Origin of the sequence: Neisseria uirgultaei, from assembly GCF_962719845.1 — a bacterium.
Taxonomy (GTDB): Bacteria; Pseudomonadota; Gammaproteobacteria; order Burkholderiales; family Neisseriaceae; genus Neisseria; species Neisseria bergeri.
In genome coordinates this window covers 1-55,617 of the sequence record NZ_CAUIYF010000011.1, presented here as the reverse complement: position 1 = coordinate 55,617, position 55,617 = coordinate 1, and the positions used below count along the sequence as shown (strand labels likewise).

The 55,617-nt window shown below is 52.1% G+C and carries 57 protein-coding genes, 1 tRNA gene and 5 pseudogenes (1 of these 63 only partly in view); 35 read left to right on the top strand and 28 right to left on the bottom strand.

Annotated elements, in window-relative coordinates; all coding sequences use genetic code 11:
- Together dtd and dusA are read left to right on the top strand one after the other, a co-directional pair.
- A protein-coding gene (gene dtd, locus Q9J32_RS07785) for a D-aminoacyl-tRNA deacylase (protein WP_301818077.1) crosses the window boundary here: on the top strand, positions 1–42 show its end. The gene continues 450 nt to the left of window position 1, outside the view; only the last 42 of its 492 coding nucleotides appear in the window; the start codon falls outside the window, past its left edge; it ends in the stop codon at positions 40–42.
- 30 nt (positions 43–72) lie between these two features.
- Complete coding sequence (gene dusA, locus Q9J32_RS07780) at positions 73–1,083, top strand: tRNA dihydrouridine(20/20a) synthase DusA (protein WP_301885568.1); 1,011 nt, start codon at positions 73–75, stop codon at positions 1,081–1,083.
- 69 nt (positions 1,084–1,152) lie between these two features.
- Here the strand turns inward: dusA and gluQRS are convergent, their stop codons facing one another.
- The 4 genes from gluQRS to tal form a co-directional block, all read right to left on the bottom strand.
- Positions 1,153–2,040 carry a tRNA glutamyl-Q(34) synthetase GluQRS gene (gluQRS, locus tag Q9J32_RS07775; protein WP_301885567.1) on the bottom strand — a complete coding sequence of 296 codons (888 nt, stop codon included), beginning with the start codon at positions 2,038–2,040 and terminating at the stop codon, positions 1,153–1,155.
- 493 nt (positions 2,041–2,533) lie between these two features.
- Complete coding sequence (locus tag Q9J32_RS10215) at positions 2,534–2,728, bottom strand: hypothetical protein (protein WP_439652140.1); 195 nt, start codon at positions 2,726–2,728, stop codon at positions 2,534–2,536.
- A complete protein-coding gene (locus Q9J32_RS07770; RefSeq protein WP_301885672.1) occupies positions 2,713–2,949 on the bottom strand; it encodes a hypothetical protein in 237 nt (78 codons plus the stop codon). The genes Q9J32_RS10215 and Q9J32_RS07770 overlap by 16 nt, the downstream gene beginning before the upstream one ends.
- Before the next feature lie 153 nt (positions 2,950–3,102).
- On the bottom strand, positions 3,103–4,158 hold the full coding sequence (gene tal, locus Q9J32_RS07765) for a transaldolase (protein ID WP_301885566.1): 1,056 nt from the start codon (positions 4,156–4,158) through the stop codon (positions 3,103–3,105).
- 95 nt (positions 4,159–4,253) lie between these two features.
- Between tal and Q9J32_RS07760 the strand changes: the two genes are divergently transcribed.
- The 6 genes from Q9J32_RS07760 (at position 4,254) to Q9J32_RS07735 (ending at position 7,990) form a co-directional block, all read left to right on the top strand.
- Positions 4,254–5,228, top strand: a complete 975-nt coding sequence (locus tag Q9J32_RS07760; RefSeq protein ID WP_301885565.1) for a KpsF/GutQ family sugar-phosphate isomerase — start codon at positions 4,254–4,256, stop codon at positions 5,226–5,228.
- A gap of 64 nt (positions 5,229–5,292) precedes the next feature.
- Positions 5,293–5,829 carry a KdsC family phosphatase gene (locus Q9J32_RS07755; protein ID WP_301885564.1) on the top strand — a complete coding sequence of 179 codons (537 nt, stop codon included), beginning with the start codon at positions 5,293–5,295 and terminating at the stop codon, positions 5,827–5,829.
- A complete protein-coding gene (lptC, locus tag Q9J32_RS07750; RefSeq protein ID WP_301885563.1) occupies positions 5,826–6,407 on the top strand; it encodes an LPS export ABC transporter periplasmic protein LptC in 582 nt (193 codons plus the stop codon). Before Q9J32_RS07755 ends, lptC begins: the two co-directional genes overlap by 4 nt.
- The gene (gene lptA / locus Q9J32_RS07745; protein WP_003750289.1) at positions 6,388–6,918 is read left to right on the top strand and encodes a lipopolysaccharide transport periplasmic protein LptA; all 531 of its coding nucleotides are present in this window, start codon (positions 6,388–6,390) and stop codon (positions 6,916–6,918) included. The genes lptC and lptA overlap by 20 nt, the downstream gene beginning before the upstream one ends.
- A 71-nt stretch (positions 6,919–6,989) precedes the next feature.
- Positions 6,990–7,724 carry an LPS export ABC transporter ATP-binding protein gene (gene lptB / locus Q9J32_RS07740; protein WP_301885661.1) on the top strand — a complete coding sequence of 245 codons (735 nt, stop codon included), beginning with the start codon at positions 6,990–6,992 and terminating at the stop codon, positions 7,722–7,724.
- 190 nt (positions 7,725–7,914) lie between these two features.
- A tRNA-Phe gene (locus tag Q9J32_RS07735) sits at positions 7,915–7,990 on the top strand.
- Positions 7,991–8,191: 201 nt separating this feature from the next.
- Here Q9J32_RS07735 and mtgA read toward each other — a convergent pair.
- Positions 8,192–8,893, bottom strand: coding sequence for a monofunctional biosynthetic peptidoglycan transglycosylase (mtgA, locus tag Q9J32_RS07730; protein ID WP_301885562.1), 702 nt, complete (start codon positions 8,891–8,893; stop codon positions 8,192–8,194).
- Between the two features lie 2 nt (positions 8,894–8,895).
- Positions 8,896–9,705 carry a shikimate dehydrogenase gene (gene aroE / locus Q9J32_RS07725; RefSeq protein ID WP_301885560.1) on the bottom strand — a complete coding sequence of 270 codons (810 nt, stop codon included), beginning with the start codon at positions 9,703–9,705 and terminating at the stop codon, positions 8,896–8,898.
- A gap of 165 nt (positions 9,706–9,870) precedes the next feature.
- Here aroE and Q9J32_RS07720 point away from each other — a divergent pair, with 165 nt between their 5' ends.
- The 6 genes from Q9J32_RS07720 to Q9J32_RS07695 all read left to right on the top strand — a co-directional run bounded on the left by Q9J32_RS07720 (position 9,871) and on the right by Q9J32_RS07695 (position 14,585).
- Positions 9,871–10,026, top strand: coding sequence for a hypothetical protein (locus Q9J32_RS07720; protein WP_301885559.1), 156 nt, complete (start codon positions 9,871–9,873; stop codon positions 10,024–10,026).
- Entirely contained in the window at positions 10,016–11,434 is a 1,419-nt protein-coding gene (gene glnA, locus Q9J32_RS07715) for a type I glutamate--ammonia ligase (protein ID WP_301885558.1), read from the top strand. Before Q9J32_RS07720 ends, glnA begins: the two co-directional genes overlap by 11 nt.
- Before the next feature lie 149 nt (positions 11,435–11,583).
- Positions 11,584–12,867 (top strand): MFS transporter, encoded by a 1,284-nt coding sequence (locus Q9J32_RS07710; RefSeq protein ID WP_301885557.1) that lies wholly within the window; start codon positions 11,584–11,586, stop codon positions 12,865–12,867.
- A complete protein-coding gene (locus Q9J32_RS07705; protein WP_050890903.1) occupies positions 12,864–13,139 on the top strand; it encodes a GIY-YIG nuclease family protein in 276 nt (91 codons plus the stop codon). Before Q9J32_RS07710 ends, Q9J32_RS07705 begins: the two co-directional genes overlap by 4 nt.
- A 386-nt stretch (positions 13,140–13,525) precedes the next feature.
- Positions 13,526–14,293 carry an RTX iron-regulated FrpC family protein gene (locus Q9J32_RS07700; RefSeq protein ID WP_301818064.1) on the top strand — a complete coding sequence of 256 codons (768 nt, stop codon included), beginning with the start codon at positions 13,526–13,528 and terminating at the stop codon, positions 14,291–14,293.
- A gap of 16 nt (positions 14,294–14,309) precedes the next feature.
- On the top strand, positions 14,310–14,585 hold the full coding sequence (locus Q9J32_RS07695) for a hypothetical protein (protein WP_301885555.1): 276 nt from the start codon (positions 14,310–14,312) through the stop codon (positions 14,583–14,585).
- Between the two features lie 86 nt (positions 14,586–14,671).
- Here Q9J32_RS07695 and Q9J32_RS07690 read toward each other — a convergent pair whose 3' ends face one another.
- Positions 14,672–15,805, bottom strand: coding sequence for a hypothetical protein (locus Q9J32_RS07690; protein WP_301885554.1), 1,134 nt, complete (start codon positions 15,803–15,805; stop codon positions 14,672–14,674).
- A 119-nt stretch (positions 15,806–15,924) separates the two neighbouring features.
- Positions 15,925–16,419 carry a hypothetical protein gene (locus Q9J32_RS07685; protein WP_301885552.1) on the bottom strand — a complete coding sequence of 165 codons (495 nt, stop codon included), beginning with the start codon at positions 16,417–16,419 and terminating at the stop codon, positions 15,925–15,927.
- Between the two features lie 15 nt (positions 16,420–16,434).
- Between Q9J32_RS07685 and Q9J32_RS07680 the strand changes: the two are divergent.
- Positions 16,435–16,548: pseudogene (locus Q9J32_RS07680) on the top strand (IS5/IS1182 family transposase); the annotation flags it as partial.
- A gap of 124 nt (positions 16,549–16,672) precedes the next feature.
- On the opposite strand, the gene Q9J32_RS07675 reads toward Q9J32_RS07680, so the two are convergent.
- The 9 genes and pseudogenes from Q9J32_RS07675 to Q9J32_RS07640 form a co-directional block, all read right to left on the bottom strand.
- Entirely contained in the window at positions 16,673–17,008 is a 336-nt protein-coding gene (locus tag Q9J32_RS07675) for a hypothetical protein (RefSeq protein ID WP_301885550.1), read from the bottom strand.
- A gap of 11 nt (positions 17,009–17,019) precedes the next feature.
- Positions 17,020–17,379, bottom strand: a complete 360-nt coding sequence (locus tag Q9J32_RS07670; protein WP_301670372.1) for a hypothetical protein — start codon at positions 17,377–17,379, stop codon at positions 17,020–17,022.
- 2 nt (positions 17,380–17,381) lie between these two features.
- Positions 17,382–17,459, bottom strand: a pseudogene (locus tag Q9J32_RS10210) (restriction endonuclease fold toxin); the annotation flags it as partial.
- 140 nt (positions 17,460–17,599) lie between these two features.
- The gene (locus tag Q9J32_RS07665) at positions 17,600–18,055 is read right to left on the bottom strand and encodes a hypothetical protein (RefSeq protein ID WP_101124512.1); all 456 of its coding nucleotides are present in this window, start codon (positions 18,053–18,055) and stop codon (positions 17,600–17,602) included.
- 187 nt (positions 18,056–18,242) lie between these two features.
- Positions 18,243–18,698: pseudogene (gene mafB / locus Q9J32_RS07660) on the bottom strand (polymorphic toxin MafB class 1); the annotation flags it as partial.
- 111 nt (positions 18,699–18,809) lie between these two features.
- On the bottom strand, positions 18,810–19,040 hold the full coding sequence (locus tag Q9J32_RS07655) for a hypothetical protein (protein WP_002259487.1): 231 nt from the start codon (positions 19,038–19,040) through the stop codon (positions 18,810–18,812).
- Entirely contained in the window at positions 19,028–20,452 is a 1,425-nt protein-coding gene (locus Q9J32_RS07650; RefSeq protein ID WP_301885548.1) for a MafB family polymorphic toxin, read from the bottom strand. The genes Q9J32_RS07655 and Q9J32_RS07650 overlap by 13 nt, the downstream gene beginning before the upstream one ends.
- A gap of 3 nt (positions 20,453–20,455) precedes the next feature.
- Positions 20,456–21,397 carry an adhesin MafA gene (mafA, locus tag Q9J32_RS07645; protein ID WP_301885547.1) on the bottom strand — a complete coding sequence of 314 codons (942 nt, stop codon included), beginning with the start codon at positions 21,395–21,397 and terminating at the stop codon, positions 20,456–20,458.
- 119 nt (positions 21,398–21,516) lie between these two features.
- Complete coding sequence (locus Q9J32_RS07640) at positions 21,517–22,617, bottom strand: anhydro-N-acetylmuramic acid kinase (RefSeq protein ID WP_301885546.1); 1,101 nt, start codon at positions 22,615–22,617, stop codon at positions 21,517–21,519.
- A 153-nt stretch (positions 22,618–22,770) separates the two neighbouring features.
- On the opposite strand from Q9J32_RS07640, the gene Q9J32_RS07635 reads away from it, so the two are divergent.
- On the top strand, positions 22,771–24,345 hold the full coding sequence (locus tag Q9J32_RS07635; RefSeq protein WP_301885545.1) for an inorganic phosphate transporter: 1,575 nt from the start codon (positions 22,771–22,773) through the stop codon (positions 24,343–24,345).
- Between the two features lie 404 nt (positions 24,346–24,749).
- On the opposite strand, the gene hemN is transcribed toward Q9J32_RS07635, so the two are convergent.
- On the bottom strand, positions 24,750–26,171 hold the full coding sequence (hemN, locus tag Q9J32_RS07630) for an oxygen-independent coproporphyrinogen III oxidase (RefSeq protein WP_118792503.1): 1,422 nt from the start codon (positions 26,169–26,171) through the stop codon (positions 24,750–24,752).
- A 134-nt stretch (positions 26,172–26,305) separates the two neighbouring features.
- On the opposite strand from hemN, the gene fnr reads away from it, so the two are divergent.
- Positions 26,306–27,040: a fumarate/nitrate reduction transcriptional regulator Fnr gene (gene fnr, locus Q9J32_RS07625; protein WP_025456583.1), complete on the top strand. Its 735-nt coding sequence runs from the start codon at positions 26,306–26,308 to the stop codon at positions 27,038–27,040.
- A gap of 124 nt (positions 27,041–27,164) precedes the next feature.
- Here the strand turns inward: fnr and Q9J32_RS07620 are convergent, their stop codons facing one another.
- A complete protein-coding gene (locus Q9J32_RS07620; protein ID WP_301885544.1) occupies positions 27,165–28,115 on the bottom strand; it encodes a CysB family HTH-type transcriptional regulator in 951 nt (316 codons plus the stop codon).
- Between the two features lie 363 nt (positions 28,116–28,478).
- Here Q9J32_RS07620 and Q9J32_RS07615 point away from each other — a divergent pair, with 363 nt between their 5' ends.
- The 3 genes from Q9J32_RS07615 (at position 28,479) to Q9J32_RS07605 (ending at position 30,973) form a co-directional block, all read left to right on the top strand.
- Positions 28,479–29,174: an OmpA family protein gene (locus Q9J32_RS07615; RefSeq protein WP_301885543.1), complete on the top strand. Its 696-nt coding sequence runs from the start codon at positions 28,479–28,481 to the stop codon at positions 29,172–29,174.
- A 364-nt stretch (positions 29,175–29,538) separates the two neighbouring features.
- Complete coding sequence (gene thiL / locus Q9J32_RS07610; RefSeq protein WP_301885542.1) at positions 29,539–30,495, top strand: thiamine-phosphate kinase; 957 nt, start codon at positions 29,539–29,541, stop codon at positions 30,493–30,495.
- Positions 30,488–30,973 carry a phosphatidylglycerophosphatase A family protein gene (locus Q9J32_RS07605; RefSeq protein ID WP_301885541.1) on the top strand — a complete coding sequence of 162 codons (486 nt, stop codon included), beginning with the start codon at positions 30,488–30,490 and terminating at the stop codon, positions 30,971–30,973. Before thiL ends, Q9J32_RS07605 begins: the two co-directional genes overlap by 8 nt.
- Before the next feature lie 59 nt (positions 30,974–31,032).
- Here the strand turns inward: Q9J32_RS07605 and ettA are convergent, their stop codons facing one another.
- Positions 31,033–32,709: an energy-dependent translational throttle protein EttA gene (ettA, locus tag Q9J32_RS07600; RefSeq protein WP_301885540.1), complete on the bottom strand. Its 1,677-nt coding sequence runs from the start codon at positions 32,707–32,709 to the stop codon at positions 31,033–31,035.
- A 195-nt stretch (positions 32,710–32,904) separates the two neighbouring features.
- Here ettA and Q9J32_RS07595 point away from each other — a divergent pair.
- The 5 genes and pseudogenes from Q9J32_RS07595 to Q9J32_RS07575 all read left to right on the top strand — a co-directional run.
- Positions 32,905–33,021: pseudogene (locus Q9J32_RS07595) on the top strand (IS5/IS1182 family transposase); the annotation flags it as partial.
- 27 nt (positions 33,022–33,048) lie between these two features.
- Positions 33,049–34,401: an SLC45 family MFS transporter gene (locus Q9J32_RS07590; protein WP_301885539.1), complete on the top strand. Its 1,353-nt coding sequence runs from the start codon at positions 33,049–33,051 to the stop codon at positions 34,399–34,401.
- A 76-nt stretch (positions 34,402–34,477) separates the two neighbouring features.
- Positions 34,478–36,736 carry a glycoside hydrolase family 65 protein gene (locus Q9J32_RS07585; protein ID WP_301885538.1) on the top strand — a complete coding sequence of 753 codons (2,259 nt, stop codon included), beginning with the start codon at positions 34,478–34,480 and terminating at the stop codon, positions 36,734–36,736.
- A gap of 12 nt (positions 36,737–36,748) precedes the next feature.
- Positions 36,749–37,426: a beta-phosphoglucomutase gene (gene pgmB / locus Q9J32_RS07580; RefSeq protein WP_301885537.1), complete on the top strand. Its 678-nt coding sequence runs from the start codon at positions 36,749–36,751 to the stop codon at positions 37,424–37,426.
- Between the two features lie 259 nt (positions 37,427–37,685).
- Positions 37,686–37,994 carry a hypothetical protein gene (locus Q9J32_RS07575; protein WP_301885536.1) on the top strand — a complete coding sequence of 103 codons (309 nt, stop codon included), beginning with the start codon at positions 37,686–37,688 and terminating at the stop codon, positions 37,992–37,994.
- Between the two features lie 465 nt (positions 37,995–38,459).
- On the opposite strand, the gene nadB is transcribed toward Q9J32_RS07575, so the two are convergent.
- Both nadB and nadA read right to left on the bottom strand, forming a co-directional pair.
- Positions 38,460–39,968 carry an L-aspartate oxidase gene (gene nadB, locus Q9J32_RS07570; RefSeq protein ID WP_301885535.1) on the bottom strand — a complete coding sequence of 503 codons (1,509 nt, stop codon included), beginning with the start codon at positions 39,966–39,968 and terminating at the stop codon, positions 38,460–38,462.
- Between the two features lie 51 nt (positions 39,969–40,019).
- Positions 40,020–41,132, bottom strand: coding sequence for a quinolinate synthase NadA (gene nadA, locus Q9J32_RS07565; protein WP_301885660.1), 1,113 nt, complete (start codon positions 41,130–41,132; stop codon positions 40,020–40,022).
- A gap of 353 nt (positions 41,133–41,485) precedes the next feature.
- On the opposite strand from nadA, the gene Q9J32_RS07560 reads away from it, so the two are divergent.
- The 4 genes from Q9J32_RS07560 (at position 41,486) to nadC (ending at position 44,277) form a co-directional block, all read left to right on the top strand.
- Positions 41,486–42,424, top strand: a complete 939-nt coding sequence (locus Q9J32_RS07560) for an NUDIX hydrolase (protein WP_301885534.1) — start codon at positions 41,486–41,488, stop codon at positions 42,422–42,424.
- Positions 42,425–42,521: 97 nt separating this feature from the next.
- On the top strand, positions 42,522–42,788 hold the full coding sequence (locus tag Q9J32_RS07555; RefSeq protein WP_500048488.1) for a hypothetical protein: 267 nt from the start codon (positions 42,522–42,524) through the stop codon (positions 42,786–42,788).
- Positions 42,785–43,261: an immunity protein RhsI2 family protein gene (locus Q9J32_RS07550; protein WP_002258798.1), complete on the top strand. Its 477-nt coding sequence runs from the start codon at positions 42,785–42,787 to the stop codon at positions 43,259–43,261. The genes Q9J32_RS07555 and Q9J32_RS07550 overlap by 4 nt, the downstream gene beginning before the upstream one ends.
- Before the next feature lie 134 nt (positions 43,262–43,395).
- Entirely contained in the window at positions 43,396–44,277 is an 882-nt protein-coding gene (gene nadC, locus Q9J32_RS07545) for a carboxylating nicotinate-nucleotide diphosphorylase (RefSeq protein ID WP_301885533.1), read from the top strand.
- A gap of 128 nt (positions 44,278–44,405) precedes the next feature.
- On the opposite strand, the pseudogene Q9J32_RS07540 reads toward nadC, so the two are convergent.
- Together Q9J32_RS07540 and Q9J32_RS07535 are read right to left on the bottom strand one after the other, a co-directional pair.
- Positions 44,406–45,125: pseudogene (locus Q9J32_RS07540) on the bottom strand (DNA-binding protein); the annotation flags it as partial.
- Positions 45,126–45,186: 61 nt separating this feature from the next.
- Positions 45,187–45,429 (bottom strand): helix-turn-helix domain-containing protein, encoded by a 243-nt coding sequence (locus Q9J32_RS07535; RefSeq protein WP_301885532.1) that lies wholly within the window; start codon positions 45,427–45,429, stop codon positions 45,187–45,189.
- Positions 45,430–45,670: 241 nt separating this feature from the next.
- Here Q9J32_RS07535 and Q9J32_RS07530 point away from each other — a divergent pair, with 241 nt between their 5' ends.
- The 3 genes from Q9J32_RS07530 to xth all read left to right on the top strand — a co-directional run bounded on the left by Q9J32_RS07530 (position 45,671) and on the right by xth (position 48,051).
- Entirely contained in the window at positions 45,671–46,390 is a 720-nt protein-coding gene (locus Q9J32_RS07530) for a LexA family transcriptional regulator (protein ID WP_118793263.1), read from the top strand.
- 549 nt (positions 46,391–46,939) lie between these two features.
- Positions 46,940–47,221 carry an ArsR/SmtB family transcription factor gene (locus tag Q9J32_RS07525; RefSeq protein ID WP_301885531.1) on the top strand — a complete coding sequence of 94 codons (282 nt, stop codon included), beginning with the start codon at positions 46,940–46,942 and terminating at the stop codon, positions 47,219–47,221.
- Positions 47,222–47,280: 59 nt separating this feature from the next.
- Positions 47,281–48,051, top strand: a complete 771-nt coding sequence (gene xth, locus Q9J32_RS07520; protein ID WP_301885530.1) for an exodeoxyribonuclease III — start codon at positions 47,281–47,283, stop codon at positions 48,049–48,051.
- 65 nt (positions 48,052–48,116) lie between these two features.
- Here xth and Q9J32_RS07515 read toward each other — a convergent pair whose 3' ends face one another.
- The 3 genes from Q9J32_RS07515 to Q9J32_RS07505 all read right to left on the bottom strand — a co-directional run bounded on the left by Q9J32_RS07515 (position 48,117) and on the right by Q9J32_RS07505 (position 50,792).
- Positions 48,117–49,049, bottom strand: coding sequence for an AEC family transporter (locus Q9J32_RS07515; RefSeq protein ID WP_301885529.1), 933 nt, complete (start codon positions 49,047–49,049; stop codon positions 48,117–48,119).
- Positions 49,050–49,153: 104 nt separating this feature from the next.
- Positions 49,154–49,831, bottom strand: a complete 678-nt coding sequence (locus Q9J32_RS07510) for a YiaD family glycine zipper/OmpA-like lipoprotein (RefSeq protein ID WP_301885528.1) — start codon at positions 49,829–49,831, stop codon at positions 49,154–49,156.
- Between the two features lie 79 nt (positions 49,832–49,910).
- Positions 49,911–50,792 (bottom strand): YoaK family protein, encoded by an 882-nt coding sequence (locus Q9J32_RS07505; RefSeq protein ID WP_301885527.1) that lies wholly within the window; start codon positions 50,790–50,792, stop codon positions 49,911–49,913.
- Positions 50,793–50,919: 127 nt separating this feature from the next.
- Here Q9J32_RS07505 and Q9J32_RS07500 point away from each other — a divergent pair, with 127 nt between their 5' ends.
- The 3 genes from Q9J32_RS07500 to ileS all read left to right on the top strand — a co-directional run bounded on the left by Q9J32_RS07500 (position 50,920) and on the right by ileS (position 55,243).
- Positions 50,920–51,291 (top strand): hypothetical protein, encoded by a 372-nt coding sequence (locus Q9J32_RS07500; protein ID WP_003676442.1) that lies wholly within the window; start codon positions 50,920–50,922, stop codon positions 51,289–51,291.
- Positions 51,292–51,391: 100 nt separating this feature from the next.
- Positions 51,392–52,312 carry a bifunctional riboflavin kinase/FAD synthetase gene (gene ribF / locus Q9J32_RS07495; RefSeq protein WP_301885526.1) on the top strand — a complete coding sequence of 307 codons (921 nt, stop codon included), beginning with the start codon at positions 51,392–51,394 and terminating at the stop codon, positions 52,310–52,312.
- A gap of 141 nt (positions 52,313–52,453) precedes the next feature.
- Positions 52,454–55,243, top strand: coding sequence for an isoleucine--tRNA ligase (ileS, locus tag Q9J32_RS07490; RefSeq protein WP_301885525.1), 2,790 nt, complete (start codon positions 52,454–52,456; stop codon positions 55,241–55,243).
- A 74-nt stretch (positions 55,244–55,317) separates the two neighbouring features.
- Here ileS and Q9J32_RS07485 read toward each other — a convergent pair whose 3' ends face one another.
- Complete coding sequence (locus tag Q9J32_RS07485) at positions 55,318–55,446, bottom strand: hypothetical protein (RefSeq protein WP_301885524.1); 129 nt, start codon at positions 55,444–55,446, stop codon at positions 55,318–55,320.
- Between the last annotated feature and the right edge of the window lie 171 nt (positions 55,447–55,617).

The following is a 55,617-nucleotide window of genomic DNA, read 5'->3' as shown; positions in this document are numbered from 1 at the left end:
ATGACGCGGATTTCCCCAAAAATGAAGGTTGTTCCGGATTGAAATTGAATCCGCAATGATGAAATATCGACAATGAACGACAATACATACACCCTTCCCCCGCGCCGCCTTTCCGTTGCGCCGATGTTGGACTGGACGGACAGGCACTACCGTTATATGGCACGCCAGATTACCCGAAATACTTGGCTGTACAGCGAAATGGTCAATGCCGGTGCGATTGTTTACGGCGACAAAGACCGCTTTTTGATGTTCAACGAAGGCGAGCAGCCCGTCGCCCTGCAACTGGGCGGCAGCAACCCGTCCGATTTGGCCAAAGCCGCCAAAGCCGCCGAGGCATACGGTTACAATGAGGTCAATTTAAACTGCGGCTGCCCCAGCCCGCGCGTGCAGAAAGGCGCGTTCGGCGCGTGTCTGATGAACGAAGTCGGGCTGGTTGCCGACTGCCTTAACGCCATGCAGGACGCGGTCGGGATCCCCGTTACCGTCAAACACCGCATCGGTGTGGACAGGCAGACCGAATACCAAACCGTTGCCGATTTCGTCGGCACGCTGCGTGACAAAACCGCCTGCAAAACCTTTATCGTCCACGCCCGCAACGCATGGCTGGACGGACTTTCCCCCAAAGAAAACCGCGATGTTCCGCCCTTGAAATACGATTACGTTTACCGTCTTAAGCAGGAGTTTCCCGAGCTGGAAATCATCATCAACGGCGGTATTACCACCAACGAAGCAATCGCCGGACACCTGCAACACGTTGACGGCGTGATGGTCGGGCGCGAGGCGTACCATAATCCGATGGTGATGCGCGAATGGGACAGATTGTTTTACGGCGACACCCGCAGCCCGATCGAATACGCCGATTTGGTGCAACGCCTCTACACATACAGCCAAGCCCAAATCCAAGCCGGACGCGGCACAATCTTGCGCCACATCGTCCGCCACAGCCTCGGGCTGATGCACGGCTTGAAAGGCGCGCGGACTTGGCGGCGTATGCTTTCCGACGCAATGCTCTTGAAAGATAACGACGGCAGCCTGATTCTCGAAGCGTGGAAAGAGGTTGAGCGGGCAAATACGCGCGAATAGGGCGGGGCTGTATGTGTGAAATGCCGTCTGAAGGTTTCAGACGGCATTTGTGCGTTTGTCGGACGGTGTTTAGGGGGCGGTAACGGCGTGTTTCGGCACTTTGCCCATATCCCAGTGCGCCACCGCCCAGTCGAGCAGTTCGGCAGGGCGGTCGGTTTCCGGTGCTTCGGGCAGCTTGAGGTAACGGAACACTTGGCGGAGGAGTTGTTCGCGGCGGTTTAAATCCAATGCGGGGGCGAGCGTCTGCTTCGACCATTTTTGCCCTTGCGCGTTGGTCAGCAGCGGCAGGTGGGCATATTGCGGTGTCGGAACGCCCAAACACTGCTGCAAATAGATTTGGCGCGGCGTGGAAACAAGCAGGTCTTGTCCGCGGACGATGTGGGTAACTCCCTGTTCGGCATCGTCGGCAACGACGGCGAGCTGGTATGCCCAGTAACCGTCTGCACGAAGCAGGACGAAATCGCCGATGTCGCGGGCGAGGTTTTGGGCGTAACCGCCGACGATGCCGTCTGAAAAACCGATAACGCGGTCGGGGACGCGGATGCGCCACGCCGGATGTTTGCCTTGCAGTGCAGGGCGTTGGTCGGGGTGGCGGCAGCGTCCGTTATAGACGAACCCGTCTGCGCCCCGCCTTGCCCCGGCCTGCCAGTCTTTGCGGCTGCAATGGCAGGGATAGACCAGTCCGGCGGTTTTCAGACGGCATAGGGTTTCTTCATACAGGGCGTAACGGCGGCTCTGATAGGCGACTTCTCCGTCCCACTCGAATCCGAATGCCTCAAGCGTGCGCAGGATATGGCTTGCCGCCCCCGCCATTTCGCGCGGCGGATCGAGGTCTTCCATGCGGACCAGCCATCTTCCGCCGTTTGAGCGTGCATCGGCATAGGAAGCGACGGCGGTCAGCAGCGAGCCGATGTGGAGCAGCCCGGTCGGGCTGGGGGCGAAACGTCCTGTGTACATATTTGGTACAGCCCCTTTATTTAAGACTATTAATCAAAGCCATTATCTCATCTTTATTCAGTTCCATCCCGGGCTCTTCAAGCAAGGTTAAATCATATAGGGCATTATATTGTTCTTCGGTAGCTGAATCATCAACTTCGCCACTCGTGCTTGTACTAACACAGCAGTTTCTCGTTGGCGTTCCCCTGTTACAATTGCACTAATGCAAGTGTAACAATCTCCACACCCAGCATCATTTGCATGATGCGGGATATTTTTTAAGGAAATTTTATGGAGTTTTTTTTAGCGGTTTGGCATTCAATATTTGATTTCATAACTGGTCTATTTATATTTAAACCATGGAAAGAAGATACGGCAAAAAATAAAATAAAAAGTTTAGCTTTACTTTTCTTTCTGACAATTTGTGGCTTTATTTTTTATATTTTAGTCTTTTAAAGCAAAGCACATAAAAAACATGAAAATAATGAAAAATCAATAGCAAAATTATTCATTATTAACCCATACTCCACCATTTAGCTTGTTTCTTCTGTATTTGCCGCTCTGCTTGGCGTTGCTGCTCTATCGCTTGGTTAGCTGCACCATAATTGCGCTCTGACATAAGACCGGACGAGAAAAAATCGAAGGCTCTATTTGCAATTCGCTCATTACTTGCATTTCTATCAACCGGTTTCGTCAATTCTTTATATATATTCGGTTTTTTCCGTCATTCCCGCGCAGGCGGGAATCCAGTCCGTCGGGTTTCGGTTTTTTCCGATAGATTCCTGCCGCCTCGGGGTTCTGGATTCCCACTTTCGTGGGAATGACGAAAGCAGTGGGAATGACGAAATATGTATGGGGAGATACCAGATCCTTAAAAATCAGATCTGAATAAATTTCATTGGGTGAAATGATTTCGAGTGCTTTTGCCATGATTCTATTTCCTTTTGTGTTGGTGGGTAATGTTGAGTATTAACTTCTTGTCCATTAATATTTTTAGAGTGAACCCCCGATATGCCCCACTGTATCCGGTCAAAAGGGCGATGCCGTCTGAAAGCCTTTCAGACGGCATCGGGGATGAAAAGTTTAAACCAACGGTGCGAGCAGTTTTTCAAACGCTTCTTCAAACTGTTTCAAACCGTCTTCCTGCAAGCGGTTGGCGAGGGTTTCTACGTCTATACCGAGCGCGGCGGTTTCGGCAAGCTGCGCTTTCGCTTCTTCCACGCCTTCGGTCAGCGTGGCTTTGGCTGTGCCGTGGTCGATGAAGGCTTTGAGCGTGGCATCGGGAACGGTGTTGACGGTGTGTGCGCCGATCAGGCTGTCAACGTAGAGTGTGTCGGAATAGGCCGGGTTTTTCACGCCGGTAGATGCCCATAAAAGCTGCACGCGGTTTGCGCCTTCGGCCTCCAGTGCGGCAAATTCGCTGCTGCTGAAGTATTGCGCCCAGTCTTGGTAGGCGGTTTTGGCAAGGGCGATGGCGATTTTGCCTTTGAGGTGGTCGGGCAGGGTGGCGTCCAATGCGGCATCAACACGGGAAATAAAGAAGCTGGCGACAACTTGGATATGGGAAACGTCGTGTCCTGCTTCCAAACGTTTGGCAATGCCGCGCGTGTAGGCGGCATAGGCTTTGAGGGTTTGGGCGCGGGAGAACAGCAGCGTGAGGTTGACGCTGATGCCGTCTGAAACGAGGGTTTCGAGCGCATCGATGCCTGCGTCGGTGGCGGGAACTTTAATCATGGTGTTTTTACGGCCGATGGCGGCGTGCAGGCGGCGCGCTTCTTCAACCGTGCCTTGCGCGTCTTTGGATAACTCAGGCGAAACTTCGAGGCTGACGAAGCCGGTTTTGCCGCCGGTGGATTCGTGTTCGGCAAGACAGATGCCGCAGGCGGCACGCACATCGGCAACCGCCATGGTTTCGTAGCGTTGTTTGGGGCTGAGGTTTTGCTGCTTGAGGGCGGCAACCTCGTCGGCATAAAGCGCGTCGCCGGCGAAGGCTTTTTGGAAAATGGCGGGATTGGAAGTTACGCCGCACACGCCTTGTTTCAACATTTGCGCCAATTCGCCGCTTTGCACCAGCGAGCGGGAAAGGTTGTCCAGCCAGATTTGTTGTCCTAATGCTTTAACGTCCGATAAAATAGTCATTTCTGATTCCTTTGGATGGATGGCGGGGTTTGAATGCTTATGCTACCCCGATTCGGAAATTTTGGGTAGTTTTATTACAGCAAAGGCGGATTGCGATGGTAGGAAACGGAAAATATCTCGACTGGGCGCGCGAAGTGTTGCACACCGAAGCGGAAGGCTTGCGCGAAATTGCGGCGGATTTGGACGAAAACTTCGCCCGCGCGGCAGACGCGCTGTTGCGCTGCACGGGCAGGGTCGTCATCACGGGGATGGGCAAGTCGGGACACGTCGGGCGCAAAATCGCGGCAACGATGGCCTCGACCGGCACGCCTGCGTTTTTCGTCCATCCTGCGGAAGCGGCACACGGCGATTTGGGGATGATTGTGGATAACGATGTCGTCGTCGCCATTTCCAATTCCGGCGAAAGCGACGAAATCGCCGCCATCATTCCCGCGCTCAAACGCAAAAACATCACGCTTGTCTGCATCACCGCCCGCCCCGGTTCGACGATGGCGCGTTATGCCGACATCCACATCACCGCATCGGTTTCTCAAGAAGCCTGCCCGCTGGGGCTTGCCCCGACCAGCAGCACCACCGCCGTGATGGCTTTGGGCGACGCGTTGGCGGTCGTCCTGCTGCGCGCGCGCGCGTTCACGCCCGACGATTTCGCCTTGAGCCATCCTGCCGGCAGCCTCGGCAAACGCCTGCTTTTGCGCGTTGCCGACATTATGCACAAAGGCGGCGGCCTGCCTGCCGTCCGGCTCGGCACACCTTTAAAAGAAGCCATCGTCAGTATGAGCGAAAAAGGGCTGGGGATGCTGGCGGTAACGGACGGGCAAGGCCGTCTGAAAGGCGTGTTTACCGACGGCGATTTGCGCCGCCTGTTCCAACGGCGCGACAGCCTTGCCGGCCTTCAGGTGGAGGAAATGATGCATACGCAGCCCAAAACCATCGCCGCCGGATGCCTTGCCGCCGAAGCGTTGAAAGTGATGCAGGCAAGCCACATCAACGGTCTTTTGGTAACCGATGCCGACGGCGTGCTGATCGGCGCGCTGAATATGCACGACCTTTTGGCGGCACGGATTGTATAAGGCGGCGCAGCCGTTTCAGACGGCATTTGTGCTAAAATGTGCCGTCTGAAAACAAGGAAATCCCATGCAGGCACTTTCTCCCGAATTACAGGCGCGCGCCGCCAAAATCAAACTGCTGATATTGGATGTGGACGGCGTTTTGACCGACGGGCGCATCTTCATCCGCGATAACGGCGAAGAAATCAAATCGTTTCACACGCTGGACGGACACGGTTTGAAGATGCTTCAGGCAAGCGGCGTGCAGACTGCGATTATCACAGGTCGGGACGCGCCCTCCGTCGGCATCCGCGTCAAACAGTTGGGCATAAATTACTACTTCAAAGGCATTTCGGACAAACGCGCCGCGTATGAAGAGCTGCGCGAGCATGCAGGCGTGGAAGAAGCCGAGTGTGCCTTTGTCGGCGACGACGTGGTCGATTTGCCGGTGATGGTGCGCTGCGGATTGCCGGTTGCTGTCTCCGACGCACATTGGTTTACGCTGCAACACGCCGCCTATATTGCCAAACGCCCCGGCGGTGCGGGCGCGGTGCGCGAAGTGTGCGACCTGATTATGCGCGCGAAAGGTACGCTGGGCGCGGCTTTGAACGAGTACATCAAATGAAAGTAAGATGGCGGTACGGAATTGCGTTCCCATTGATATTGGCGGTTGCCTTGGGCGGTCTGTCGGCATGGTTGGGTCGTATCAGCGAAGTCGAAATCGAGGAAGTCAGGCTCAATCCCGACGAACCTCAATACACAATGGACGGCTTGGACGGCAGGCGGTTTGACGAACAGGGATACTTGAAAGAACATTTGAGCTCGAAGGGCGCGAAACAGTTTCCGGAAAGCAGCGATATACATTTCGAGTCGCCGCACCTTTCCTTCTTCCAAGAAGGCAGGCTGTTGTACGAAGTCGGCAGCGATGAAGCCGTTTACCATACCGAAAACAAACAGGTTCTTTTTAAAAACAACGTTGTGCTGACCAAAACCGCCGACGGCAGGCGGCAGGCGGGTACGGTAAAAACCGACAAGCTTCACGTCGATACCGAATCTCAATATGCCCAAACCGATACGCCTGTCAGTTTCCAATATGGTGCATCGCACGGTCAGGCGGGCGGCATGACTTACGACCACAAAACAGGCCTGTTGAACTTCTCATCTAAAGTGAAAGCCACGATTTATGATACAAAAAATATGTAAAATTTTTGTTTTAATAGCATTTTTTTCGGCATCCCCCGCTTTTGCCCTTCAAAGCGACAGCAGACAGCCCATCCAAATCGAAGCCGACCAAGGTTCGCTAGACCAGGCAAACCAAAGCACCACCTTTAGCGGCAATGTCGTCATCAGACAGGGTACGCTCAACATTTCCGCCGCCCGCGTCAACGTAACGCGTAATGATAAAGGCGAACAGTTTATGAAAGCCGACGGCTCGCCCGTGCGCTTCAGCCAAACGTTGGACGGGGGCAAAGGGACGGTGCGCGGTCAGGCAAACAACGTTGCTTATTCGTCTGCAGGCAGCACCGTAGTCTTAACTGGTAATGCCAAAGTACAGCGCGGCGGCGATGTCGCCGAAGGCGCGGTGATTACATACAACACCAAAACCGAAGTCTATACCATCAGCGGCAGCACGAAATCCGGCGCAAAATCCGCTTCCAAATCCGGCAGGGTCAGCGTCATCATCCAGCCTTCGAGTACGCAAAAATCCGAATAATCCTGATGCCGTCTAAAACATAAACCCGGTTCGGACGGCATATGCCGACCGAAGAGATTGAAGAGATATTTATGAGCGCAAACGTCAGCCGCCTTGTTGTTCAAAACCTGCAAAAAAGTTTCAAAAAACGCCAAGTCGTTAAAAGCTTCTCCCTCGAAATCGAAAGCGGAGAAGTCGTCGGCCTGCTCGGGCCCAACGGTGCGGGTAAAACCACCAGCTTCTACATGATTGTCGGACTCATTGCCGCCGATGCGGGCAGCGTGATGCTGGACGGGCAGGAATTGCGCCACCTGCCCATACACGAACGCGCCCTCCTCGGTGTCGGCTACCTGCCGCAGGAAGCCTCGATATTCCGCAAAATGACAGTTGAACAGAATATCCGCGCCATCTTGGAAATCAGAACCAAAGATAAAAATCAAATCGACAGCGAAATCGAAAAACTGCTCGCCGACCTCAATATCGGACACCTGCGTCGCAGCCCCGCACCGTCGCTGTCCGGCGGCGAACGGCGGCGCGTCGAAATCGCCCGTGTCCTCGCCATGAAACCACGCTTCATCCTTTTGGACGAACCCTTTGCAGGTGTCGATCCGATTGCCGTCATCGACATCCAGAAAATCATCGGTTTCCTCAAATCGCGCGGCATCGGCGTACTGATTACCGACCACAACGTCCGCGAAACCCTCAGCATTTGCGACCGCGCCTACATTATTTCGGACGGTGCGGTGCTGGCATCCGGCAAGCCCGACGACTTGGTCGGCAATGAAAAAGTCCGCGCCGTCTATTTGGGCGAGAACTTCAAATATTGAAGCGTTTTGCCGTCTGAAAAGCAGAACATCGCCGAACAAACGGCAAAAAACCGATTTGCACTATTTTTCTGTGAAATTAATTTAAACTTAAAACATCGACTTAGTCGGTTGGGTAAAAAATATCGACAAATCCGCTTGCGTGTTGTCCCGAAGTTTGGTTTAATACGCATCTCTTAACGAGACAGACAAAGGCCAGATAGCTCAGTTGGTAGAGCAACGGATTGAAAATCCGTGTGTCGGCGGTTCGATTCCGCCTCTGGCCACCAAAAAACCGCTGATAAGCGGTTATTTTTTTGTCTGCCGTTTTTGGGAAGTTGTCCGTGTCGGACACGTTTTGTGTCTGACCATTATGTAGAAGGACAAAAGTGATAATGACCGCCCCGTTGCGTTTTGGAGAAGAGGGTAAAGGCAGAAAGCATATGCCGTCTGAATGATATTTCAGACGGCATTTTATATTGCGGCGGCACTCAGTCCGTGTCGTCTTCAGGCAATTCTGCCGAACCCATGCGTTTGAGCACGATATTGGTTTTGTTGCGCAGCCGTTTGCTTTTCGGATGGTCGGCGTAGTAGAGCGGGGCGGGGACGCGGGCAGTCAGTTTCGCCGCCTGCTGTTTGGTCAGCTTGGCGGCGGGTATCTTATAAAAATACCGGGATGCGGCTTCCGCGCCGAAAACGCCGTAGTGCCATTCGATTGAGTTTAAATACAGTTCGAAAATCCTGTCTTTGTCGGTAACGGCTTCCATCATCGCGGTAATCGCCGCTTCTTCGCCTTTGCGGATATAGCTGCGGCTTTCGTTTAAAAACAGGTTTTTGGCAAGCTGCTGGCTGATGGTTGATCCGCCCGCCTTCACTTCGCCGCTGTTCCGGTTGCGCCTGATGGCGTTTTGAATGCCGCCCCAATCAAAGCCGCCGTGTCCGGCAAAATGGGCATCTTCGGAAGCAATCAGGGCTTTTTTCAGGTTGGTGGAAATGCGGTCGTAGGGAACCCAGCGGTAATCCAGGGCGACATTGCGTCCTTCTTGTTCAAATTGCTTCATCCGCATCGACATAAAGGCGGTTTGATGCGGCGCGACGGCGCGGTAGGTGATGATGTTGCCGTACACATAAGCGTTGAAGAAAATGAAGATGCCGATGGGCAGGGCAATCAGCCATTTGATGATGCGGAACATGGTTACAGGGCTTTCATGTATTCGATAATGGGGCGGATATCTGGTTTGAAACCGCGCCAGAGGGCGTAGGAAGCCGCCGCCTGACCGACCAGCATACCCAGTCCGTTGGCGGTTTGTTTCGCGCCCGATTGCCGGGCAAAGTTCAAAAACGCCTGCGCCGCGTCGCCGTAAACCATATCGTAGGCAAGGCGGCAGTTGCGGAAAATTTCAGGGCTGACGGCAGGAAGCTGACCGCTCAAGCCGCCGGACGTGCCGTTGATGATGATATCAAAACCGCCGTTCAAATCCGCCATCGGGACGGCTTCAGTGCCGAAAAGCCGCGCCAATTCCTCGGCTTTGGCGTGGGTACGGTTGGCAATGACGATACGGGCAGGGCGGTGTTCTTTCAAAACCGGAATCACGCCGCGCACCGCGCCGCCTGCGCCGAGCAATAGGATATTTTTGCCTTCAATTTCTGTGTGTTGCACCTTCACTATATCGCCGACCAAGCCCAAACCGTCGGTGTTGTCGCCACGCAGCTTGCCGTTTTTCAACAGAATCAGCGTATTGACCGCACCTGCCGCTAATGCGCGGTCGGAATGCTCGTCCGCCAGATGAAACGCTTCCCACTTGAACGGTACGGTAACGTTTGCCCCGCAACCGCCTGTTTCAAAAAATGTCGAAACCGCCTGTGCAAAACCGTCGATGTCGGCGCAAATGCGTTCGTATTCAATGTCAACGCCTTCCTGAAGGGCAAATTGTTGATGAATCTGCGGCGATTTGCTGTGGGCGACGGGGTTGCCGAAAACGGCGTAGCGGGGGAGGGCGTGCATAGTCATATTCCATCAAGGCGGGGCGGTCATTTTATAACGGCGGCGCGAAGATGGGAATGATGCCGTCTGAAATGGCGTCCAGACGGCATCTGTTTTGTCGGCATTCGGACAAAAGGGCGGGCATTCCGCTTGGAAAGGATAAACCGAAGCATATTGTTGACAATCTTGCCGTCTGAAACTATATTTTACAGCTTGGAATTTGACGCAGGGCGAGTTTCAGACGGCATGGACGTGGTAGAATCATGCTGGCTTTGCGTCAAGCCGCCGCGTTCCGCATATTTTGCTATTTCCCTTTTTCAGGAGCTGAAAAATGTCTATTAAAAACGCCGTAAAATTGATTGAAGAAAGCGAAGCCCGCTTTGTCGATTTGCGCTTTACCGATACCAAAGGCAAGCAGCACCACTTTACTGTGCCTGCGCGCATCGTGTTGGAAGATCCCGAAGAGTGGTTTGAAAACGGTCAGGCGTTTGACGGTTCGTCCATCGGCGGCTGGAAAGGCATTCAGGCTTCCGATATGCAGTTGCGCCCCGATCCCGCCACGGCGTTTGTCGATCCTTTTTATGATGATGCGACCGTCGTGTTCACTTGCGATGTGATCGACCCCGCCGACGGTCAGGGTTACGACCGAGACCCGCGTTCCATCGCACGCCGCGCCGAGGCCTATTTGAAATCTTCCGGCATCGGCGACACGGCCTATTTCGGCCCCGAACCCGAATTCTTCGTCTTCGACGGCGTAGAATTTGAAACCGATATGCACAAAACCCGTTACGAAATCACGTCCGAAAGCGGTGCGTGGGCAAGCGGTCTGCATATGGACGGTCAAAACACCGGACACCGCCCCGCCGTCAAAGGCGGCTACGCGCCCGTCGCGCCGATTGACTGCGGTCAGGATTTGCGTTCGGCGATGGTGAATATTTTGGAAGGACTCGGCATCGAAGTCGAAGTGCACCACAGCGAAGTCGGTACCGGCAGCCAAATGGAAATCGGTACGAAGTTCAGCACGCTGGTCAAACGCGCCGACCAAACCCAAGATATGAAATACGTCATCCAAAACGTTGCCCACAATTTCGGCAAAACCGCCACCTTTATGCCCAAACCGATTATGGGCGACAACGGCAGCGGTATGCACGTTCACCAATCCATCTGGAAAGACGGTCAAAACCTGTTTTCAGGCGACGGCTATGCCGGCTTGAGCGACACCGCGCTCTACTACATCGGCGGCATCATCAAACACGCCAAGGCCTTGAACGCGATTACCAATCCGTCCACCAACTCCTACAAACGCCTCGTGCCGCACTTTGAAGCGCCGACCAAATTGGCTTATTCCGCCAAAAACCGTTCCGCTTCCATCCGCATTCCGTCTGTAAACAGCAGCAAAGCACGCCGTATCGAAGCGCGTTTCCCCGATCCGACCGCCAACCCGTATTTGGCATTTGCCGCCCTGCTGATGGCCGGTTTGGACGGTATTCAAAACAAAATCCATCCGGGCGACCCTGCCGATAAAAACCTGTACGATCTGCCGCCGGAAGAAGATGCATTGGTGCCGACCGTTTGCGCTTCTTTGGAAGAAGCACTGGCCGCGCTCAAAGCCGACCACGAATTCCTGCTGCGTGGCGGCGTGTTCAGCAAAGACTGGATCGACAGTTACATCGCCTTCAAAGAAGAAGATGTCCGCCGTATCCGCATGGCACCGCATCCGCTGGAATTTGAAATGTATTACAGCCTGTAACCTCTCAGGTTTCAGTAGAAATGCCGTCTGAACAAAGTTTCAGACGGCATTTTGCATTTGAACGGCAAAACGGCGGAGCAGGGGCGGTGTTTTTCAGCGGTTGGGCGATATTTGCTACAATAGGCTTTTGTTTCTTGGCTGTTTGAACCATGACTGTATCGAAATCAGGTTTTATCGGGCAAATCTTTTCCCGCAATATGCTCGTCTGTATTTTTACGGGGTTTACCTCGGGGCTGCCGCTGTACTTTCTGATTAACCTGATTCCGGCGTGGTTACGCAGCGAGCAGGTGGATTTGAAGAGCATCGGGCTGATGGCGTTAATCGGTCTGCCGTTTACTTGGAAATTTTTGTGGTCGCCGCTGATGGACGCAGTCAGAGTTCCCATTTTGGGCCGGCGGCGCGGGTGGATGCTGCTGACGCAGGCAGGTTTGCTGGCGGCTTTGGCGGCATATGCCTTTTTAAACCCCCGTAATCATCTGCCGTTGATTGCCGGCTTGTCGGTGCTTGTTGCTTTTTTTTCCGCCAGTCAGGACATTGTATTGGATGCGTTCAGGCGCGAGATTTTGTCGGACGAAGAATTGGGTTTGGGCAACTCTGTTCATGTGAACGCCTACCGGGTTGCCGCTTTGGTTCCGGGTTCATTGAGTTTGGTGTTGGCAGACAGGATGCCGTGGCCGGAGGTGTTTGTCATCACTTCGCTGTTTATGCTGCCCGGTCTTCTGATGACGCTGTTTCTCGCGCGCGAACCCGTGTTGCCGCCTGCCGTTCCTAAAACGTTGAAGCAGACCGTGGTAGAGCCGTTTAAAGAATTTTTTACGCGCAAGGGCATCGCTTCGGCGGTGTGCGTGCTGCTGTTTATTTTTCTTTACAAACTCGGCGATAGTATGGCAACTGCGTTGGCAACGCCGTTTTATCTGGATATGGGTTTCAGCAAGACCGACATCGGTTTGATTGCCAAAAATGCAGGACTGTGGCCGGCAGTGGCGGCAGGTATCTTGGGCGGCGTGTGGATGTTGAAAATCGGCGTAAACAAAGCCTTGTGGCTATTCGGCGCGGTGCAGGCTGTAACCGTTTTGGGGTTTGTATGGCTGGCAGGGTTCGGACATTTCGACACGGTCGGTACGGGCGAGAGGCTGATGCTGGCGGCAGTTATCGGCGCAGAGGCAGTCGGCATGGGTTTGGGGACGGCAGCGTTCGTATCGTATATGGCGCGCGAGACCAATCCCGCGTTTACGGCAACGCAGCTCGCGCTGTTTACCAGTCTGTCCGCTGTTCCCCGTACGGTCATCAATTCCTTTGCCGGTTATCTGATCGAATGGCTCGGTTATGTACCGTTTTTCCAGTTGTGTTTCATACTTGCCCTGCCAGGTATGCTGCTGTTGCTGAAAGTTGCGCCTTGGAATGGGGAAAAAACTCAGGATACAGGCAGATGAACGCGTCAAATTGGAGCGTTTACCTGATATTGTGTGAAAACAGCGCGTTCTATTGCGGCATCAGCACGAATCCGCAACAGCGGCTTGACGCCCACGCTTCCGGAAAAGGCGCGAAATATACCCGCGTATTCAAACCAGTAGCGATGCGTATCGTTGCAGGCGGGATGGATAAAGGCACTGCGCTCAAACAGGAAATCGCCGTCAAAAAACTGACCGCCGCACAAAAACGGAAATTGTGGGAACAGGCGGAAAAAATGCCGTCTGAAACCTGACGGTTCAGGTTCGGACGGCAGTTGGCAGCAATCAGGGAAAAGCGGGGCAGGCGGTAAGGAAAACCGATGTTTCAACACACAGGACGGCACATAAAGCGTCGCCCTATGAAAGTGAAGGCATATATCAGTATTTTTTATACGCCAACAGAAAAGAATACGATGAACTGTTGGTTAGATTTGTATTAATCAATCAGTATATTTTTTATACCGAGGTATTTTTCCTTATCGGTATCCCTTCTTTTATGAGGATGCCTGCCGCTCATATAAAGAACGGGGAAGACCCGATGGGAAAATATGGTACAGCTTTCGATATCGCACAATATGTCAACTTAAAGAGTTAGTATCTACCATAACATATTCTTTAACTAATTTCTAAGCTTGAAATTATGAGACCATATGCTACTACCATTTATCAACTTTTTATTTTGTTTATTGGGAGTGTTTTTACTATGACCTCATGTAAACCTGTTAATGAACAAACCAGTTTCAACAATCCCGAGCCAATGACAGGATTTGAACATACGGTTACATTTGATTTTCAGGGCACCAAAATGGTTATCCCCTATGGCTATCTTGCACGGTATACGCAAGACAATGCCACAAAATGGCTTTCTGACACGCCCGGGCAGGATGCTTACTCCATTAATTTGATAGAGATTAGTGTCTATTACAAAAAAACCGACCAAGGCTGGGTTCTTGAGCCATACAACCAGCAGAACAAAGCGCACTTTATCCAATTTCTACGCGACGGTTTGGATAGCGTGGACGATATTGTTATCCGAAAAGAGGCGTGTCATTTGAATCAAGACTTAGGAAAATCGTTGCTTGATTTGGGATTTAAAAAAATCCCGTCTGTCTATCCTGAATATGAAGCTTATGAAGATAAAAGGTCGATTCCTGAAAACCCATATATTCATGAACGACAGTATATTAAGAAAGGAGAAAATCCGGCGATTATTATTCATCAGAACTATCATAGGTATGGAGAGAACGATTACAGTACTAACGTAGGTTCCTGTATTAACGGTTTCACGGTACAGTATTACCCGTTTATTCGGGAAAAGCAGCAGCTCACACAGCAGGAGTTGGTAGGTTATCACCAACAAGTAGAGCAATTGGTACAGAGTTTTGTAAACAATTCAAGTAAAAAATAATTTAAAGGATCTTATTATGAATGAGGGTGAAGTTGTTTTAACACCAGAACAAATCCAAACCTTGTATGGTTATGCTTCCCGTGGCGATACCTATGGCGGTTGGCGTTATTTGGCTAATTTGGGTGACCGTTATGCGGATGATGCTGCTGCAATTGTCGGTAAGGATGCAAACTTAAATGGTTTGAATTTATGGATGAAAAAAGGGGTGGAAAACCTATGGGATGATACGGTCGGTAAAAAGACCCGTTTAATGTGTATTTCCGTTTTTTGGATTGTGGTTTTCAATTTGTAGCGAATCGGATTCGGCATATACGGCATTGCAAAAAGCGGTTGACTCTCCAATGCCGTCTGAAAACCGGTTTCAGACGGCATTTGCGTTCAGTAAGAAAGGTCGCGCTTGTCGCCCGAACGTCTCGCCGCAGCCTCTGCATAACGGCGCACCTCTTTTTCCAAGTCTTCCAAGTTCAAAGGAAAATCAGGCAGTTTGTCTCCCTGTTTCTCTTCGCGGATAATCCGCCCGCCATCCAAATACCACGTCTGTTGCGCATGATAGGTCTGTATATCCGCCGTTACGCCATCCGCTTTCAATGCTACCGTCGAAGATTGTGCAATAAAAAGATTTCCGTTTTTCAAATAATATTCGAAACTCTGGCGTTTTTTTCCATTGTCGAAACTCCAATAGACTTTTTGCGGCAGACCGTCCGCATCATAGCCGACCACAAGACTGTTTGCCTTCATCCCTCGTGGCATCAATTCCCGCATATTCTGATAAAACACATAATCGCGCGAGTCCGATGCAATCCGGTTGCTCTCTTCGCGGAAGTCCCAAACCTTCTGCTCATCATTCGCGACATCCCGGTATTTCGCCAAATATACCTGAGCCATTTGATAACACCCGAGACAATGCTCATAAACATCTTCCCCGATTTTCCCGCGCCCCGCCGCATCAAATACCGAACCGTCCGGTTGCCAAATAACCCGATATTCTCCTGTCGTTTCATAATTTTCCCCGTGAACCGTTCCGCCGTACACATTTACAGAAAACGGACGATCGTTCCGATACAGATATTCGGCATTAACAAACGCTTCCGGCGAGCGTTGCAAAAGCGAAACCGCAACCAAACCGCCCTCGCCGATATAGTAATCCAGCCAAACCTCTTCCCCATGTTCCTGCTCCGTTACGTGAAACCATTTCGCCTTTTCTTTCAAACGACTGAGCCGGATAGCGAGCGCGAGATAATCCTTCTCCGACTGCAACGGACCGTCATCCACAGTTTCGGCAAGGCTTTCCTCCGTCCTTATCGATTCCTTCACGATGACGACCGCCCTGTCGGCATTTCGGAACAGGCGGGCAAGTTTCGCCACAAAAGCATTCGGATTTTCAGGTATTTCAGTTGCCGTATCGCTCAAAAACCAACGCGGATTAATCTCATAGGCAATACCCTTCCCCAGCCAAAAGGCAAATACAAGTGCAAAAAATGACAACAATACCGGTTTGAATTTTTTAAACATATTTATTTTCCGTTTAACAGGATATATCGATTATATCAGACGAGCTTTAATTGTTTGATTTTTAATCTAATCTACGGTTGCTGCCGTACTTTAAAAACCCCTATGCAGGCTGCGGCTTGTTACTCTTGTTTGCTTTGATTCAATTTTTTGACTAATTCAAATGCTTCGGATTGATATTGCCTTTGCCATTTTTCCCAATCTAACGGTTTTCCCGAGCGTTCCCAATCTTCTAAAACCGATATTTTGAACGTTTCCATTTCCCACCAATATTCGGCATATAAACGTGATTGATTGGGAATATCGGCTTCTGCCCAATCGGCAAAATGTAAAAAATGAGAAATATCGCAAACTATATTATTTTCAGGAACTTCTTCGGCAAATAGATTCTTGACTAACTGTAACGCTTCGGTCTGATATTTTTCTGTCCATTTATCCCATTTTTCAGGCTTTCCCGATATTTCCCAATCTTCCAATGCGGAAGCATTCAAGATTTCCAATTCCCACCAGCAGTCGTAATAACGGGAGGATTGGTTAGGAATTTTATTTTCCGCTTCGGAAACAAATTGGGTAAAACTAAAAATATCCTTAACGATTTTTTCAAATCTATTTTCCATAAATTGCTGCCTCTTCCAAATTATAGTGGATTAAATTTAAATCAGGACAAGGCGACGAAGCCGCAGACAGTACAGATAGTACGGCAAGGCGAGGCAACGCTGTACTGGTTTAAATTTAATCCACTATACGAGCCAACAACTTCGGTAAAATCAAGCCGGCAAGCCCCTGCATCCTGTGCCAATCGGAGAAAATGCCGTCTGAAAGCCGAATACCGCTTCAGACGGCATTTGCCAGATTTGACCTTGCCGGTGCTTACGGACGCTTTTTAAATATAAAGAAGGAAATATCGTCTAACGCATCTTCGGCAAAACCTTGAAAATCCGGATTACCTTGTTTTGAGCGCAATAAAGCAATCACTTTATCGCAATCGCCGATATTTTCATGCATCCTGGCGAGATGTCCGAAACAGGTTAATGACAATCTGGCAATATCCAAGTCTTTATGCTTCGACAACTCCGTCAATTTCTCAGAAATCCAAGGGATTTCATCCTCCTCCGAGCTGAAGGTCATACCGAGCATACCGTCAATAACACTCTGTTTATTTTCAGAATAAATCATCTTTTCTACTTGATTCTTATCAGCCATCATTTTTTGTCCATTTAATCAGTTGTTTGTATCAAATTGCCATTATTTACTTTCCAATTTACTTTATAACTATCTTCATAATAATCTAATTCAAAAAAACCTGATATTTCAATATCCAATTCCATTATTGTTTTAATACATTTTTCAAAATAAATAATGAAATAAGATTTTACGCATGCACCAAAAAAAATATAGCTGCTCCAATTAAAACTATTTGTCGGGAAAACCCACCCGTTTTTATATATTTTTGCAGATTCTTTCTCTTCGATATTGAAGGGGCAATTATTCCAAAAATTATTGATATTTTCTTGGATGATTTTTATATCATCGTCAGAGCATTCAATCCATCCTTTTATGGAAACATATGATGTCATGTTTAATCTCCTAAACCTGTTTTAACAATGCCGCCTTTTGATTCAATATATGACTTAACTTGTGAATGAACACCGTGCCTGTTCCGTACAGCAAGCACAGGTTGGATTAAGATTCGACAATCTGTTTGGATTGACAGAAAGGTCGTCTGAAAAATCGATTACGGTTTCAGACGACCTTTTGTTGTTGAGTTTTCAACCCAACCTATGCCTGCCATTAATGTTATTCATCGTAGTAAGGTTCTGTCGAATAATTGTCTTTGCCCCCGGCAATGATAGTAACAATTTTCCCTTTTGCTTCCCAAGCTTGTACTCCTATTTCATCAAACTCATAGACATATGTCGGATAAGATTCATTTGATAAATAATATTTATCAACACCGTATGATTTAGGGTGATGGAAAAGCTGTTTAAAATCTTCAAAATTCAGACCTATTATATTAACGCCCATAAAATATAACTCCTGATAACAAAATATCGAAATAATTTTGTTTTTCTTGACGGCAATGAGTAAATTTGAGTCGGGAGATTCATAATATTCTGTTCTAAACTCATCAGGAGGTTCATACATAAAAGTTTCCAGTATGTTTTTGTACTCTGTTATATCCGCACCAAAACGGAATATTCCTACAGAAGTAAAAGGTAAAAATTCGGGAGTTTTAACGACCGCGTCGACCATGCTCTTCTCCTTTTGCTTTTCGATTGGCATTTTTTGTAATATTTCTGATTGTTCGCTCAATCTTTAATCGTTCATTTTTGTGCATTCCGGGAATAATTTTATTTTTTAATTCAGCAATTCGTGATTCTGCTGATATTTGACTTCGACCGCCATCTCCATGTTTTTCATTCTTGGAGCTTCCTGTTCTTTTAGGCGGACACGCATTATGAACCCAAACCCCTTCCGTTTCCGCCTTATCACCCTTGACGAAGTAAGTATGCCAATCGGCAACGGTCAGGTTGTAGGCTTTGAGCGGTTTTGGTTTAACGGTAACGCTTTGAACGGTCTGCTCTGCACCGCTTTCGGATAACAGCCTGATTCCCGCCTTTAAGTCTTCCGCCTTAATCCATTTTCCTTGACTGTAAAACGGATGGATGCGGTTGGAAATCAGGGTTTGGCTGTTACCGATGCCGTCTGAAACTTTAATGTAAACGGTTTCTTGGTACGGATTGCCGTATCGGGCGGTAACGGGTTTGTATCCCGTTTTTCCGCTTGCCTCGTCCTTGGAAAGGACGCGGTCTCCGGCTTGAATATGGGCAATGGCTTTGTAGCCGTCTGCCGTTTTGACCAAGGTGCTGTCGTGGAAGGAGCAGGTGTAGGATTTTTGAAGAACTTAGTTCTCAATATCCTGTTTCAAATGAGGGGAAGGTCACCTGAAAATCAAAAACGGTTTCAGACAACCTTTTGATTGTGGGATTTTCAGCCCAACCTATGCTTATTCAACTAAACTGTCAATCAATTCTTTTATGTCATTACGGGTCAGTTCCATACCCGGTTCACCGATAAGTGCTAAATCATATATTATATTACGCGATTCTGGAGAATTATCTTTTGACCAAGCATACAGAAAATCAAAAGCAAGATTCGCAATTTTTTCATCCGAAGCGTTTTGATTGAACAATCTGAGCAGTTCAGAATATGCGTATTGTTGAGTTATTTTTTCCATGAATCTAATTCCTGTTTTGTTGGTGGATAATGCTGAGAGGTTACACTTTGTCCGTTAATTGATTTAGGATGAACCATAGTTACGTTCCCGCTATGGTCATAATTTTCTGTCCATTGTCGGGTACTACCTGTTTTAGGATTATATTCTGTAACAAAGCTATTACCCCTCGTTCTTCCCTCAGTTCTAGCAAATCGCTCAGCTTCATAATACCTGATTCTCCCATCAGGTAAAGTTTTCGTCCTAGACGCACTATTTTGAGCATCTTCCAAACCTGACAATTTCTTAGCTAATGCCGATTGGGCATTGGCAGAATGCGCATCCCCATATTGCTTGTATTTGGCTTGTGTGGCAACAGCAAAATCCTCGCTAACCTTTGCCTTCCCTAGTTTTGCCGCCCTCCCCGGTTTTGCCGCCCTCCCCAGTTTCGCCGCCTTCACCAATCCTTTGACTTTGGCAAACGGCAGGATGTTGGCCAGGGCTTCGACGGTTTCGGCGGCATTGGGGTTTTCCTGTATCCACCGGTCAACGGCTTCGCGCGTATTCTTTTCAAAGCCCGCCACGCTGCCCAAGCCGCCGATGGCGGCAAATTTGCCCTCGGTGGGCAAGGGAGCGATGTTGCGCATCGTGGCTTTGTCTATGGCATAGCCCGTTCCGTACAGTATGTCGCCTATGCCCAAGGCTTCGCCCGCGCTGATAAAGGGGTTGAGTGCTCCGGCGGCAATGCCGTTGATAAACTCCATGCTGTTGCCCCAGCGGTCGAGCTTGGCATTGTGCTCGAACATTTTTTTGTTGGCTTCATCGGCGCGGTCGGAGAAATTGCTGCCGAGGTTGTTGTAGTTGTCGGATATGCGTTGTCTGACGTCGCGGGTGTCGGTCGGATTGAGTTTGATACTGCGGGCTGTGCCGTTGACGTGATAGGTGTATTCGTCACGTGCGCCCGTAGGTTTGGGGTAATTGCCGCCCTTCGGGCCGTCGTAGGCATCGGCGGGATGGTGTTCGTATCCTTCCCAGTTGAGGCGGTACACGGTAAAGCCTTCGTCAACGTTGCCTTGTTCTTTGCTTGCGCTGTCGGCGGCGTGGTTGTCGAAGGGGGCGTGTTCTTCGTGTCCGTGTCCTGAAAAGCGGGTGTAGTAGCCGATTGTGCCGTTGATATTTGCCTGTTGGATGAGCAGGTTGCCCATCTGGTGGGTATAGTCTTGGATGACGTTGATTTGACCGGTGCGGTCGGAGACGCTGCCGCGCGGGTCGCCGAAGAGGTGGTATTTGCCGCCGGGTTCGTAGTGCTGCCGTTGGGCGTTATCGGTAATGAACGGGTCTTGCGCCAAGTCCGCCGCGAGGGCGGGCTGCCCGAAGGCAGCCGCCGCTACGGTGCAGGCGGCAAGGAGGTTTGTCAGTCTGCGCAGCGGTTTCACGGTTTATCCTCCTTTGCGGCGGCGGATGACTTCGTTGCCGACATCGGGGTTTTTGCCGTTGTTTTGTTTGAAGTCGGGACGGTTTTGGGCGGTTGTGTCGCCGTAGGGGGTGATGTCGGAGAAATCGACCATCAGGCGGTCTGAGGCTTTGACGGTTTTGCTGACTTTGTAAGGACCGGTCCAAAGGGCGTATTGTTCTTGGTATTGGGATTCGTAGGCGGCGGTTTTAGGGGCAATCAGCAGTTTCCGGCTGTCGCGGTCGACGGCGAAATATTCGAGCTTGGTTTGGGCTTTAAGGGTTTCGGCGTTGTAGAGGTGCAGTTCGGTACGGCTGCGGACGGTGCCGAATACGTCGACGGTTACGAATACGTCGGTGTCGGCGTATTCGGGCGGTACGACTTCGATGCCGCGCAGGTAGAAGACGGTTTGAATGAGGTTAGTCAGGAAGGAAACGTCGCGGGGATTGGCGAGCAGGGTTTCGTTGCGGTAGTCGCCCGTGCCGTTGACGGACAGTCCGGCAGAGCGTTCGCCTTTGCGTCCGCTGTTTCTAGTCAGGGAGGCGGCGGGGGCGTTTAAGACCGATGTGGAAGTGGTAACGCTGGAGAGCGCGTCGGATTTGGTGGTGGCGGTAGTGTCATAGGCGGGGTAGCTGTATCGGGTGGCACTTTCGGGGTTGTTGTGGTAGCCGCCGCGTATCAATGCGTCGATAGAGTAGCGTCCGCCGCTTATGTTGCCCGAACCTTGGTCGCCCATAACGGAGACGTAAAGGGCGGCTTTGCGTCCTTTCAGGGCGGACAAATCCATTTCTTTGACGGCGGCGCGGGACGATGCGGCGACGAGTTCTTGTTCGACGGCAAAGCGTTTGCCGCCGCCGTGGGCGGGAATGCCTGTCAGTGTGCCGCAGGCGGTGAGGACGAGAGGGATGAGGAGGAGCAGGATTTTCATGGCGGGGTTTGTTTTGTTTTGAACGAGTTTTGAGTATAAAGGGATTTTAAGGGTTTGTAAACGAAAGAGGCAAAAATGCCGTCTGAGCGGCAGGACGGGCTTTCAGACGGCATTTGTGCTCAATAATAATATCCCGCGCCCAAAATACACGGTTTGGATGCGCCGGTTGCTTTGTGCGGACTACCGGGAATGCGGTTGACCCAACACGCCGCCAACCACGCGAACGCGGCGGCTTCTACCCATTGCGGATCGAGGTTCAGTTCGGCGGTGCTGCGTAGGGAAACGCGTGTGCCGAAACATTCTGTCAAATCCGCCATTAAAACAGGATTGCGGATGCCGCCGCCGCAAATGTACATTTGATGGGCATCTGCCGCTGCGTGTGAGACGGCGTCGAAAACGGTTTGCGCGGTGAATCGGGAAAGCGTCCGTAATACGTCGTATCGGTTTTCGCCGCCGCCAAGGTAGGTTTCGAGCCAATTTAGGGCAAACAGTTCGCGCCCCGTGCTTTTGGGGTGGGGTTGTGCGAAATACGGGTGGGAGAGCAGCCTGCCGAGCAGGTGCGGCAATATGTTGCCTTGTGCCGCTTTTTCACCGTTTTTGTCGTAAGGAAGCTGCCAGTGTGCCTGCGTCCACGCGTCCATCAGCATATTGCCGGGCCCCGTGTCGAAGCCGAAGGCGGGTGCGCCGGGCGGAAGTACGCTGATGTTGGCAATCCCGCCGATGTTCAGCACCGCGCGTGTTTCCCTGTCGTTGCGGAACAGGGCTTCGTGAAAGGCGGGGACGAGCGGCGCGCCTTGTCCGCCGGCCGCAAGGTCGCGGCTGCGGAAGTCGCCGACGGTAAAAATCCGCGTCCGTTCCGCCAGCAGCGGCAAATCGGCAAGCTGTATGCTGTAACCGTGTTCCGGCGCGTGTCGGACGGTTTGCCCGTGGCAGCCGAGGGCGGTAATGTCGTACGGCGCGAGGTTTTGACTGCACAGCAGTTCGGCGACGGTTTGCGCATACAGGCGGCTGAGTTCTTGCGACAAAATCCTGCTGCGGTGCAGTTCGTCTGCGCCTGTGTCCTGCAAATCCAGCAATTGGCGGCGCAACCGGTCAGGGTAGGGGGTAAAGGCGTGCCCTTCCGCGCCCAGCCATTTGCCGCCGTCCATACGTATCAGTACGGCATCCGCCCCGTCCATACTGGTTCCCGACATAATGCCGATGTAAAGCTGTGTTTCCATTTCCGCTCCCAAACCGTGTGCAAAACGCCATTTTAACGTGTATCGGCGTACCTATACCGATTTGCCGCCGCAGTGTAAATAAATGTTTCAAGACGGATTGCAAAAGGTTACAATATCCGCGAAAACCCTTCTGTGTTCACTAAGGAATCTTCCATGGCTCAAACTCAAATGAGTGCGAACTTGAAACTGATTAACGCCGTCTTTGCCGCCATGCTGGTAGGCATAGTCGGCTATTTTATCTATTGGGGTTTGGGTTATACCCACTACAATAACAGCGTGCTTTTCATCATCGCCACGATGTTCGGCGTGTTCATGGCGTTCAACGTCGGCGGCAACGATATTGCCAACTCTTTCGGCACCAGCGTCGGTTCCGGCACGCTGACCATCCCGCAGGCTTTGCTGATTGCGGCGGTGTTTGAAGTCAGCGGCGCGGTCATCGCGGGCGGCGAGGTAACCGATACCATACGCAAAGGCATCGTCAATCTGAACGGTATGGACCTCGAACCCATACAGTTTGTGTTTATCATGATGTCTGCACTCTTGGCGGCGGCGTTGTGGCTGCTGTTCGCGTCCCGCAAAGGCCTGCCGGTTTCGACGACGCACGCGATTATCGGCGGCATCGTCGGCAGTGCGTTGTGTATGGCGTTTACGCATAATGCGGACGGGGTGGCGTTGATACGGTGGGGCAAGCTGGGCGAAATCGGGATGTCTTGGGTATTGTCGCCCGTGTTGGGCGGTGCGGTTTCCTATTTCCTGTTTTCCCGCGTTAAGAAAAATGTCTTAGATTACAATGCTTGGGCCGAAGGTACGCTCAAGGGTATCAAGCAGGAAAAAAAGGCTTATAAAGAACAGCACCGCCTGTTTTTCGAGGGTTTGTCTGAGGCTGAAAAAGTCGAATACGCTACCAAAATGGCGCACGACGCGCAAATTTACGATGAGCCCGAATTCGATCCGCAAGAGCTGCAATCCGAGTATTATCGCGGGCTGTATGTGTTCGACAACCGCAAAGACAATGTCGATTCCTACAAGGCGCTGCATTCTTGGGTTCCCTTTATTGCTTCGTTCGGTGCGATGATGATTTCCGCTATGCTGATTTTCAAGGGCTTGAAAAACCTGCATTTGGGGATGAGCAACGTCAACAGCTTCCTGACCATCTTTATGATAGGCGCGGCGGTGTGGATGGGGACGTTTGTGTTTGCCAAAAGCCTCAAGCGTAAAGATTTGGGCAAATCGACCTTTCAGATGTTTTCATGGATGCAGGTCTTTACCGCCTGCGGCTTCGCATTCAGCCACGGTGCGAACGATATTGCCAACGCCATCGGCCCGTTTGCCGCGATTATGGATGTTTTGCGGACGAACAGCGTTGCCGCGCAAAGCGCCGTCCCTCCGATTGCGATGCTGACTTTCGGTATCGCGCTGATTGTCGGTTTGTGGTTTGTCGGTAAAGAGGTGATTAAAACCGTCGGTACGAGTTTGGCTGAAATGCATCCTGCTTCGGGTTTTACCGCCGAACTGTCCGCCGCATCCGTCGTGATGGGGGCGTCGCTGATGGGGCTGCCTGTTTCCAGTACGCATATCTTGGTCGGCGCGGTACTCGGTATCGGTCTGGTCAACCGCAATGCCAACTGGAAACTGATGAAGCCCATCGGTTTGGCGTGGGTCATTACCCTGCCTGCCGCCGCCGTATTGTCGGTTGCCTGCTACTTGGTTTTACAGGCAGTATTCTGATTGTTAAACGATTATGCCGTCTGAACCCGTGTTCAGACGGCATTTTGTTGATGGAATGTGCGGGCTTGTGCCTTATGCACAATCTGTTCTGTCGGGATATGCCGTTTGGTATAGCGGATTAACAAAAACCAGTACAGCGTTGCCTCGCCTTAGCTCAAAGAGAACGATATCTCTAAGGTACTGAAGCACCAAGTGAATCGGTTCCGTACTATTTGTACTGTCTGCGGCTTCGTCGCCTTGTCCTGATTTTTGTTAATCCGCTATATCTCGGTTTCGGAACGGTCGGATACAAAGGTGCGGAACGTTATGATATGCCGCCGCCTGTTCTTGAAAACACTTATCCTGCCGGCAGCAAAATGCCGTCTGAAAAAGCCTTTCAGACGGCATTTGTACGTTAGCCGCAATCACACCGTTTGCGAATATTTCGCCCTGGTTTCTTTATGGCGCAGGTGGTAATCGAAGACCATGGCGATGTTGCGGATGAGGAAGCGTCCTTTCGGGGTAACGGTCAGCCCGTGGCTGTTCAGGCGCACCAATCCCAAACCGGCGAGTTTTTCCAAATCCGCCAGTTCGTCTTTGAAGTAACGGTCGAACGGGATACCGAATATGTCTTCGTAAACACGGTAGTCGAGCGCGAAGCGGCACATCAAATCCTGAATGATGCTGCGGCGCAGGATGTCGTCCTGATTCAGCTGGTAGCCGCGCATGATGGGCAGTCTGCCTTCGTCGATGGCGGCATAGTAGGCATCGATGTCTCGTTCGTTTTGGGAGTAGGTGTTGCCGATTTTACCGATGGACGACACACCGATGGCGACCAAATCGCAATCCGCGTAGGTCGAATAGCCTTGGAAGTTGCGCTGGAGGAAGCCTTCTTTGAGGGCGATGGAGAGTTCGTCGTCAGGTTTGGCGAAATGGTCCATGCCGATGAAGACGTAACCGCGCTCTGTCAGGGTTTGGACGCAGTATTGCAGCATATCGAGCTTCTCTTCGCTGTCGGGGACGGCGGCGGTATCGATGCGGCGTTGCGGTTTGAAAACATGTGGCAGGTGGGCGTAGTGATAAAGGGCGAGGCGGTCGGGATCGAGCGACAAAACCGTGTCTATGGTGGTTTTGATGCTTTCCGAAGTCTGGTGCGGCAGACCGTAAATCAAATCGACGCTGACGGATTTGAACCCTGCCTCACGGGCGGCATCGATGACTTCTTTGGTTTCTTCGTAGCTTTGGATACGGTTGACCGCCGCCTGCACTTTGGGGTCGAAATCCTGAATGCCGACGCTCATGCGGTTGAAGCCGAGCCTGCCGAGCATGAGGACGGTGTCGCGGCTGACTTTGCGCGGGTCGATTTCGATGGAGTATTCGCCGGACGGTATCAGTTCGAAATGTTTGCGTATCATACGGAAGACGCGTTCGATCTGTTCGTCGCTCAAAAAGGTCGGCGTGCCGCCGCCGAAGTGCAGTTGGGCAAGCTGGTGCCGTCCGTTCAGATGCGGGGCGAGCAGTTCCATTTCTTTTTCAAGATATTCGATGTAGGCATCGGCGCGGCTTTTGTCTTTGGTGATGATTTTGTTGCAGCCGCAGTAGTAGCAGATGGTGTTGCAGAACGGAATGTGAATGTAAAGGGAAAGCGGTTTGTTTAACGCGCCCATACCGCGCAAATGTAAAGCTTTGATATATTCGCCTTCGCGGAAACCGTCGTGGAAACGGTCGGCGGTAGGGTAGGAAGTGTAGCGCGGGCCGCTGGCGGGCAGGCTGGCAATCAGTTCGCGGTCAAACTCGGGGCGGTCATCGTTTACATTGTGATTGTTCTGTATCTGAATAATTTTCATGGTGTGTGTGCGGTTTTATGATGTTAGTCAAATTTTGGATAGTTTGGTAGAATGCCACAGTATGATAAACCTGTCTTGATATGTGTCAACAAGCACATAATCGGGATGGGGCAAAACACACGAAAAGGTACGGTATGGCTTCGCATAATACTACACATCAGATGAAAACCTTGTGTTCTTCCTGTTCTTTGCGGGAACTTTGTCTGCCTGTCGGATTGCTGCCCAACGAGTTCAGCCAACTCGATGCCGTTATCCGCCAAAGTCGCCGCCTGAAAAAAGGCGAATACCTGTTCCGTGCCGGCGAAGCCTTTACCTCGCTCTTTGCCATCCGTTCGGGCTTCTTCAAAACAACCGTCGCCAGTCAGGACGGCCGCGATCAGGTAACGGGTTTCTTTATGTCGGGCGAACTCATCGGCATGGACGGCATCTGTTCCCATGTGCACAGTTGCGATGCGGTCGCCTTGGAAGACAGCGAGGTATGCGAGCTGCCGTTTACCCACATCGAAGAACTGGGGCAGAACATTCCCAGCCTGCGTACCCACTTTTTCCGCATGATGAGTCGTGAAATCGTGCGCGATCAAGGTGTTATGCTGCTGTTGGGCAATATGCGCGCCGAAGAGCGGATTGCCGCCTTCCTGCTGAACCTTTCCCAAAGGCTCTACTCGCGCGGTTTCGCCGCCAACGACTTCATCTTAAGAATGTCCCGCGAAGAAATCGGCAGCTATCTCGGGCTGAAACTCGAAACCGTCAGCCGCACATTGTCCAAGTTTCATCAGGAAGGATTGATTTCCGTCGAACACAAGCACATCAAGATTCTCAATCTGCAAGTGCTGAAGAAGATGGTGTCCGGCTGCTCGCACGCCATTTGAGCCATTGTCGTCCGGGATAATGCATATAGGCAGGATATTTGTTCTTCCCATAATTTCAGATAGTATGGGAAAGCAAATATCCTGTCTTTGTTTTACAGACAAAATGCCGTCTGAAGGGAAAACACTAAATAGAGAAATCTTCGCTGACGGGTGTGTACAGGATTTTGTCCACCTTTTCACGGGTTAGGTGCGGTGCAAACGATTGGATAAAGTCATACGCATATCCGCGCAAATAAGTATCGTTGCGCAAAGCAATCCACGTCGGCGACGGCTCGAACAGGTGTGCCGCATCCACAAGCTGCAAATCGCCGTCCGTATCCGGGTTGTACGCCATTTTCGCCATCAGTCCCACGCCCAAACCCAAGCGCACATAAGTCTTCAATACATCCGTATCCGCCGCCGCCAATGCGACATCCGGCCGTTCCAAACGGGCTTTGGAGAATGCCCGCGCGATGCTGCTGCCCGCATTGAATGCAAATTCATAAGTAATCAGCGGAAACCTCGCCAAATCTTCAATGCGGAGGGGATTCCTGCATTCGAGCAGCGGATGGTCGTTCGGCACAATCACCGCGTGTGTCCAGTCGTAGCAGGAAAGTCTTCCCAATTCGGGGTGGTCGTCTATCCGTTCCGTAACAATCGCCAAATCCGCCTCACCTGAGGTAACCATACGTGCGATGGCGGCAGGGCTTCCCTGTTTGATGGTCAGATTGACTTTCGGGTAGCGTTTCACGAAATCGGCAACAATCAAGGGCAGGGCATAGCGTGCCTGAGTATGCGTTGTGGCTACCGTCAGCGAACCGCTGTCCTGTCCGGTAAACTCGCTGCCGATATTTTTAATGTTCTGAACATCGCGCAAAATACGTTCCGCAATATCCAAAACCACCTTGCCCGGCTGCGAGACCGAAACCACGCGCTTTCCGCTGCGGATAAAAATCTGAATGCCGATTTCTTCTTCCAATAATTTGATTTGTTTGGAAATACCGGGTTGCGAGGTAAACAAGGCTTCGGCTGCTTCGGAAACGTTCAGGTTGTGCCGGTAAACTTCCAAAGCGTATTTTAATTGTTGTAATTTCATGGCGGGTCGGTGTCGGTCTGTGTCGGGTGGCTGAACATTGTTTATAATTTATCATATTTTCTTGCAGGTACGGTATGGGGCTTTGCCGTTGTGTTTGTTGTTTTTGTGCAACGGCAATCGTGCGATATGGAAAAAATCCCCCTAAAGTAATGACACGGAATTGATTTTTCGGCATGATATACTATCAGGAAACAGGCTGTTTTACGGTTGTTTTCAGGCGTTGAGTATTGACAGTCCGCCCCCTGCTTCTTTATAGTGGAGACTGAAATATCCGATTTGCCGCCATGTTTCTACAGCGGCCTGTATGTTGGCAATTCAGCAGTTGCTCCTGTATCTGCTGTACAAATTTAATGAGGGAATAAAATGACCAAACAGCTGAAATTAAGCGCATTATTCGTTGCATTGCTCGCTTCCGGCACTGCTATGGCGAGCGAAGCTCATATCCACGGTTATACCGTGAGCGGCCAATCACAAGAAGTCGTACGCAACAACTACGGCGAATGCTGGAAAAACACCTACTTCGACAAAGCAACCCAAGGTCGCGTAGAGTGTGGCGATGCAGTTGAACCGGCTCCTGTTGCTGTTGTAGAGCAGGCTCCGCAATATGTTGACGAAACCGTTTCTCTGTCTGCCAAAACCCTGTTCGGTTTCGACAAAGACGTACTGCGTGCCGAAGCCCAAGACAACCTGAAAGTATTGGCCCAACGCCTGGGTCAAACCAACGTACAATCCGTACGTGTTGAAGGTCATACCGACTTCATGGGTTCTGAAAAATACAACCAGGCCCTGTCCGAGCGTCGCGCCAACGTAGTGGCAAACTACTTGGTCAGCAACGGTGTACCTGCTTCCAAAACTTCTGCCGCTGGTTTGGGCGAGTCTCAAGCGCAAATGACTCAAGTTTGTGAAGCTGAAGTTGCCAAACTGGGTGCAAAAGCCTCTAAAGCCAAAAAACGTGAGGCTCTGATTGCATGTATCGAACCTGACCGCCGTGTTGATGTGAAAATCCGCAGCATCGTAACCCGTCAGGTCGCGCCGGCTCATGTTCACACCCAACAATAAGCTTTAAAAGCATCTTGCCGATGGGTAGGGTTGGATTTCTCTTCTGTACAAGAGAAGAGGTTTACGTATCAAACTTTAATCGGTTCTGATGAAACAAAACAAACCCCGCTTTTGCGGGGTTTGTTTTTAGGATGCTTGCGGAAACGGTTATTGTCAGAATATGGGGTAGGGTTTATGCTTCATCAAAATCTTCCTGGTGCTTGAAACTCCGGTTTTGAAGGCGATAGAATTTGGATTTGTTTGTGAGGGAACAAACTCTCTCAAATCAGTGCTGTACGCGGTGCTGCGTTTTATGTGCGGTACTGCGTAAAATACAGCAGATCAATAAAAATCAACATGGCGGTGCGTTCGGATATTTTGCGACATGAAAGAATTCGACTTCATCAAACGGTATTTGCAAACAGGCACGGATAAGGATGTCGTATTGGGTATAGGCGACGATGCGGCGATTGTCCGCCCACGTGAGGATTTTGATTTGTGTTTCAGTGCGGATATGCTGCTGAGGGACAGACATTTTTTTGCAGATGTCAAACCTGAAGACTTGGCTTGGAAGGTTTTGACCGTCAATATTTCAGATATGGCGGCGATGGGCGCGATACCGCGTTGGGTGCTGCTGAGCGCGGCGTTGCCCGAATTGGATGAGGTATGGCTGAAACGGTTTTGCGGCAGCTTTTTCGGTTTGGCAAAAAAGTTTGGCATCACCTTAATCGGCGGGGATACGACCAAGGGCGATATGGCGTTCAATGTAACCATTATCGGCGAATTGCCGAAGGGTAGGGCGTTACGGCGTGATGCGGCGGTTGCGGGCGACGATATTTGGGTGTCGGGGCGTATCGGTATGGCGGCGGCGGCTTTGAACTGCCGTCTGAAACGGTGTGTGTTGCCGGATGATGTGTTTGCCGAATGCGAACAAAAGCTGCTCCGCCCCGAGCCAAGGGTTGGGCTGGGGCTTGCGCTGTTGCCGTTTGCCCGGTCGGCGCAGGATGTTTCAGACGGCCTCGCGCAAGATTTGGGGCATATCCTAGCCGCTTCTGGCAAGGGGGCGGAAATTTGGGCCGATTCGCTGCCGTCTTTATCCGTATTGAAAGATATTTTGCCCCGAGTGCAATGGCTGTCTTATACTTTGGCGGGCGGCGACGATTACGAGTTGGTTTTTACCGCGCCGGAAAGTTGCCGCAGCCGTGTGCTTGATGCGGCGGAACAGTGCGGCGTACCGGTAACGCGCATCGGCAAAATCAACGGAGGATGCCGTCTGAAGGTTTTAGATGCCGACGGCAGGGAATTGGAACTACATTCTTTAGGATTCGATCATTTTGGCTGATTTTAAACCTGATTGGGCGTGGCTGCGGCAGCGTCCCTTGTGTTTTTTGGCATTCGGTTTCGGCAGCGGGCTGGCTCCGTTCGCGCCGGGCACATTCGGCACTTTGGCGGCATTGCCTTTGGCGTTTGTGCTGATTTTGCTCGGCATAGACGGGCTGCTGCTGGCTTTTTTGTGTATCGTGCTGTTTATGTGGGGCATACGCATTTGCGCGTGTGCGGAAAAGGAAAGCGGCGTATCCGACCACGGCGGCATTGTGTGGGATGAAATCGTCGCCATGCTGTTTGTACTGGCTTTCGTTCCGTTCAAGTGGACGTGGTGGCTGGCGGCGTTTGTCCTATTCCGTCTGTTTGACGTGCTCAAACCGCCTCCGGTCGGCTGGTTTGATAAAAATCTGCATGGTGGGCTGGGTATTATGGCGGACGACATGGCTGCGGCGATAATGACGTTGATTGTCTTGCAGATTGCGATGCTGTTTTAAACGGGGCTGCCTTGTAAAAATGCCGTCTGAAAGCCTTTCAGACGGCATTGTTTCGGAGGTTAACGCGTTACCGGTTTGTATTTGATGCGTTTCGGTTTCGCGCCTTCTTCGCCGAGTCGGCGTTTCTTATCGGCTTCGTATTCCTGATAGTTGCCGTCGAAGAACACCCATTTGGAGTTGCCTTCACACGCCAAGATATGCGTGGCGATGCGGTCGAGGAACCAGCGGTCGTGCGAAATCACCATCACGCTGCCTGCAAATTCCAACAATGCGTCTTCCAGCGCGCGCAGGGTTTCCACGTCGAGATCGTTGGACGGTTCGTCCAGCAGCAACACATTGCCGCCGCTCAATAAGGTTTTCGCCAAGTGCAAACGTCCGCGTTCGCCGCCGGAGAGCTGCCCCGCGATTTTGCTTTGATCGCTGCCTTTGAAGTTGAAACGACCCAAATATTGGCGGGCGGGAATTTCAAACTGCCCGACCTGCAAAATGTCGCGGCCTTCGGCAATGTTGTCGAACACGGTTTTGTCGTTTTGCAAACCTTCGCGGCTTTGGTCGATCAAGCTCATTTTCACGGTTTGCCCGATTTTCACTTCGCCCGAATCAGGCTGCTCTTTGCCCGCAATCATTTTAAACAGCGTCGATTTACCCGCGCCGTTCGGGCCAATGATGCCGACAATCGCGCCCGCAGGCACTTTGAAGCTCAAATCGTCAATCAGCACTTTATCGCCGAACGATTTGGAAACATTCACAAATTCAATCACTTCGTTACCCAAACGCTCGGCAACGGGAATGAAGATTTCCTGCGTTTCATTGCGTTTTTGGTATTCGTAGTTGCTCATTTCTTCAAAACGCGCCAGACGCGCCTTGGACTTGGCTTGGCGGCCTTTGGCATTTTGGCGCACCCATTCCAATTCCTGCTTCATCGCCTTCACGCGCGCTGCTTCGGATTTTGCCTCGTTTTCTAAGCGTTTTTCTTTCTGCTCCAGCCAAGACGAGTAATTGCCTTTCCAAGGAATACCGTGGCCGCGATCGAGCTCCAAAATCCATTCGGCGGCGTTGTCGAGGAAGTAGCGGTCGTGTGTTACGGCAACGACTGTGCCGGGGAAGCGTACCAAAAATTGCTCCAGCCATTCCACCGATTCCGCATCCAAGTGGTTGGTCGGCTCGTCCAGCAGCAGCATGTCTGGCTTGTTCAACAAGAGTTTGCACAAGGCGACGCGGCGTTTTTCACCGCCGGACAGATTGCCGATTTTGGTATCCCAATCAGGCAGGCGCAGCGCATCGGCAGCGATTTCCAATTCGTGTTCCGCACCGCCGCCCGTGGACGAACCGGCCGCAATAATCGCTTCCAAACGGCCCTGTTCTTCCGCCAATGCGTCAAAATCCGCATCGGGATTGGCGTACTCGGCATACACTTCTTCCAAACGTTTCTGCGCCGCCGCCACTTCGCCCAAACCGCTTTCCACTTCCTCGCGCACGGTTTTTTCAGGATCAAGCTCCGGCTCTTGCGGCAGATAGCCGATTTTGATGCCGCCCATTGGCACGGCTTCGCCCTCAAATTCCTTATCCACGCCCGCCATAATCCGCAAAACGGTGGACTTGCCCGCGCCGTTCAAACCGAGCAGGCCGATTTTCGCGCCGGGGAAGAATGAAAGGGAAATATCTTTAATGATGGTTTTCTGCGGCGGCACAACCTTGCTCACGCGCAGCATAGAATAGACGTATTGTTGGGACATAGTTTTCTCGATTCGGTCAAACAAATTTCAGACGGCCATTTTAACCGATAATTTGATTTAAGCCAGTTTATCCGCGAACCGATATTGCCAAAATCGGGCAGGATTCATAAAATCCGCCTATCTCTTTGAAATTAGACAAACAAAAAAAATAATAATGATAGAGGGTTGCCGCACCGGTAACCATTTCGGATTTTCCAAAGCAAATATAGTGGATTAAATTTAAATCAGGACAAGGCGACGAAGCCGCAGACAGTACAGATAGTACGGCAAGGCGAGACAACGCCGTACTGGTTTAAATTTAATCCACTATACTTTTCAAATCGAAAAAGGATTTACCTTATGTCGGAATATACGCCTCAAACAGCAAAACAAGGTTTGCCCGCGCTGGCAAAAAGCACGATTTGGATGTTGAGCTTCGGCTATCTCGGCGTTCAGACGGCCTTTACCCTGCAAAGCTCGCAGATGAGCCGCATTTTTCAAACGCTCGGCGCAGACCCGCACAATTTGGGCTGGTTTTTCATCCTGCCGCCGCTGGCCGGCATGCTGGTTCAGCCGATTGTAGGCTACTACTCAGACCGCACTTGGAAGCCGCGCTTGGGCGGCCGCCGCCTGCCGTATCTGCTTTACGGCACGCTGATTGCGGTCATCGTGATGATTTTGATGCCGAACTCGGGCAGCTTCGGTTTCGGTTATGCGTCGCTGGCGGCTTTGTCGTTCGGCGCGCTGATGATTGCGCTGTTGGACGTGTCGTCGAATATGGCGATGCAGCCGTTTAAGATGATGGTCGGCGACATGGTCAACGAGGAGCAGAAAAGCTACGCCTACGGGATTCAAAGTTTCTTAGCGAATACGGGCGCGGTCGTGGCGGCGATTCTGCCGTTTGTGTTTGCGTATATCGGTTTGGCGAACACCGCCGAGAAAGGCGTTGTGCCACAAACCGTGGTCGTAGCATTCTATGTGGGCGCGGCGTTACTGATTATTACCAGTGCGTTCACAATCTTCAAAGTCAAAGAATACGATCCAGAAACCTACGCCCGCTACCATGGCATCGACGTGGCGGCGAATCAGGAGAAGACCAACTGGATCGAACTCTTGAAAACCGCGCCTAAGGCGTTTTGGACGGTTACTCTGGTACAGTTTTTCTGCTGGTTCGCTTTCCAATATATGTGGACTTACTCGGCAGGCGCGATTGCGGAAAACGTTTGGCAGACAACCGATGCTTCTTCCGTAGGCTATCAGGAAGCAGGCAACTGGTACGGCGTTTTGGCGGCGGTGCAGTCGGTTGCGGCGGTGATTTGTTCGTTTGTATTGGCGAAAGTGCCGAATAAATACCATAAGGCGGGTTATTTCGGCTGTTTGGCTTTGGGCGCGCTCGGCTTTTTTTCCGTTTTCTTCATCGGCAACCAATACGCGCTGGTGTTGTCTTATACCTTAATCGGCATTGCGTGGGCAGGCATCATTACCTATCCGCTGACGATTGTGACCAATGCCCTCTCAGGCAAACACATGGGTACTTATTTGGGTCTGTTCAACGGCTCTATCTGTATGCCTCAAATCGTCGCTTCGCTGCTGAGTTTCGTCCTCTTCCCTATGCTGGGCAGCCATCAGGCAACCATGTTCTTGGTTGCCGGCGCAGTCTTGCTGATGGGGGCTTTCTCAGTATGCCTGATTAAAGAGACCCACGGCGAATAATCCGTTTCAACACCATCGGCAAAGGCCGTCTGAAACCTTTGCCGATCTGACAATTTTAATAACAGGAGCTTCATAAATGTACACGAGAATCATGGAAGTCAGCCCTTGGACGCTGCGTTCGGCAAAACTGGAAAAAGAACACAAACGACTGCAAGAGAGCCTGACCAGCTTGGGCAACGGCTATATGGGCATGCGCGGCAACTTTGAAGAAACCTACTCCGCCGACAGTCACTTGGGTACCTACATCGCCGGCGTGTGGTTCCCCGACAAAACCCGCGTCGGCTGGTGGAAAAACGGCTATCCTAAATATTTCGGTAAAGCCATCAATGCGCTCAATTTCAGCAAAGTCAAAATCTTTGTCGATGGTCAAGAAATGGACTTAGCGAAAAACGACGTTGCCGACTTCTCCGTCGAACTCGATATGCAGCACGGCGTGTTGCGCCGCTCGTTCACCGTATTCGGCGTGCGTTTCGATGTGTGCAAATTCCTGTCCGTCGCGCAAAAAGAGCTGGCGGTTATCCGCTGGGAAGCTGTGTCCGTTGACGGCAAAACCCACCAAGTCCGCATTGATTCCATCATCGACGCCGATGTGAAAAACGAAGATTCCAACTACGAAGAAAAATTCTGGCAGGTATTGGACAAAGGCGTTTCAGACGACCTCTCCTACATTGCCACCCAAACCGTCGCCAATCCCTTCGGCGTAGAGCAATTCATCGTCAACGCCGAGCAAACCTTCGCCGGCAGCTTCAAAGCCCTCGGTGGCAGCCAAACCGACTGGCAGGTCTCCAATTCTTTCCAAGCCGAAGTCGGCAGTACGCCCGAAACCTTTGAAAAACGCGTGATTGTTACCACCAGCCGCGATTATCAGGGCTTGGAAGCTGTGAAAGCCGCAGGCCGCGCCTTGTCGGAAAAAATCGCAGGCGTTGCGTTTGAAACCTTGCTGGAGGCGCACAAAGCAGGCTGGCTGCACCGTTGGGAAATCGCCGACGTGGTCATCGAAGGCAGCGACGAAGCGCAGCAGGGCATCCGTTTCAACCTGTTCCAACTGTTCTCCACCTACTACGGCGAAGACGCACGCCTGAACATCGGTCCTAAAGGCTTTACCGGCGAAAAATACGGCGGCGCGACCTATTGGGACACCGAAGCCTACGCCGTGCCGCTCTACCTTGCACTGGCGGAACCCGAAGTTACCCGCAACCTGCTGCAATACCGCCGCAACCAACTGCCGCAGGCGCAACACAACGCGCGCGAACAGGGCTTGGCGGGCGCACTCTATCCGATGGTAACGTTTACGGGCATCGAGTGCCACAACGAATGGGAAATCACCTTCGAGGAAATCCACCGCAACGGCGCGATTCCTTACGCCATCTACAACTACACCAACTACACCGGCGACGAAAGCTATCTTGCCAAAGAAGGCTTGGAAGTCTTGGTCGAAGTGTCCCGCTTCTGGGCGGACCGCGTTCACTTCTCCAAACGCAACGGCAAATACATGATTCACGGCGTAACCGGTCCGAACGAATACGAAAACAACATCAACAACAACTGGTACACCAACACCCTCGCCGCATGGGTATTGGACTACACCCGCGAAGCCTTGGCGAAATACCCGCGTCCGGATTTGAACGTGAGTGCCGCCGAGCTGGAAAAATGGGCGGACATCAGTGCGAATATGTACCGTCCGCATGACGAAGAACTCGGCGTATTCGTGCAGCACGACGGCTTCCTCGACAAAGACATCCGCCCCGTGTCCGCACTTTCGCCCGACGATTTGCCGCTCAACCAGAAATGGTCGTGGGACAAAATCCTGCGTTCGCCATTCATCAAACAGGCGGACGTATTGCAAGGCATCTATTTCTTCGGCGACCGTTTCAATATCGACGAAAAACGCCGCAACTTCGACTTCTACGAACCGATGACCGTGCATGAAAGCTCGCTGTCGCCGTGTATCCACGCCATCCTTGCCGCCGAACTGGGCAAAGAAGAAAAAGCCGTGGAGATGTACCAGCGCACCGCCCGCCTGGACTTGGACAACTACAACAACGACACCGAAGACGGCCTGCACATCACCTCCATGACCGGCTCGTGGCTCGCCATCGTCCAAGGTTTCGCCCAAATGAAAACTTGGGGCGGCAAACTCAGCTTCGCACCGTTCCTGCCGAGTGCGTGGACAGGCTACGCCTTCCACATCAACTACCGAGGCCGTCTGATTAAAGTCGCCGTCGGCAAAGAAAACGTCGTCTTCACCCTGCTCAAAGGCGAACCGCTCGAATTGCAGGTGTACGGCAAAGACATCACGCTCAACGGCAGCCATACCGTCACGTTGGAAAAATAAGGGGGGCGCAAAATGACTTTCACCGCAGTGCTCTTCGATCTCGACGGTGTGATTACCGATACCGCCGAATACCACTACCGCGCATGGAAAAAGCTTGCCGAAGAATTGGGCATCAGCATCGACCGCAAGTTTAACGAGCAGCTCAAAGGCGTGTCGCGCGACGATTCGCTCAAACGCATCCTCACGCACGGCGGCAAAACCGTCGGCGAAGCCGAGTTCGCCGAACTGACCCGCCGCAAAAACGACAACTACTTGGAGATGATTCAGGCAGTCAAACCCGAAGACGTGTACCCCGGCATTTTGCCGCTGCTGGAAGCATTGAGGGCAAACGGCAAAAAAATCGCCCTTGCGTCCGCCAGTAAAAACGGCCCGTTCCTGCTGGAACGCATGGGGCTGACCCACTTCTTCGACACCGTCGCCGACCCTGCCGCCGTCGCGCATTCCAAACCAGCCCCCGACATCTTCCTCGCCGCCGCCGAGGGCGTGGGCGCGGACGCGGACGCGGACATCCGCCGCTGCATCGGCATTGAAGACGCCGCTGCCGGAGTCGCCGCCATCAAAGCTGCCGGCGCCTTACCCATCGGCGTGGGCAAAGCCGAAGACTTGGGCAGCGACATCGCGCTGGTGTCCGACACTGCCGAGCTGACCTACGCCTACCTGCAAAACGTGTGGAAACAGTCGGGCAGGTAAAACGCGTCAGTAAAGTGTCAAGGAAGTAAAAAGGTCGTCTGAACAGTGTTTCAGACGGCCTTTCTGCTTTTATAGTGAATTAACAAAAACCAGTACAGCGTTGCCTCGCCTTAGCTCAAAGAGAACGATTCTCTAAGGTGCTGAAGCACCAAAAAACAACACTCACCGACCAACAATGATTTGACATTTTAACAAAATCGTGCATAGCATGAAAAACTAGGTATAATAATCGCATTGGAAATGAATTTTGGAGAAAATCATGTTGAAGAAAGTTTTCGTTCTTGCTGTTTGTGTGTTGGCTGCATCTCCTGTCTTTGCCAAATCCAATCATCCAAGACAAGCAGAACCACAATACAAAGAGTTCCACTTGTGGAGTGACAGGGCAAACAATTATGTAACCCGCCAAGATGGAAAATGGGTCTACTGCACAAGAGGTGTCGGTTGTGTATCTGAACAAACAGTAGCAAGTGGTTATCAACCGAACGGTGAGCCTTACTTTTTTTCGCCAATGAAAAACAATCTGATGCGCCAACGTATCAGAGAGACTGGCAGATTATTTAGACACTAATTTTAAACCGCCTGTTAAAGGCGGTTTTTTGCTTTCATTTCAATTTAAAAGGAGACCCAGTGTAGGTCTCCTTTTTCACACCAAATCAATCAGTGTTCTCGAATATCCTCAACCGCACGTTCACGCAGTGTTTGGAAATTGTCTTCCACCAATAACTTGCCATCCTTGAAGATAGTCTGCATCACGTCATCCGAGTAATCACTGTCCGAATACAGGTTATCCACATAGCTATCGCCATTGTTTACCACTTTCACACGTCCGCGCTGGCTTTTCTTTTTACTGTCGGTGTGAATCGGTTCCGTACTGTTTGTACTGTCTGCGGCTTCGTCGCCTTGTCCTGATTTTTGTTAATCCACTATAGAACAGATTGATAACCCAACTTACGCAACCATAAAAACTGAATGCCAATTTCTCAACCATGCTATTCAAATTTATTTGAACGATTTTTTTTCTAACCAGTCAACCTTAACAATCACTATTAAAATGCGCGCCGATGTTCTGTCTCCGCCTGTATGCGGCTTGGGCGACGGCGAGGCTGCATTCGAGTAGGTTGCGGTTTTCGTATTCGGACGCGGTGTGCGGTTCGGTTTGGTTTTGCTTCCAAAGCCGCAGCTGGGCGATGGCGCGGCGCAGGCCGGTATCGTTGCGGAGGATGCCGAGATGGCGTTGGTTGAACGCTTGCAGGGCGGGGCGGCTGAATGCACTTTGGATGCCGTCTGAAAAGATGCCTGTTTCGGCGGAGGGGCTTTCAGACGGCCTTTGGGGCGGTGCGGTTTGGAACGCTTGTCCGTCCGCGATGGTTTGGGCGGCAAGCCTGGCGGTAACGACGCATTCGAGCAGGGAGTTGCTGGCGAGGCGGTTGGCTCCGTGCAGCCCGGTGCAGGCGGTTTCGCCTAAGGCGTAGAGCTGCGGCAGGGAGGTTCTGCCGCCGGGGTCGGTTTGGATGCCGCCGCAGGTGTAGTGTTGCACGGGGCGGACGGGGATGGCTTGGCGCGTAATGTCCAAACCGCATTGGGACAGGCAGTGCCGATGGATGGATGGGAAATGCTGACGGATGAACGCTGCGGGCTGGCGGCTGATGTCGAGCGAGACGAAGTCTTGCGTTTGTTTGGCGGTTTCGGCGGCGATGGCGCGGGCAACGATGTCGCGCGGCGCGAGTTCGGCGCGGCGGTCATAATGCGGCATAAACCGTTCGCCCGATTGGTTGGTCAGAATGCCGCCTTCGCCGCGCACGGCTTCGGAAATCAGGAAGGTGCGTCCGTTTTCAGACGGCCTTGCCAAGCCTGTGGGGTGGAATTGGATAAATTCGAGGTTTCCGACTGCGCAGCCTGCGCGTATCGCCATGGCGATGGCGTCGCCCGTGCATTCGGGCGGCGTGGTGGTGGCGGCGTAAATCTGCCCCAAGCCGCCACCGGCGAGTACGGTATGGCGGGCGCGGATGCGGTGGGTTTCTTGCGTTCGGCAGTCGAGGACGGTCAGTCCGCACGCCGCGCCTGATTCGGTTTGAATGTCCAACGCCATCTGCCGCTCGCAAACGCGGATGTTCGGGCGGCGGCGTATTTGGGCAATCAGGCTCTGCATGACGGCTTCGCCCGTGTGGTCGGCGACGTGGGCGATTCGGCGGCAGGTGTGCCCGCCTTCGCGTGTCAGGTGCAGACCGTTATTATTTTGGTCGAACGCCACGCCCTGCGCCAGCAGCCATTCGATTGCCGGTTTGCCCTGCGACAGGATGGTGCGGACGGCGGCTTCGTTGCACAAACCTGCGCCCGCTTCCAAGGTATCGGCAACGTGTTTTTCGATGTCGTCCTCTCCCGACCACGCCGCCGCAATCCCGCCTTGCGCATGACGGCTGGCGGTGTCGTCCAGCCGGTTTTTGCACAAAATGACGATGCGGAACGATTCAGGCAGCGACAGGGCGAGCGTCAGTGCCGCCAGCCCGTTTCCGGCAATCAATACGTCGCAATCGGTTTGCATGGTGTTGTCCTTGTTTGAGAGGTCGTCTGAAACGGCAATATTGACGGCAAATCAGGCGGGTCCCATACCGTTGAACACATCCCCGCGTTTGAGCCCTGCCGCGAAGTCGAGCATACGTTGCAAAGGCAGTTTGGCGGCTTCGCCCAGCTTCTTGTCCAACAGAATTTCGTTGTTTCCGCTTGTCAGGGCGTATTTGATGCCGCCCAGTGAATTCATCGCCATCCACGGACAGAACGCGCAGCTTTTGCAGCTTCCGCCGTTGCCCGCCGTCGGTGCGGCGATAAATTCTTTGTCGGGCGCCTGCTTTTGCATTTCGTGCAGGATGCCCAAATCGGTCGCTACGATGAATTTTTTTTCAGGGCGCGATACGGCGGCTTTCAGCAGCTTGCTGGTCGAGCCGACCACGTCGCCCAGTTCGATGACGCTTTGCGGCGATTCTGGATGAACCAGCACCACCGCGTCGGGGTGTTCCGCTTTCAACGCCGCCAGCTCCTGCCCTTTAAATTCGTTGTGGACGATGCACGAACCCTGCCACAACAGCATATCCGCGCCCGTTTCGCGGCGGATGTAGTCGCCGAGATGGCGGTCGGGTCCCCAAATCAGCTTCTCGCCGCGCGATTTCAGATACGACACGATTTCCAACGCCACCGAAGACGTTACCACCCAGTCGGCACGCGCTTTCACGGCGGCGGAAGTGTTGGCGTACACCACCACCGTGCGGTCGGGGTGTTGGTCGCAAAACGCCGAAAACGCTTCTTCGGGACAACCCAAATCCAAAGAACATTCCGCCTCCAAATCAGGCATCAGCACCGTTTTTTCAGGGCAGAGGATTTTCGCGCTCTCGCCCATGAAACGCACGCCCGCCACCACCAGCGTACCGGCTTCGTGTTCCGCACCGAAGCGCGCCATTTCCAGCGAATCGCCCACGCATCCGCCCGTTTCTAAAGCCAAATCCTGAATCAGCGGATCGACGTAATAATGCGCCACCAAGACCGCGTTTGTCTCCTTCAGCAAGACCTTGATTTCGTCTTTCAGACGACCTGCCGTCTCGCGGTCGGGCGTGTCGGCAACCTTCGCCCACGCCTGACGGATTTGGCAGGCGGAAGTCGGTGTTTGGATGAGGGGCATATCGTAATCGAACGAGCGGCGGGCGGCGGTTTGCATGATGTTTCCTTGTGGCTGGTTTTCAGACGGCATAAAGGTTTGCCGCCTGTTTTTTAAACTGTTTTATATTATGCTCAACTTGAGTATAATATGCAAGGTCGTCTGAAAACAGGTTTGCGATACCGCAAAACCGACCTGCTTGTTCCGACAAGCCGCTTTGGTTTATAGTGGATTAAATTTAAACCAGTACGGCGTTGCCTCGCCTTAGCTCAAAGAGAACGATTCTCTAAGGTGCTCAAGCACCAAGTGAATCGGTTCCGTACTATCTGTACTGTCTGCGGCTTCGTCGCCTTGTCCTGATTTTTGTTAATTCACTATACAATAAAGCCTTTCCCACCCGCAGAAAGCCGAGTATGGACGCCTACCCCGAAGCCGAAGCCCCGCCGCAAAGCATCGTCGAGCTGGTTCCCGTATTGATTGCCGTTACCGACGGCGGCCTGCGGGTATTGACCGTCGCCCAAGGCACGCTCCTGCCCAACGGCCCGCTCTCCCCCCTGCGCAATTCCCTGCAGGCAGGCGTAAAGCTGTGGGTCGCCAAGCAAACTTCGCAGCCCATGGGCTATGTGGAACAGCTTTACACCTTTGTTGATACCCACCGCCGCAACGAGCAAGGCATGCCTGTCTTGTACGTCAGCTATCTGGGGCTGGTGCGCGAGGCAGCCGACAGCATCCTGCATCCGGATGCGAAATGGCAGGACTGCTACGGCTATTTCCCGTGGGAAGACTTGCACACCGATGGCGGGCAGCGCGACGCCATCGTCAGCCGCCTGCGCATTTGGGCAAACTCGGCGGATACGGAGGAAGTGCGCCAAAAGCGGCTCAAGCGCATTCACTTGTGCTGGGGGGTCGAACCGGAAAACTGGTCGGAAGAATACGTTTTGCAACGCTATGAAATGCTGTATGAAAGCGGCCTGATAGCGGAAGCCGCCGAGCCGCAGGCAAACTTCGACTTCACGCTCACGGGGCGGCCCATGCGCCACGACCACCGCCGCGTACTGGCGACCGCCCTGTCCCGCCTGCGCGCCAAAATCAAATACCGCCCCGTGATTTTCGAACTGATGCCGCCCGAATTCACGCTGCTGCAACTGCAAAACAGCGTCGAAGCCATCAGCGGCAGATTGCTGCACAAGCAAAACTTCCGCCGCCAGATTCAGCAGCAAAACCTCATCGAGCCGTCGGATACCGGCGTATCGGGCAGCAAAGGCCGTCCCGCGCAGCTTTACCGCTTCCGCGACGACGTCCTACCCGACAGGCTGATTTCGGACATCGGACTGCCGCTGGGCAGCCGTTAGCCCGTTTTCAGACGACCTATAGTGGATTAACAAAAATCAGGACAAGGCGACGAAGCCGCAGACAGTACAGATAGTACGGAACCGATTCACTTGGTGCTTGAACACCTTACCAGGAACTATGGAAGTTTTAAAAAAGATTGGCACCACAGGCAACTCAGCCACAGGCAAACTTTTTCCAGATTTACCTCGCACAAATAAGGGATGGACTGAAAAAACACAAGTACAATTTAAACTTGAAGGTCAAGGGAAGCCATATGTGAATAAAGGGAAAGGGGTAGTCAATACAGGACTGGGTAGGGCTGGCGGTAAAGAAACTTTTGAGAAACAGATTATTTATTTTGAAAAAATTGGAGACGTAAAATGAGTTATTTGATTTTGGATGATGATATGTATTTAATCTATGATTTTAAAAAAGTCATGAAAAGAGAAAAAGAATTTATTGAAAAGACAAGATTATTATCATTAAATGACGAAAGTATCTTTGGCATCAAAAAAGACAAAGGCTTATTTGCATCAGAGGAATGGTGGAGTAATATTGATTCCGGACAGATTATCACCAGAAGCGTTTCCGGAGTGATATCGTCAATATATGAAGCGGGAATGGAACGAAGAAATATACCGAATAGTTTTAGTTTTATAGATGGTGAAGGCATCGTAAGGAATGAAAGTATGTATATGATGAATAAATCCGACAGACATTTATTTTGTGAAGGGAAGAAAATCGTCATTTTTTATGCATATAATGAACTAAAAAAATCAAATCAAAGAAAAGGAGACGTAATTGATTTGGAAAACAACTATGTTGAGCAAGTCATTGAAATGGCAATTTCAAAATAATCAGATGACGCCGGAGAGAATTGTTCTCTTTGAGCTAAGGCGAGGCAACGCCGTACTGGTTTTTGTTAATCCACTATAAAATGAAGTTTTGCCCCATCGGTGCAACATTAATCTTTTTCAACAAAGGAAACCCCATGCCGTCTGAAAACACCCTCTTTCCCCTGTCCGACACCCTGTTGCGCCCTATGGTGGAACAAGCCTTGAGCGAAGACTTGGGCAGGCGAGGCGATATTACGTCCGCCGCCGTCATCGCGCCCGATAAAACCGCCAAACTCTTCCTCGTCAGCCGCGAAGACGGTGTTATCGCCGGTATGGACTTGGCGCGCCTCGCCTTTCAGACGATGGATCCGTGCGTCCGCTTCCAAGCCGAAATTCAAGACGGGCAAGCTGTCTGCGCAGGTCAGACGCTGGCCGCCGTCGAAGGCAACGCCCGCGCGCTGCTCGCCGCCGAACGCACCGCGCTCAACTACCTCACGCACTTAAGCGGCATCGCCACCGCCACCGCGCGTGCCGTTGTCGAAGTCGCCGAATACGGTACAGACATCGTGTGCAGCCGAAAAACCATCCCCCTGCTGCGCATCCTGCAAAAATACGCCGTCAGGGCAGGAGGCGGCACAAACCACCGCATGGGCTTGGACGACGCCGTACTCATCAAAGACAACCATCTTGCCTATTGCGGCAGTATCGCCCAAGCCGTGCAGCAGGCAAAACAGGCAGTTGGACCGTTGACTTGTGTAGAAATCGAAGTGGACACATTGGCACAACTGGACGAAGCCATCGCGGCGGGCGCGGAACGGATTTTGCTGGACAACATGGACGACGAAACCCTGAAAGAAGCGGCAAACCGCTGCCACACGCAAACCGCCCACCCCCACACCGTCTATTGCGAAGCATCGGGCGGCATCGGCTTCGACCGACTGAAGCGCGTGGCGCAAACCGGCGTGGACGGCATCGCCCTCGGCTATCTGACCCACAGCAGCCGCTCGTTGGACATAGGTTTGGATTTCGTGGCATGAGGTTTAGGGTGCGGGCGGCTGTCTGATATGTCAGACAAGGAACCGCTTAACCGTAATCCGGTTATTGCCTCAGGGAGGAAATGCCGTCTGAAAGATTCTTCAGACGGCATTTTTCGTGAAGGTCGTGCATCATTGACCGGCATATTTTCCGCTTCCGCCCACTGCACAAACCGGCGGTAGCTGTGTGCCAATTTTGGCGCGGACGGAATATTGTGAAATTGCATAAATGCTGGTAACCAACCGTAGCTCTCAATCGGCTTGACCGCCTTAGTTACCTTCGGAGCCAAAGCCACCAACCGCTCCGTCGCGTTTTCCGCTTTCAAATAAGCAGATATCCAGCCGTCTAAAGTACGTTCGCCAACCTTCGCCGACCGGCTGCGGTCATTGGCCTTTTCCAAATTCCCAAGCGTAACCGCGTCCAATTTACCTTCTGCCAGCAAGCCCAAAAACTGAGCCACCGCAGCCTTGGCAGAGCAACCGTATTGATATTTGATACCCAACACCGCCGCCACTACCGCACATCGCGCATCCGCCACCGACCGTTGTTTCTCGTTCAACAGCTTGGCCGCTTCAGCCAGTGCCTGAGCCGACATCGCCGTCCCCGGTCTGACTTGGGGCAGCATTTTCGGCATCTTTTCCGCCAGCTCGTCCGACTGCCGTTTCATGATGGCTGCTCGGATTTCGGCAGGGAGGAAAGCGATTTCATACAGTTTTTTAGGACGGCCTCTTCCTATTTGCTCAAAACAGTGTTGCCAATTATTTTTCTTGGCATGGTATTCAATCCCTTGTCTATCAGTTGGTAGGCTCGGAATTCCTAATTTCGCAATATCAGATGCAGATATTTTCATTTTTTCCGCTTTCTATTTTTGCTTAAATGCGTTACTCTTTTGGAACTATTTAGCAAAACAGTTATCTATTTATAGATCTTGGGAAGGTTGGCTTATGGTTTCGTTTCTCAAAACGAGATGGCCAGATTTCTTCTGCGGGTACTCCAATCGCTGCTGCAATGATTCTTTCGCCTTTCAGATAAGGAGCATCTAAAGCTTTCCCTAATGTATTTGGTGCTAAATTAGCCTCGATAGATAACGCTCTTACAGACCAGCCTGCCTTTTTAAGACGAGCCACAATGTCAGCACGATGCCAATCAATCATGGTTTCTTGCTTTTTTTCATTCTCGCAATTCCTTAATTAAGTAGGTTTATTAACCGCCGTTATTTAGTAAGTGAGTGAATTATATTTAGCAAAACAGTTTCCTGCAACTCTTTTGCTAAAATATTTTTCTCAAAAACGTAATTATTTTTACAAAATATTGATTATTTGAGTAATATTATTTAAGCAAAAGAGTTTCTTTTTTGCTTAATGTTTTGCTTAAATGAGTTAAATTAGGATTACTATGGATACTTTTTTAGATAGGCTCAAATTTCTTTGGCCTCATGGGGCTAAGCCATCTGACATCTATAACAAAATAGAAATGTCGGCTTCTGGATTTAATAGAGTTTGGAAAGAGGGAGCTATCCCAACAGCCGATTACCTAGTAAAAATTCAAGAAGTTACCGGTTGTGATTTAAACTGGCTGCTGACCGGAAAAGGCTTACCGTATCTTGATAAAGCCAGGCCGGAAAACGCCGGAGCATTCTCTGTAAGCAGAAATTCTGATGGAATTACTGACACTATGGGCAACCCTGTCGACTTGTCAGAGTTTGTATTCGTGCCGCGCTACAACGTAGCCGCAGCAGCAGGGTATGGCGAACCGGTCTTCGGCGAAGAACCTTTGTTCTGCTTGGCTTTCCGGAAATATTGGATTGACAACTATGTGACCAAACAGCCGGAAAAGCTGTCTGTAATTACCGTTAAAGGCGATTCAATGGAGGGCGTGCTCAATCATGGGGATTCCATTCTCATCAATCACGCCAAAACCGACCCGCGTGACGGCCTATATGTCTTGCGTATAGGTAATGACCTCTTTGTCAAACGTGTGCAACGCATACCGGGCAAACTGCTTGTAACATCTGAAAATCCACGTTACGCACCGTTTGAAATAGATTTGAGCAATGCCCAAGACGACATCGCCATCATAGGCCGTGTTGAGTGGTATGGCCGGAGTATTGATTAAATCCATTTTAAAAACCTCTTAAAATAGTTTTAAAAAATTCCCAATCCCGTCAGCTTTCAACAAAAAACCGCGCATTCCGGCGCGGTTTTGTGAAAAAGCTGGCGTAACTTTTCCGGATACAAAAAAACGCCGAAATCCACGTCTTCCGAAGATTTCAGCGTTTTTTTACTCTATTTGTTCCTTGTGCAAAAACTAACAGTCCCCCACACGTGATGCTTTAGAAAAAACAGCGTTTCGGGCAGGTATTTTGTTTGCCCGACGGCGCGGAGGCATCGGCAAGGCGTGCGGGGTTGTAAGGCATCTTTTGAACAATGCGGATGATTCCGGCCGGCGGCAGGACAGGGGGAAAGGACAGGGGCGGCAGTTTTATGCCGTCTGAAGGTCTGCCTTTACGCTTGTTTGTAAAAATAGTGGTAAAAGGAACATACAATCCTGTACAATCATACATAAATAATTGATTTACAATATAATTTATAAAGATAATCACAATCATCCATATCTGCCGCCCGTCAATCCGCTTGGCGGGCGGAAAAGGTTTTAGGAATACCGATGAACACAATACCGCTCCACACCATACTCAAATTGATGGCGCATCCCGAACGTATGGCGATACTGATCCAACTATTGGACAGCGAACGCAATATCGTCGAACTGGCAAAATCATTATCCCTGTCGGCTACCGCAGTTTCCAACCATTTGAACCGCCTGCGCGTGGAAGGTCTAGTCGATTTCACGCGTTACCACCGCATTATCGAATACCGCCTGATTTCCGAAGACGCGGCGGCGATTCTGCACACGGTTCGCGATTTGGAAAACAAACGCGCGGCATAGTGTTAGAATCCTTTCCTTTTGCCGTCTGAACGTTTCAGACGGCATTTTTCGGAAATGTTATGAAAATTACCACTTGGAATGTCAATTCGCTCAATGTGCGGCTGCCGCAGGTGCAAAACCTACTTGCCGATAATCCACCGGATGTCCTTGTTTTACAGGAACTCAAACTTGATCAGGACAAGTTTCCCGCCGCCGCCTTGCAGATGATGGGCTGGCACTGTGTTTGGAGCGGGCAGAAAACCTACAACGGCGTGGCAATCGTCAGCCGCAGCGCGCCGGAAGACGTGCATTTCGGTTTGCCTTCCCTGCCGGATGACCCGCAACGGCGCGTGATTGCGGCAACCGTCGGCGGCGTGCGCGTCATCAATGTCTATTGCGTCAACGGCGAGGCTTTGGACAGCCCCAAATTCAAATATAAAGAACAATGGTTTGCCGCGTTAACCGAATTTGTCCGCGACGAAATGGCACGCCACGGCAAACTGGTGCTGCTGGGCGATTTCAATATCGCGCCTGCCGATGCGGACTGTTACGACCCTGAAAAATGGCACGAAAAAATCCACTGTTCGTCCGTTGAACGGCAGTGGTTCAAAAACCTGCTGGATTTGGGATTGACCGACAGCCTGCGCCAAGTCCATCCCGAAGGCGCGTTTTACACATGGTTCGACTATCGCGGCGCGATGTTCCAGCGCAAACTGGGCCTGCGTATCGACCATATTTTGGTGTCGCCTGCGATGGCGGCGGCGTTGAAGGATGTCCGCGTCGATTTGGAGACGCGCGCGCTGGAGCGTCCGAGCGACCACGCGCCCGTGGCGGCGGAATTCGATTTGTAATTCAGGAAAGGCAAATGCCGTCTGAAACCGTTTTCGGGTTTCAGACGGCATCTTTGTTTGAAGGTTCAAACCGTGTATCGGTAAAGCGCAATCATCAGCGGCATGGTGATGACACACAGCAGGGTAGTGATGCCGTAAATCGCGCTTGCCTTGCGTGCGTCGTTGCCGTACAGGACCGCCATTTGCGTGATGGTTGCCGCCGACGGGCTGATGGTGGCGAGAAAGCTGATGAGGACGACGGTTTCGGACAGGGCGTTGAGGTGTGCCAGCCCCGACAGTTTGACGACGGCAAGCAGTATCAGAGGAATCAGAATCAGCCGCAGGAATGCCACGGCATACAGCCTTGCCGAACACAAAAGCGCGTGCGGCGGCACGGAGGCAATCAGCATTCCGGCAACAATCATGGCAACCGGCCCGATCATGCTGCCGACGGCGGCGAAGGTGTTGTCCATCAGGTGGGGCAGTTTGATTTGGAAGGCAAACATCAGCAGTCCGGTAAAAATGCAGAGGATGTTGATGTTGGTCAGCATGGTTTTCCATGAAAGTCTGACGTTGCCCGAGACCAGCAGGCGCAGGTGCGTCCAAAACAGGACGGTTTGCACGATGATGAAGCCGCCGGTGTAGATGACCCACTCCGAACCGAAAACGGACATGACCAGCGGAATAATCAGGTTGCCCGAATTGCTGTACACCATCGCGGCGTGTTCCAGACTGTCGAGCCTGAGCAGCTTTTTCAGGATTTTGCCGATGGCAATCAGCAGGATGTGGAAGATGACGGCGAGCTTGACTGAAAGCAGCAGGCCTTGTGCCACTTCGGGCGTGTAGCCGATTTGGAAGGCGTGCAGCATTACCGACGGACTGATGAGGTAGAGGGCGATGACCGACAGCGGATAGCTGTTTTCCGATTTGAGCAGCCCCGATTTCACCAAACCGATGCCCATAAAAACAATCAGTGTCAGTTCGGCGATTTTGCCTGCAAGGAGCAGGGCGGTATCCATAGAATCACCGTGTCAGAAAAAAGGGAAAGATTGTACGCCTGCGGGCGCAAATACGGAAATGCCGTCTGAAAAGCATTCAGACGGCATTGGCGTTGCAGGGCGCGTTATATGTGCCGTGCGGCGTTGACGGCACGTTGGTCGGGGTTGATGAGGATTTCGACGCGGCGGTTTTGCGCGCGGCCTTCAGCCGTAGCGTTGGACGCGACCGGTATATGCGAGCCGTAGCCGTAAACCGTCAGGCGCGAAGCCGCCACGCCGCGCGTCTGCAGATAGTAGGCAACCGCTTGGGCGCGGTGTTGCGAAAGCGGATTGTTGACGGCATCGGAACCCGTGTTGTCGGTGTGCCCGTTGATGGTCAGCGTCGTGTCGGGATACTGCACCAGCGTCTGTGCGGCAGTATTCAGCGCAAATTGCGCATTGTCGCTTAAAACTGCGCTGCCGGTGGCAAAGGTAACGTTTTCAGGCATCACCAGCTTGATTTGGTTGCCTTGGCGTTGGATTTCGATTTGCGTGCCGGCGAGGTTTCGGCGCAAACGCTGCTCTTGGTAGTCCATATAGCCGCCCACGCCCGCGCCGATTGCGCCGCAGGCAAGCGCGGAATTGCGTGCGCCTTTGCCGCTGTGGGTCAGTGCGCCGACGATGCCGCACACTGCCGCGCCGCCCAAACCGTACATGGCGGATTTGCTTGGGGACTGCTGTCCGGTTGCGGGGTCGGCAACGCAGCCGGACAGCGCGAGTGCGGATGCGGTCAGCACGACGGTAAAGGGTTTGAAGAAAGTCATGGTGTTTCCTTCCGTGTATATGTCAAACCGTACAACTATAAACAATCATGCCGTCCAAATAAGCGGCGTTAACCTGAAATTACCCGATTTTTCCCGAAACAACACCGGTTTGTCGGTATTTGCGCCGAAACCGCCGCCATATCCACAAAAAACGGACCTTGACATCGTAACCGACCGAGCCAGCACCCAGTATCAGCAATACCGCCGAAACGGGCAGGGCGAAGTGGTGTCCGATTTTATGGTAGCCCCACGCACCGATGATGCCGCCGAGCAGAAAGGCCTGCATCATGCCGCTGAGCAGCCACATTTTGGGTTTGTTGACGCGGACGTGCGGCAGGCGGGGATGGTGGGTTTTGGAGTAATACAGGGCGCGTGAGATTTCGATGCCCAAGTCGGTCGCCGTACCCGTCATGTGGGTAGAGCGGATGGCGCCGCCCGATAAAAGCGTCATGACTGTGTTGTGCATCCCCATGATGAAGCAGAGCAAGAACAGCGCGAGGGAAGGGAAGACCAAGCCTCCGTCCGTATCCCATTGCAGCGCGGTAATGCCAAACAGGCCGAAAACCAGCAGGTAAACCGCTTCCAGCCACATCGACAACCCGTAGCTGCCCCGAAAGCGCATTTGCTGCGTCCATAAAATCACCCAGCCCGAATGTGCCGCACCCGCGATGAAACACAACACGCTGACCATCGCCACCGCTGCCGCCGTCCATTGCTTCAGATATACCATGTCCGCCAGCAGCGACATCGAGCCGGTAACGTGCGACGTGTAGCGGGCAAATGCAAAAAAACCGCCGGCATTGATTGCGCCTGCCAGCAGCGACATGATGTAGCCCAATCGGCGGAAACGCGCATCCGAAATGTGGTGTTCGTGCAGGTACGGGCGGTCTGCCTGCCAAAACGGCGGGATGTGGTGGCGGCTGCGGCGGGCGTGTTTGGCGTGGCGGTCGGATTCGTTCATAATGGGCGGACGGTTCGGAAAGCATGTTCAAGAACTGCATTTTATAGCGAAAACAATCTAGGGGCGAACTTCACAAGTTTTTGAAAAGAGCGTACATTGAATCTGTTTCCGAGGAGGGTAGAACACCATGCGCCGATACATCGCGGCCGCCGCCGCAATACTCATACTGACTGCCTGCGCCACACCCGAACAGCAGGCGGCATACCGTCAGGCACAGCAACGCTACGAACAGGACCTGCAAGTCGCCCTTGCAGCGCAATGCGACCGTGAGGCCGCACAGCTTATCCGCCGTCAGTTCGATTCAGGATATGCGCCCATGCCCGATGCCGAAAGACAGATATTTAAAACACGCTATACCGAAAAGCTTTCCGATCCCATGTTCCAAGCCTGTTACAAAATGGCGTGGCAGAACTACATCTCGCAACAGCAGCTGAAAGAAGTACGCCTGTCACGCTATTACGACGATTGGGGCTATCCGTTTTACCGTCCCTGGTGGTAGTCAGAAGCGGCGGCATATGCCGTCTGAACGCGCCTACTGTCTATAAACCGCAATACCGTTTACAATGACCGCCTGTTTCATCACATACCCGAACATAACAATGAAAATCAGGCTGGGGCGGCATGACGCGCCCGACTTTCCACAGGGTGCCGCCGTAACCATAGGCAATTTCGACGGCGTACACCTCGGACACAAACACATCCTCCAAAAACTCCGCCTCGAAGCCGACGCGCGCGGACTACCCGTCGTTGCCGTCATCTTCGAGCCGCAACCCAAAGAATTTTTTGCAAGCCGCACGGGCAAAACCCCGCCCTGCCGCATCAGCCCCCTGCGTACCAAACTGGAATTGCTGGAAGGGACGGGCTGCGTCGATGCCGTCTGGGTTTTGCGTTTCGATCAAAATTTTTCCGAAATATCCGCGCAAGGGTTTATCGACCGCCTGCTGCGTCAAACCTTGAATACGCGTTATTTGCTCGTCGGCGACGATTTCCGTTTCGGTGCGGGGCGGGAAGGCTGTTTTGAACTTTTGGCACAACAGCCCGATATGCAAACCGAGCGCACGCCTTCCGTCATTGTCGAAGACATCCGCACCAGCAGTACCGCCGTGCGACAAGCCCTTTCAGACGGCAACCTTGCCTATGCGAAAAAACTTTTGGGACACGACTACGTTTTGGGGGGCAGGGTGGTACACGGCAGAAAACTCGGACGCACCCTAAACGCCCCGACCGCCAATATCCGCCTGCCCGGCCACCGTTATGCCCTCGGCGGCGTGTTCGTCGTCGAAGCAGACGGCGCATTCGGCACACGGCGCGGCGTGGCGAGCTTCGGCTTTAATCCCACCGTTGATAGCGGCTGTTCTCAAAAGCTTGAAGTCCACTTGTTCGACTTTCAAGGCAACCTGTACGGACAACGGCTGAACGTCCGCTTCCTGCACAAACTGCGCGATGAAGAAAAGTTTGACGGTATGGAAGAACTGAAAAGGCAGATTGAAGCCGATATGGAAGCCGCAAAGTGTTGGTAGAAAAACCTTATACAAACCATCCGATTGGGCTACAATCAATCTTTTAACTTTTCAGACGGCATAGGGGTTTCCCGTTGTGAAATACTGTTTGAGGCGCAATGCCGTCTGAAACCGAAATATTGTAACAATAGAGATTAAAAAATGACCGATTACAGTAAAACCGTAAACCTGCTCGAGAGCCCGTTTCCAATGCGCGGCAATCTTGCCAAGCGCGAGCCTGCATGGCTGAAAAGCTGGTACGAGCAAAAACGCTACCAAAAACTGCGCGAAATCGCCAAAGGCCGTCCGAAATTCATCCTGCACGACGGCCCGCCGTATGCCAACGGCGACATCCACATCGGTCATGCCGTCAACAAAATCCTCAAAGACATCATTATCCGCAGCAAAACCCAAGCCGGTTTCGATGCGCCTTATGTGCCGGGCTGGGACTGCCACGGCCTGCCCATCGAAGTGATGGTGGAAAAGCTGCACGGCAAAGACATGCCCAAAGCGCGTTTCCGCGAATTGTGCCGCGAATATGCCGCCGAACAGGTTGCCCGCCAGAAAAAAGACTTCATCCGTCTGGGCGTGTTGGGCGATTGGGACAACCCCTACCTGACCATGGATTTCAAAACCGAGGCGGATACCGTGCGTATGCTCGGCGAAATCTACAAATCGGGTTATCTCTACCGCGGTGCGAAACCGGTTCAGTTCTGCTTGGATTGCGGATCTTCGCTGGCGGAAGCGGAAGTGGAATACAAAGACAAAGTATCGCCTGCGATTGATGTTGCCTATCCGTTTAAAGACACTGCCGCGCTTGCCGCCGCATTCGGTTTGGCAGGTCTCGAAGGCAAAGCGTTTGCCGTCATCTGGACAACCACGCCTTGGACTTTGCCTGCGAGCCAAGCCGTATCGGCCGGTGCGGACGTGGTTTACCGACTGATTGATACGCCCAAAGGCAAATTGGTGCTGGCGAAAGATTTGGCGGAAGACGCTTTGAAACGCTACGGTTTTTCAGACGGCATCGCCATCCTTGCAGAAACCACCGGCGACAAGCTGGAAAACCTGCATATGAACCATCCGTTTTTGGAACGCGATATTCCTATGCTCAACGGCGACCACGTTACCACCGATGCCGGTACGGGTTTGGTGCACACCGCCCCCGCGCACGGTTTGGAAGACTACGCCGTCTGCAACAAATACGGCATCGAGCTTTACAACCCCGTCAACGCCGAGGGCAAATACATCAGCGAAACACCTCGTGTTGCCGGTATGCGCGTTTGGGAAGCTAATCCCGTTATCCTGCAATGGCTGGAAGAAACCGGCAACCTTTTGGCAAGCAGCAAAATCGAACACAGCTACGCACACTGCTGGCGCCACAAAACGCCGTTGATTTACCGTGCGACCGGCCAATGGTTTGTCGGTATGGACAAAGCCGGTGCCGACGGCAAAACCCTGCGCGACAAAGCCATCAAGGCCGTGGACGATACCGAGTTTTTCCCGTCTTGGGGTCGCGCGCGCCTGGAAGCCATGATCGAAGGCCGCCCCGACTGGGTTGTTTCGCGCCAACGCTACTGGGGCACGCCGATGACTTTCTTTGTTCACAAAGAAACCGGTGAACTGCATCCAAACTCTGCCGAGTTGTTGGAAAAAGTTGCCCAAAAAATCGAAGGAAAAGGCATTGAAGCATGGTTCTCTCTTGATAAGAGCGAACTCTTGAGCGCGGAAGATTGTGAAAATTACGATAAACTTTCCGATACGATGGACGTATGGTTCGACTCCGGCTCGACCCATTATTCCGTCTTGAAACAGCGCGAAGAATTGGAATGGCCTGCCGATCTCTACCTCGAAGGCAGCGACCAACACCGCGGCTGGTTCCAATCCTCTATGTTGACCGGTTGCGCCTCATCCATGGGTCGCGCGCCATACAAACAGCTTCTGACCCACGGTTTCGTGGTTGACCAAAACGGCCGCAAAATGTCGAAATCCATCGGCAACGTCGTCGCGCCGCAAGAAGTCTATAACGAATTCGGCGCAGACATCCTGCGCCTGTGGGCAGCATCCACCGATTACAGCGGCGAATTGGCGATTTCCAAAGAAATCCTCAAACGCGTAACCGAAAGTTACCGCCGTATCCGCAACACCTTGAGCTTCCTGTTTGCCAACCTCAGCGACTTCAATCCTATTGAAGATGCCGTGCAACAGGCAGACATGGTGGAAATCGACCGCTACGCCGTGGTATTGGCACGTCAGCTGCAAGAGCGTCTGGCAGGCGATTACTATCCGCGCTATACCTTCCACTTTGCTGTAAAAGACATTGTTTCTTTCTGCTCGGAAGACTTGGGCGCGTTCTACCTCGATATCCTGAAAGACCGCCTCTACACCACCAAAGCCGACAGCCGCGCCCGCCGCAGTGCGCAAACCGCCCTGTACCACATCACGCGCAGTTTGGTTCTCTTGATTGCGCCGATTTTGTGCTTTACCGGCGAAGAAGCGTGGGACATCATCGGCGGCGGCGAAGAAGACAGCGTCCTCTTCCACACCTGGCACGAGTTCCCGACCATCAACGAAAAAGCCGAAGCCGAACTGGTGAAAAAATGGACGGCAATCCGCGAAGCCCGCGAAGCCGTAACCGCCGCCATCGAGCCTTTGCGCACCGACAAAACCGTCGGTTCGTCCTTGCAGGCAGAAGCCGAAATCACCGCACCGGAAGCCACCGCCGACTACCTGAACGCCTTGGGCGAAGAATTGCGCTTTGCCCTCTTGGTATCCAAAGTCGACGTCAAAACCGGCAGCGAACTCTCCGTTACCGCCAAAGCCAGCGACGGCGAAAAATGCGAACGCTGCTGGCACTACACCCACGATGTGGGCGCAGTTGCAGGCCATGAAACCATCTGTAAACGCTGTGCAGAGAATGTCGGCGGAGAAGGCGAAACGCGCCATTACGCCTGATAAAGTTTGAGCAAATGCCGTCTGAAACTGCCGAACAGCATTTCAGACGGCATTTTTTGTGCCGCAATTTGTCTTCATAATGGTGGACGGGTTTCGAGATTACGGTGTTGTCGGGAATGACGGTCCGGGTATTTCACTACGCCCGCCCCGCGCCTGTAAACGGCGAGTGCATCAAAAATGCCGTCTGAAGGTTCAGACGGCATCGGTGTCGGGAATCAGCGAGCCGTAGGGTGTGCTTCAGCCTGCTAACCCCACCAAATCCTACCCTTGTATATTGTAATCACTGTATCATAGCAACAAACCGCCCGGCCGCCACCCGACCCCACACAAGGCAGACAACCGTTGCGTAGCACAGGGAGCGGCAGGGCAACCCA

Bases quoted from the DNA above. Each gene is read 5' to 3' on its own strand.
- dusA (WP_301885568.1), top strand. From the start codon at position 73: ATGAACGACAATACATACACCCTTCCCCCGCGCCGCCTTTCCGTTGCG.
- gluQRS (WP_301885567.1), bottom strand. From the start codon at position 2,040: ATGTACACAGGACGTTTCGCCCCCAGCCCGACCGGGCTGCTCCACATC.
- Q9J32_RS07770 (WP_301885672.1), bottom strand. From the start codon at position 2,949: ATGGCAAAAGCACTCGAAATCATTTCACCCAATGAAATTTATTCAGAT.
- tal (WP_301885566.1), bottom strand. From the start codon at position 4,158: ATGACTATTTTATCGGACGTTAAAGCATTAGGACAACAAATCTGGCTG.
- Q9J32_RS07760 (WP_301885565.1), top strand. From the start codon at position 4,254: ATGGTAGGAAACGGAAAATATCTCGACTGGGCGCGCGAAGTGTTGCAC.
- Q9J32_RS07755 (WP_301885564.1), top strand. From the start codon at position 5,293: ATGCAGGCACTTTCTCCCGAATTACAGGCGCGCGCCGCCAAAATCAAA.
- lptC (WP_301885563.1), top strand. From the start codon at position 5,826: ATGAAAGTAAGATGGCGGTACGGAATTGCGTTCCCATTGATATTGGCG.
- lptA (WP_003750289.1), top strand. From the start codon at position 6,388: ATGATACAAAAAATATGTAAAATTTTTGTTTTAATAGCATTTTTTTCG.
- lptB (WP_301885661.1), top strand. From the start codon at position 6,990: ATGAGCGCAAACGTCAGCCGCCTTGTTGTTCAAAACCTGCAAAAAAGT.
- mtgA (WP_301885562.1), bottom strand. From the start codon at position 8,893: ATGTTCCGCATCATCAAATGGCTGATTGCCCTGCCCATCGGCATCTTC.
- aroE (WP_301885560.1), bottom strand. From the start codon at position 9,705: ATGCACGCCCTCCCCCGCTACGCCGTTTTCGGCAACCCCGTCGCCCAC.
- glnA (WP_301885558.1), top strand. From the start codon at position 10,016: ATGTCTATTAAAAACGCCGTAAAATTGATTGAAGAAAGCGAAGCCCGC.
- Q9J32_RS07710 (WP_301885557.1), top strand. From the start codon at position 11,584: ATGACTGTATCGAAATCAGGTTTTATCGGGCAAATCTTTTCCCGCAAT.
- Q9J32_RS07705 (WP_050890903.1), top strand. From the start codon at position 12,864: ATGAACGCGTCAAATTGGAGCGTTTACCTGATATTGTGTGAAAACAGC.
- Q9J32_RS07700 (WP_301818064.1), top strand. From the start codon at position 13,526: ATGAGACCATATGCTACTACCATTTATCAACTTTTTATTTTGTTTATT.
- Q9J32_RS07695 (WP_301885555.1), top strand. From the start codon at position 14,310: ATGAATGAGGGTGAAGTTGTTTTAACACCAGAACAAATCCAAACCTTG.
- Q9J32_RS07690 (WP_301885554.1), bottom strand. From the start codon at position 15,805: ATGTTTAAAAAATTCAAACCGGTATTGTTGTCATTTTTTGCACTTGTA.
- Q9J32_RS07685 (WP_301885552.1), bottom strand. From the start codon at position 16,419: ATGGAAAATAGATTTGAAAAAATCGTTAAGGATATTTTTAGTTTTACC.
- Q9J32_RS07675 (WP_301885550.1), bottom strand. From the start codon at position 17,008: ATGATGGCTGATAAGAATCAAGTAGAAAAGATGATTTATTCTGAAAAT.
- Q9J32_RS07670 (WP_301670372.1), bottom strand. From the start codon at position 17,379: ATGACATCATATGTTTCCATAAAAGGATGGATTGAATGCTCTGACGAT.
- Q9J32_RS07665 (WP_101124512.1), bottom strand. From the start codon at position 18,055: ATGGTCGACGCGGTCGTTAAAACTCCCGAATTTTTACCTTTTACTTCT.
- Q9J32_RS07655 (WP_002259487.1), bottom strand. From the start codon at position 19,040: ATGGAAAAAATAACTCAACAATACGCATATTCTGAACTGCTCAGATTG.
- mafA (WP_301885547.1), bottom strand. From the start codon at position 21,397: ATGAAAATCCTGCTCCTCCTCATCCCTCTCGTCCTCACCGCCTGCGGC.
- Q9J32_RS07640 (WP_301885546.1), bottom strand. From the start codon at position 22,617: ATGGAAACACAGCTTTACATCGGCATTATGTCGGGAACCAGTATGGAC.
- Q9J32_RS07635 (WP_301885545.1), top strand. From the start codon at position 22,771: ATGGCTCAAACTCAAATGAGTGCGAACTTGAAACTGATTAACGCCGTC.
- hemN (WP_118792503.1), bottom strand. From the start codon at position 26,171: ATGAAAATTATTCAGATACAGAACAATCACAATGTAAACGATGACCGC.
- fnr (WP_025456583.1), top strand. From the start codon at position 26,306: ATGGCTTCGCATAATACTACACATCAGATGAAAACCTTGTGTTCTTCC.
- Q9J32_RS07620 (WP_301885544.1), bottom strand. From the start codon at position 28,115: ATGAAATTACAACAATTAAAATACGCTTTGGAAGTTTACCGGCACAAC.
- Q9J32_RS07615 (WP_301885543.1), top strand. From the start codon at position 28,479: ATGACCAAACAGCTGAAATTAAGCGCATTATTCGTTGCATTGCTCGCT.
- thiL (WP_301885542.1), top strand. From the start codon at position 29,539: ATGAAAGAATTCGACTTCATCAAACGGTATTTGCAAACAGGCACGGAT.
- ettA (WP_301885540.1), bottom strand. From the start codon at position 32,709: ATGTCCCAACAATACGTCTATTCTATGCTGCGCGTGAGCAAGGTTGTG.
- Q9J32_RS07590 (WP_301885539.1), top strand. From the start codon at position 33,049: ATGTCGGAATATACGCCTCAAACAGCAAAACAAGGTTTGCCCGCGCTG.
- Q9J32_RS07585 (WP_301885538.1), top strand. From the start codon at position 34,478: ATGTACACGAGAATCATGGAAGTCAGCCCTTGGACGCTGCGTTCGGCA.
- pgmB (WP_301885537.1), top strand. From the start codon at position 36,749: ATGACTTTCACCGCAGTGCTCTTCGATCTCGACGGTGTGATTACCGAT.
- Q9J32_RS07575 (WP_301885536.1), top strand. From the start codon at position 37,686: ATGTTGAAGAAAGTTTTCGTTCTTGCTGTTTGTGTGTTGGCTGCATCT.
- nadB (WP_301885535.1), bottom strand. From the start codon at position 39,968: ATGCAAACCGATTGCGACGTATTGATTGCCGGAAACGGGCTGGCGGCA.
- nadA (WP_301885660.1), bottom strand. From the start codon at position 41,132: ATGCAAACCGCCGCCCGCCGCTCGTTCGATTACGATATGCCCCTCATC.
- Q9J32_RS07560 (WP_301885534.1), top strand. From the start codon at position 41,486: ATGGACGCCTACCCCGAAGCCGAAGCCCCGCCGCAAAGCATCGTCGAG.
- Q9J32_RS07550 (WP_002258798.1), top strand. From the start codon at position 42,785: ATGAGTTATTTGATTTTGGATGATGATATGTATTTAATCTATGATTTT.
- nadC (WP_301885533.1), top strand. From the start codon at position 43,396: ATGCCGTCTGAAAACACCCTCTTTCCCCTGTCCGACACCCTGTTGCGC.
- Q9J32_RS07535 (WP_301885532.1), bottom strand. From the start codon at position 45,429: ATGATTGATTGGCATCGTGCTGACATTGTGGCTCGTCTTAAAAAGGCA.
- Q9J32_RS07530 (WP_118793263.1), top strand. From the start codon at position 45,671: ATGGATACTTTTTTAGATAGGCTCAAATTTCTTTGGCCTCATGGGGCT.
- Q9J32_RS07525 (WP_301885531.1), top strand. From the start codon at position 46,940: ATGAACACAATACCGCTCCACACCATACTCAAATTGATGGCGCATCCC.
- xth (WP_301885530.1), top strand. From the start codon at position 47,281: ATGAAAATTACCACTTGGAATGTCAATTCGCTCAATGTGCGGCTGCCG.
- Q9J32_RS07515 (WP_301885529.1), bottom strand. From the start codon at position 49,049: ATGGATACCGCCCTGCTCCTTGCAGGCAAAATCGCCGAACTGACACTG.
- Q9J32_RS07510 (WP_301885528.1), bottom strand. From the start codon at position 49,831: ATGACTTTCTTCAAACCCTTTACCGTCGTGCTGACCGCATCCGCACTC.
- Q9J32_RS07505 (WP_301885527.1), bottom strand. From the start codon at position 50,792: ATGAACGAATCCGACCGCCACGCCAAACACGCCCGCCGCAGCCGCCAC.
- Q9J32_RS07500 (WP_003676442.1), top strand. From the start codon at position 50,920: ATGCGCCGATACATCGCGGCCGCCGCCGCAATACTCATACTGACTGCC.
- ribF (WP_301885526.1), top strand. From the start codon at position 51,392: ATGAAAATCAGGCTGGGGCGGCATGACGCGCCCGACTTTCCACAGGGT.
- ileS (WP_301885525.1), top strand. From the start codon at position 52,454: ATGACCGATTACAGTAAAACCGTAAACCTGCTCGAGAGCCCGTTTCCA.
- Q9J32_RS07485 (WP_301885524.1), bottom strand. From the start codon at position 55,446: ATGCCGTCTGAACCTTCAGACGGCATTTTTGATGCACTCGCCGTTTAC.